Here is a 56,975-nt window from a genome sequence, read left to right on the forward strand (position 1 = left end):
TTAAGGTAATTTTCTTCAGATAAGCTAAACATCCTTTAAATTTTATTTTCGCCAAAAATACATTTTTTAATTTGATTAATCAATTTTTTAGGTTCATCTAAATTATTTTATACCTTTGTCAAAAATTTGATTGATGAAGAGTCTGATAAAGATATTTTTAAGCCTGGCAGTTTCAGCAGCAGGAGCACAAAGTGTGAAAGTTTCGGGTCTGGTAAACGAGGATGGAAAACCAGTGCCGTTCGCGAGCATTTATGTTTCGGGGACTTCAAATGGCACCAGCGCCGATATGAACGGGAATTTTTCCATCAACCTGGAGCCGGAAAAAGTTGAACTTACCATTCAGGCTATAGGATTCAAAACCAAAAAGATTAGTATAGATGCGAAGGATTATTCAGATAAAAAACTGAACATAAACCTCGAAGAAGATGCCCTTGGCCTCGACCAGGTTGTAGTTAGTGCCACCAGGAATAGGATCAATTTAAAAGAAGCCCCGGTGATCGTTAATGTGCTGAACTCAAAACTGTTCAATGCAACCCAGTCGGTCTCGGTCGCCGAAACTCTAAATTTTCAGCCCGGTGTGCGCGTTGAGACCAATTGCCAGAACTGCGGTTTTACCCAGGTTCGGTTAAACGGCCTAGACGGAAGCTATACCCAGGTACTTATCAACAGCCGCGCAGTATTTAGCGCCTTAAACAGTGTTTACGGACTTGAACAAATCCCAACCTCCATCCTGGATCGGGTTGAAGTTGTGAGAAGTGGCGGATCTGCCCTTTTCGGCTCTAATGCAATTGCCGGAACTGTAAATATCATTACCAAAGAGCCTGTCCTGAATACCTGGAACGTTTCCGGAAATATGGCATTGATAGATGGTGAGATCCCTGACAGAACCATTAATGTAACCGGATCAGTAGTAACTGAGGATCTTAACAGCGGCGTTACCATCTACGGAATGAACCGAGATCGGGCAGCATACGATGCGAACGGTGATGGCTTCACCGAAATAACCGAACTTACCAACAATACCCTGGGAGCGAAGGCATTTATGAAACCGAATGAAACCAGTAAGATCACTCTTGACCTAACTGCACTTAAAGAATATAGAAGAGGAGGTGACAGACTGGAGCTTGCCCCTCATTTGACAGATATTACCGAAGAACTGGACCACAATACTATAATTGGGGGACTTACTTATGATCTTTCAAACAGGGAAATGACCAATAATTTCTCGTTCTATGCCTCAGGACAGCATACCGATCGGAAAAGCTATTATGGTGGACTTGGTGGTGGAAGAACCGCCCAGGATAGTATTGCCGCTTCAAATGCCTATGGAAACACGAAAGATATAGCTTTCCTATCCGGCTTCCAGTTCACAAGGAATTTTGATAATAATGATGTGCTTACCACTGGGGTCGAATACAACCTCAGCAATACAGAAGATGCCATAGCAGGTTATGGCAGGTTTATAGATCAGGAAGTGAATACCTATTCAGCGTTTGCCCAATATGAATGGAAGCCAGTGGAAACATTCACCGCGCTTTTAGGAACCAGGCTGGATCATGTTAATGTACTTGGAGATTATAGCGTTGAAAATGTTCAGAGAAAATCTGAAATAGACCAGACAGTATTGAGTCCCAGGTTGACTTTGTTATACAATATAACCGAAGAATTACAATTCAGGGGAGGTTATGCCAGAGGTTTCAGGGCTCCACAGGCATTCAACGAAGACCTTCATATTTCGTCGGTTGGAGGCGAACCTCAGTTCGTGATCCTTTCAGAAGACCTGGAAACTGAATATTCCAACGCCTATACGGCTTCCTTCAATTATTCCAAAAGCATAAACAAGCTTCAAACAGATTTTTTACTCGAGGGCTTTTATACAGAGCTTAAAAATCCGTTCACCACGGTGAGTACGGGTGCCAGTTTGCCAAACGGTTCTATTCTAAAAGAGGTGAGAAACGGTAGTGGAGCCTATGTAACAGGTACCAATTTCGAAATAGGAGTTTCCCCTTCTTCCGCTTTGACCTTTCAATTGGGAGGAACCTATCAAAGATCGATCTATAAAGAAGAACAGGTACTCTATGAAGCATCTAACGAAGCAGAGGAAGATGTGATCATTTCTGAATTTGTACGAAATCCTGATTTTTATGGATACTTCAATATCAACACCTCCCCGTTCAAAGGTTTTTCTGCAGATTTTACAGGTACTTACACCGGTGAGATGACCATTCCAAAAGTGGTGAATGCAAATGGATTCCTGGATTTAAAAGAATCTCCCTCCTTTGTAGACGTGAACTTAAAACTGACACAGCATATCGATATAACCGAAGACTTTCATATAAACCTTAGTACGGGAGTCCAGAATGTGTTCAATGCATATCAGGATGATTTTGATTCCGGCCCTACACGGGATTCAGATTATATCTATGGACCATCACGGCCCCGTACATTTTTTTTCGGGATCAAATTTGGAAACCTTCATGATTAGACCTTAAGCTATGAGAATAATACTTATCACATTCATGATCTTTTGCATTCAGGCGGTCTCCGCACAAAAATCGGAGATCGAATGGATAGGCTTTGAGCAACTGGATGACTCCCTCAAAGTGAAGAGCAAACCTGTACTGGTATATTTTTATACAGACTGGTGTGTCTATTGCAAAAAAATGGAGAGGCATGCATTCAAAAATCCGGAAATAGTTTCAGCTATCAATAATGAGTACTATGCAGTAAAAATGAATGCTGAAAGCATGGCTCCCATTGAATTTGAGGGTCAGACCTACATCAATGAACAGGCGAAGACAAAAAGGAATGGAGTACATCAGATTCCATTGATCCTTGCAAGCCGGGAAGATAATAAGGTCTCATTCCCAACCCTGCTAGTGCTGGATAGAAATTTCAGAATTCGAAAAAGGAGTTTTGAGTATATGACCTCAGAAAGAATGAAAGAATTAATTAAGAGCTAGATGAAAATGAGCTTTTAGATTAAGCGTTTTTTATAACTAGTTTTAGTTGGAAGGCCTTCTGTGAGAACGGGAGGCTTTATTTTATAAACCGCGCTCTTTTTTGATTTGGTCGTAAGCTTCCTGAACCTTTCTAAATTTCTCTTCAGCTCCCTTTCTGTAAGCTTCGTCCATATGACCCAGTTTATCGGGATGGTATTTCTTGGCCATTTTTCTAAAGGCTTTCTTCACCTCATCATCACTCGCTGTCTTATCTATTTCGAGGATAGTATAGGCTGAATCTGTATCTTTAAAGAACATCGCCTTAATACTCTCAAAATCCCGGTGCCCGATCTGGAGATATCCTGCAATATCCCTTATCACATCAGCTTCCGCATCGCTCACACGACCATCGGCCTGAGCAATTCCAAACAGGAAATGAATTATCTGCAGCCTGGTGGGGTATCTTGTCCTCGCGGCAAGATAACGAGCTATATTGGATGCCGAAACCTGACGGCTCTTAACTACCTCATTAAAGGTTCTGAAGGTAGCATTGGCCCTGTCCTTACCGTAAGCCTGCACAAAATAGGAGCGAACATAGTCCAGCTCCTTTTGAGAGACATGTCCGTCGGCTTTGATCACAATCGAACATAGCGAAAGTAAGTTAAGCTCAAAATCTCCGGGGGAGACAGTTTGTTTTTTCTCTCCGAAAAGGGAGTTGAATATTCCGCCTGAAGAACGAATATAATTGTCCAGTAACGATCCTATAATAAATCCAAGAATAGCTCCGGGAAACCTGAAGTACATATATCCCAGAATTGCAGCCAGCCATTTAATCATCGGCAATTTTCTTTAGCCGCTAAGATAACATTTTCAATATTTAAATGGCAATCTCCCCGCTCATATCCCATTTTTTAAGCCGATAAATCAAACCTATTTACACATAGTAATTAGAAATTCGATATATGCCCACCTAAACATAATTTGGTATCTTTGTCATTCATAAACGTTTAATACCAAAATAAAAAGATATATGTATCCAGCAGAATTGGTAAAACCAATGAGAGAAGATCTTACAAGCATTGGTTTTGAAGAATTACATACTGTAGAAGATGTTGAAAAGGCGATGGAAGCTAAGGGAACTACTTTAGTAGTGGTGAATTCGGTTTGCGGTTGTGCGGCAGCAAATGCACGCCCGGGAGCCAGAATTTCTCTTCAGAATGCTAAAAAACCAGATAATCTATTCACCGTATTTGCGGGAGTAGATAAAGAAGCTACAGATAAAGCAAGAGGTTATATGGTACCTTTCCCTCCATCTTCTCCTTCTATGGCATTGTTTAAAGATGGAGAGCTAGTTCATATGCTTGAGCGTCACCATATTGAAGGTCGTCCTGCAGACATGATCGCAGAGAACCTGATTGGCGCTTACAACGAATTTTGCTAATCTTAAAATAGATAGCCCTAAAAAGCCACGCTGCTAGCGTGGCTTTTTTATGCTTAAAATTTGAAATAGCTAAATTTGTAGTTTTAAAAGCCAAAATGAAGAGATTTTTTTCCTACCCATTATCGGTCGTATTTTATATTTTCTTTTTCCTTACCCTGCTTATTTTTCATCCAATCCAGTGGCTAAGTCTTAAACTGGGAGGATATGAAGCACATAAAAGAAGTGTGGATCTTTTCAATTTTTTCCTTTTAAGGTGTCTCAATATTTTAGGGACCACTTTTACCATCGAAAACGAATATGAACTGCCGGTAGACAAGACCTGTATTTTTGTGGCTAATCACCAGGGGATGTACGACATCCCTCCTATCATTTGGTATTTCAGGGAACATCATCCAAAATTCGTGAGTAAGAAGGAATTGGGGAAAGGCATCCCGAGTATTTCATTCAACTTAAGGCATGGAGGTTCTGTGCTAATAGACCGAAAGAACAGAAGGGAATCGCTTCTCAAGATGAGTGAGTTTGGGGACTATCTCTCAAAAACAAAACGCTCTGCTGTAATATTTCCGGAAGGAACCAGGAGCAGAACGGGAAAACCAAAGGAATTCAGGACCAATGGAATGATGATACTTTTTAAAAAATTACCCGAAGCCGTTGTGGTTCCCATCACCATCAACAATTCATGGAAGCTTTTCAAACATGGCAATTTTCCTATAGATCTTGGGGTGCATGTACATCTTAAGACACACAAACCCATTGCTGTGAATTCAGAGGATGCAACGGCCCTTGCAGCTGAAGTGGAAAGAACAATAATTGCTGATATACGTTAAAGAATTTTTATGCCTGTAAGTTCAGTGGTAGAGAACACTATTCAATTTGTAAAAGAGACTCTGAGGAATGCTGAAGGGGGTCATGACTGGTTTCATATTCAACGAGTATTGAACAATTCCAGGCTTATCGCTAAAGATGAAAAATGCAATATGCTAATTGTTGAACTTGGCGCATTGCTTCATGATATCGCCGATTCAAAGTTTCATAACGGAGATGAAAGTGTTGGCCCCGAAAGGGCTGAAAAATTTCTGAAATCCCAGAATGTTTCAGAGGAAGTCATAGATCACGTAATTCAGATAATCAAGAATATTTCATTTAAAGGCGGTAATGTAGATAGAAAATTCTCTTCTATAGAACTGGATATAGTTCAGGATGCCGACAGGCTGGATGCTCTTGGAGCAATTGGCATTGCCCGCACCTTCAATTATGGCGGATTTAAAGGCAGAGCCCTTTACGATCCTGAAATAGAACCCAATCTGAATATGACTAAAGAGGAATATAAGGCCTCCACCGCCCCTACCATCAATCACTTCTATGAGAAGCTGTTATTGTTAAAAGACCGGATGAATACCAAAGCAGGAAGAAGGATAGCCGCAGACCGCCACGCCTTTATGATCGCATATCTTAATCAGTTTTATGCTGAATGGAATGGGGAAGCCTAAAAAAGCTTCATTTGTCCATCCTTGAATTCCTGGTGTAATTTACAGTTAAGCTTAGGTCTTTCACTGTCTTTTAAATACAGGTTCCTTGCAATTTTGAATTGCTGGGCAACCTGAGCTGCAAATTCACCTTCCCCTTTCATTCTTGTCCCAAATCGACTATCATTTAAGCTTCCCCCGTGTACACTTTCAATCTGGCGCAATACTTTATCTGCCCTGTCTGGCATGGCCTTTCTAATCCAGTCTGAAAATATCTGGCCTATTGCCCCGTTAAGGCGAACAATAGTATAGCCAACGCCAAGAGCTCCTCGTTCAGCAATCTCCTTTACAAGGGGCATTATTTCATGGCTGTTGATGGAAGGAATAATAGGAGCCATCATTACACTAACTGGTATGTTCGCCGAAGAAAGTTTTTCGATGGTCTCCAGGCGCTTTTTGATGCTTGCAGTCCTTGGCTCGAGTATCCTTCTGGTTTCTTCCTGAAGCGAAGTCACCGAAAGATTCACATGAACCAGGTTATCTGCTGCAAGCTCCTTCAAAATATCTATATCACGCTGCACCAGCGCGTTCTTGGTAATCATCCCCACAGGATGCCTGTATTTCAAAAATGTCTGAAGTAGCTTTCTGGTGATCTGAAGTTTTTTCTCTATTGGCTGGTAACAATCGGTATTACCGGAAAGGACAATAGGAGTTGCCTTCCAGCTTTTACTTTTCAGTTTTTTCTCAAGCAGTTCCACGGCATTTCTTTTCACAAGGATCTTCTGCTCAAAATCAAGCCCGGCACTGTACCCCCAGTACTCATGGGAGTTTCTCGCATAACAATAAACGCAGCCGTGTTCGCAACCCTGGTATGGATTAAGGGAATATTCAAGACCAACATCCGGGCTCGTCACTTTATTGACAATGGTTTTAGGAAAGGTTTCAATTATAGTGGTACGTGATTCATTAGCTTCCTCCCCCTCGGCAGCACAGAAATTAAGAAAGTCATCCCTAATCTCATGACTATGCTCATTAAACCTGTTATCCACATTAAGTTGAGCTCCCCGACCTTTAATATATTCTGAAGATGACATGTGACAAAAATATGGATTTTTTCCATTTTAAAGGATTTATTCCATCTAAAAATAACCAAAAAGACCGCAAAAATTGCGGTCTATATTCTCAATTATTTTCCTGGAAAATCTGCCTTCCTTTTATTAAGAAATGCCGAGGTTCCTTCCTTGAAATCCTCTGTTCCAAAAGATCTTCCAAATTCCTGAATTTCGGTCTCGAAACCATTCACCCCAGCTTCATAATTAGCATTTATGGCCCTAATTGCAGCACCTATTGCAACCATAGAATTCTTCATGATCTTATTCGCAATACTTTCAGCAAACTCTAATAACTCATCTGGTTCTACAACATGATTTACAAGATTGTATTGTAATGCCTGGTTGGCGTCTATCATTCCAGCAGTCATGATCATTTCCATGGCTCTTCCTTTACCTACTAGTTGCGGTAACCTTTGAGTTCCTCCGTATCCCGGGATAACACCAAGGGAAACTTCCGGAAGTCCCATCTTTGCATTATCACTGGCTATTCTGAAGTGAGCTGCCATGGCCAGCTCGAGTCCACCTCCAAGCGCAAAACCATTCACAGCTGCGATAACCGGCTTCGGAAAATTAGCTACATAGCTGAACAATTTCTCCTGCCCGTCGGCCGCCAGACGCTTTCCTTCCTTTGGAGAAAAATCGGCGAACTCACTAATATCAGCTCCAGCAACAAACGCCTTTTCACCACTTCCAGTAAGAATTACCACCTTAACCTCATCATTAGATCTGGCTTCCTTGAAAGCATTATGAAGCTCCTGTATTGTCTCTCTGTTAAGAGCGTTCAATTTTTTGGGCCTGTTAACCGTAATGGTTAAAATATTGTCTTCAATCTCTTCTAGAATATTTTTATAACTCATAAAGTTTATTTTGGAAATCTAACATTAAAGATAGTGCCTTTATTTTGTTTTGAAACAAAACTAATGGATCCGCCGTAGGTCTCTACTATATTTTTAACCATTGCCAGACCCAATCCCATTCCACTGGATTTTGTGGTGAATTTAGGCTCAAAGACCTTGTCTTTATTCTCATCTGAAATACCCGAACCATTATCGGAAACCGAAACTCGCACCGTATCTTCTTCCTCCTCAACCATCACCAGTATATGGGGATCTTCCACATCTTTAAGTGCCTGGATTGCATTTTTTACCAGGTTGGTCACTACCCTGATCAACTGGGTTCTGTCAAATTTTGCAAGGATCTCTTCTTTTTCACATTTGAATTCAATGTATCGCTCGTTAAATATATCCAGTGCCAGTTTTACAATTTTAGGCACATTAAGCGTCTCGTTCTGCTGCGCGGGCATTTTTGCAAAATTTGAAAATGCCGAAGCAATCGAACTCATCGTATCTATCTGGCTGATCAGGGTATTGCTGTATTCATTAACCTTGTGCTCTATTTCAGGATCATCCTTATCGAAATTGCGCTGAAAGCTCTGAACGCTTAGCCGCATCGGGGTCAGCGGATTCTTGATCTCGTGAGCCACCTGTTTGGCCATCTCCCTCCATGCCTGCTCACGTTCACCGGTAGCGAGTTTTACGGCACTTTCCTCAAGTTCATCTATCATACTGTTATAAGCCGAAACCAGTGCATATATCTCTTCTGTAGCATTGGAAAGTTCTATCTTTTGATTCCTCTTATCCAGCCGTGTTTGATTAATCTTTTCTGAAATGATTTTGAGTGACTTGGTAATGTATTTTGACAGGAAGAAAGAAAGTATGATGGCTATAACAAGCATGAACAGGTAAACCTCAGCCATTCGCACCAGGAAGTTATTCAGATCCCTGTTAAGCAGGCTATCGTCCTGAAGATAAGGGAGATACAAGATAGCCAGTGGTTTAAATTTATTATCGGTAATATAAGAATACGCCGACTGATATTTCTGTCCGTTTACTTCAGTTTTCTTCAAGTAACTCTTATCGGGAGATGCTTCGAGTTTCCTTAGAATGCTTTTATCAAGTTTAGTTCTTGTAGTGTCTCTAAAGAAAGACTGATCAGATTTTATTATAAGATTCCCCTCAAGATCGTAGATATGAATCTGCATTTCATGAACCTCGGCCATCTCGTCTATCTTATCCCTTCCGCTAAAAATAGGGTCAAGATTTTCTGTAGAAACCACATAGGTGGTCTGGGTAAGGACGTACTTGATATTTTCAAGGATCGCCCGCTGCTTTCTCTCAAGTCTTTCTTCATGATAATTTTCAGCTTCCTGCTTATACTGGTAGACTGTAACTCCAAAAATGAGTATCGAGGCGCCCAGCACCAATAATATCATGGAGATGAAAATACGGGTTCTTAAAGATAATTTAAGCAGTTTCATATAAGCATACTTGCCTCAATTGTTACAATTATCGCACCATTTCAGGCATCCGGATTCTTTGCCCTTATTCTTTTATAAAGCCTTATTCCCAGCATCAGAATTACCGAAAGCAAAAAAATCCCTATCACTCCATAAATCCAGTTGATGGCATCCCTAACTATTACCAGGAAGATGACCGCAAACAGTATTAGCGTGGAGCCCTCATTCCATATGCGCATTTGATTAGAGGTCCATTTCACAACATCTTTCTGAAGCTCTTTGAAAATGAAATGGCACTTGATATGGTAGGCATAAAGCAGCACCACGAAGGCCAGTTTTACATGCATCCAGGGTTGCTGAAGCCATTCCGGGATCATAAAAAGCAGAATAAAGGCGAAGATACTCGCCAGGATCGCCGAAGGCCAGGTAATGATGAACCATAGTCTCTTGGCCATCAGTTTTAACTGGTTCCCTATAATGCTCTTCTCAGGCTCATCCTTCTGAAATGCTTCTATCTGATATACGAACAGCCTCGGGATGTAAAAGAGCCCTGCAAACCACGTGATCACGAAGATAAGGTGCAGGGCTTTTATATAATTATAGTATTCCATTATTCTTCTTCGGCTTCAACGAAAAGATAGTTAAGATCCAATTCATTGAACTGCTGATTGAAATCTTTTACTTCATCGGAAAGCAACTTATCAAATTTATCCAGCTCGGTATTTATTTTTGCCGTGAGTTCCTCTTTAACCTGAATATCCTGCTTTGTTGGAGGGAAATCATCCATACCTACAAGGCTGTTCAAATGAGCCAGCTTATTGGTGAGTTTAATCGGGAAATTCAGCGGATCCTGACCGCTTCTGTTCTTCGTTTGATAAAGCGCATTCTCAATTTCTGAAAGCTCTTCTCTTAAGCTCTCTGCTTTTTCCAAAAGTGGCTTTACCTTTTCATTCCCCTTATACTGCTTTTGAAAATCCTTTAACTGCGCTTCGATATTACGCATTTTTTTAATGGATTTATGAGCCTTGTCTACCGTCTTATTCACATCGCTGATAAAATCGTACTGTCTTTGCATCCCTGCGATATCAGCTTCAGCATTTTTATCGGGCATAATTTTAAAACTTTCGGTCAGCACCTCGTCTTCAACTTCAAGTACAACCTTATAATCACCCGGCACCACCTGTGGAGCTTCGGTACTTGCCCACCAGAGTATCATTCCGTCAAGCCTTTCAGCTCCTTCCCCGCGCATATCCCAGTTATGCATATTAGAACCCTTTTCTACCTCAAGTTTGTTTTTTTCATCTTCGGTGCTAAAACTCTGAATGGTATCGTTAGCGGAATCCAGATAACTTATTTTGATCTTTTTATCTTCAGGTTTTTCCACATAAAAATATGTAATTACGCCTGTAGGATGATTGGTCCCGGCCGTGAGCGACTCCCTGGAACGACCATCCATCCTGTAAGCATCTTTTGGCTTGAAAAGGATATTTGCCGAATCATCATCAACTTCTGAAAGCTGGTGAATAAGACTTAGATCATCCAGTATCCAAAGACTCCTTCCCTGGGTGGCGACAATAAGATTATTTTCTTTGATCGCCAAATCCGTTATTGGAACGATTGGAAGATTTAACTGAAAAGGCTTCCAGTTGGCGCCATCATTAAAGGAAATATACATTCCGGTTTCTGTTCCTGCATAGAGAAGCCCCTCCTGTTTTGGATCCTCTCTAAGTACACGGGTAAAATGTTCAGGCTTGATACCATTGGTGATCTTTTTCCATGATTTACCATAATCCTCAGTCTTATATAGATACGGAGCGAAATCTCCAAGTTTATAACGTGTCCCTGCAACATACACCGTAGCTTCATCAAAAGCAGAAGGCTCTATACTGTTGATCATCATCCACTCAGGCATTCCCTTTGGAGTAACATTTTCCCAGCTTTCTCCACCATTCTTTGAAACGTGAATTAAACCATCATCACTACCAGTCCAAAGTATTCCCGGTGTTACCGGAGATTCAGCCGCGGCGAAAATGGTACTGTAATATTCTACCGAAGTATTATCCTGGGTAATAGGCCCTCCAGATGATTTTTGTTTTGATTTATCATTCCTGGTAAGATCAGGGCTTATCTCTTTCCAGCTTTCGCCTTCATTGGTAGTAACATGTAAATGGTTTGAAGCTGTGTAAAGCTTATCAGGATCATGAGGTGAAAAGAAAATAGGAAAGTTCCACTGGAATCTGTATTTAAGGGCTTCGGCTCCATGGCCCATAGGATTATCCGGCCAAACGCTAACACTTCTTACCGTACCTGTCTCATGGTTGTAACGGGTTAAAAATCCATCGTAACTTCCGCCATAAACAATATCAGGATTTTCAGGATCTACTGCAATATGCGCACTTTCGCCACCTGCAGTGGGTTCCCAGTCGGCTTCATCAATATTACCTCCTTCAGTACGATGCCTTATCCTTACCGTAGAGTTATCCTGCTGTGCAGCATATATTCTGTATGGAAAATCATTATCGGTAGTCACCCTATAAAACTGAGCAGTTGGCTGGTTATGATAGGTACTCCAGGTTTCTCCACCATCGTAGGTTACCTGGGCACCTCCATCGTCTCCCATGATCATTCTTTGCGGGTTTTCGGGAGCAATCCACAGATCGTGGTGATCACCGTGTGGGGCATTGTGATCACTAAAGGTTTTACCCCCATCTGTACTTTTATGATAATTCACATTTAGCACGTAGACGATATCCTCATCCTTGGAATCGGCATAGATCCTTGTATAGTACCAGGCTCTCTGGCGCAACTTCCTGTCGTCATTCACATGGTCCCAGGATTCTCCTCCATCATCACTTCTATAAACTCCTCCTTTTTCCTTATTCTCAACGATCGCCCAGACTCTTTCACTATTTACTGGCGAAACGGTAACACCTATGATCCCAAGAGTGTCGGTTGGAAAACCTTTATTTTTAGAGATCTCTTTCCAGGATTCACCACTATCTGTACTCTTCCACAATGCTGAGCCTTCTCCTCCACTGCTTAAACTATATGGGGTACGTTGTACATTCCATGTTGAAGCATACAATATTCTCGGGTTATTTGGATCCATAACCAGGTCTAAGGCACCAGCCTGAGAATTGGAAAACAAAACTTTTTTCCAGTTCTTTCCTCCATCTGTTGACTTATAAACTCCACGTTCTTCGGTAGGTTTATAAATATTACCCAGTACTGCGGCATAAACCGTATTATAGTCATCGGGATGAGTCACAAGCCTGGGAACGTGCCGGCTATTTTCAAGCCCGGCCTTTTGCCAGGTTTTTCCGGCATCTACGGTTTTCCAAACCCCATATCCGGAAGAAACATTCCCTCTAACTGTTTTTTCACCACCTCCAACATACATTACATTATGATCACTTTTGGCTACCTCTATGGCTCCTATGGAACCTCCGAAATATCCATCTGAAATATTTTCCCAGGTTCTTCCTCCATTCTTGGTTTGCCATACCCCTCCTCCCGCTGCTCCAAAATAGAAGAGATTAGGTTTTCTGGGAACACCTGTTACAGCTGCACTCCTTCCTCCACGGAAAGGACCTATGAGTCGGTATTCAAGGGCTTCATAAAGTTTTTTGCCTGAATCCTGTGCGTAAATTTCATTTTGAAATAAGCCTGAAGCTATAAGACCTATGCAAATAGCAAATTGAAGTAGATATCTATTCATTAGAAATGATTTGTTTGAGAGATTTTAAAGATAAGGATTTAAGTGAATTATCAGAAAGCCTTATTTCAGGGTCTTAACGATCTCCCTGTTCAGGAAGTAAGCCGTTATAATTGTGGAAATTATATCGGCCAGCGGGAATGATATCCACACCCCCCACTCTCCATAATAAAGCGGCAGAATAAGGATCATAGGTATAAATATAAAGCCCTGCCTGGATAAAGTAAGTAAAAAAGCTGGTACGGCCTTGCCTATTGCCTGGAAATAGGCCGCTCCAATAAGCTGTATAGTGACAATAGGGATTGCCGCAAATACCCACCTCATCGCTGAAGGTGTTTTTTCTATAATTTCAGCTTCACCGGTAAAAACCTTTACTATTGTTGGAGCGAAAAACATGATCCCTGCAAAGATCACAAGTCCCATCAAACAAGCATAAAGAATAGCCGTATTAATACTTTTTCTAACTCGCTGATATTTCTGTGCTCCGTAATTATAACCTGCAATTGGCAGGAATCCCTGGGTTATTCCAAGCACCGGAAAAAGAGCAAACATGAGCATTCGGGCAATAATAGCATAAACCGTGACGGAATCTTCTCCACCAAGATCGAACAAAATGTTATTCATCAAAAGATAGGTGATACTTACTACTGCCTGCCTCGCTAAAGTTACCAATCCAAGAGCCGACATTTCCTTCAGAATAGGAATATCCAGCCGAAAATGAGAAAAACCGATCTTCAGTTCAGAGTTCTTTGAAAGAAAGAACCAGGTAATATATCCGAGACATAAAAGATATGACGAGGTGGTAGCGATAGCAGCTCCCTCCATCCCCATATTAAGCCTGTTTATTAAAATATAATCCAAAATAAGGTTACCTACTGAAGGTATTATCATCGCGATCATGGCGAAACGAGGTTTACCTTCTGCCCTTATTACACTATTCCCCATCATGGCCAGTGCCAAAAAAGGAACCCCGCATAAGACGATTATATAATAAATTTTGGCCGGGTCAAAAATGTCTCCCTTTCCTCCAAAAGCGGGTATCAGATCGTTTACGAATATCAATCCTGGAATCACTAGGCCAATGGAAAGCAGGAGCGTAAGCGTGATTTGGTTCCCGAAGGTCTTTAAAGCTTTTTTGGTATTATCGGCTCCCAGGGCACGGGAAATAATTGAAGATCCGCCTATACCTATTGCCATTCCCAGGGCAGCAATAAAGAAAGAGACGGGAAGCACAACATTAATTGCTGCAATGGCAATGGCACCGATCCAGTTTCCGACAAAAATCGTATCTACCAGGACATTAAGGGACATCACCAATATCCCAATGGATGCCGGTACGGCTTGCTGAACCAGTAGCTTAGCTATTGGTTTTTCTCCCAGTTCAGCTGACCTGAGGCCGGGCATTAGGCTTCAACAGGCTTTTGATGAGCCCATTCATCAATCCACCTTGACAGGACCTTAACCCATTCATCCCTGTCGTTTAAGCAGGGCACTACTTTGAATTCCTTTCCTCCTACCTCGTGGAAAATCTCTTCTCCTTCCATAGCGATCTCTTCAAGGGTTTCCAGGCAGTCTGAAACAAAAGCCGGAGTAACTATAGCCAACTTCTTCATTCCCTGATTTCCAAATCTCTCTATGGTACGGTCTGTATAAGGTTTCAGCCATGGATCAAATCCAAGTCTTGACTGAAATGAAACGCTATAAGTATTGGGTTTCAAACCAAGATATTCAGCAGTTAATCTGGTGGTCTCAAAACATTGATGGCGGTAGCAGAATTGATGCGCTGTAGAAGCATTCTGGCAACAGGAACCATCTATCTTGCAATGAGAATTGGTCACATCACTTTTACGGATATGTCTTTCAGGCACTCCGTGATAAGAAAAAAGGAGGTGCTCATATTCAACATCCTTCAGACTTTCAGCTATGCTGTTTCCAAGGGTCCTTATATAATCAGGATGATTATAAAATGCAGGGACCGTTGTAAAGCTCATGTTCGGGAAATGCTTTTGGCGAAGTTCTTCAGCAAGTACAAGAATGGTTTCGGTAGTGGCCATTGCAAATTGAGGATAGAGAGGAAAAAGCAACACTTCATCCACACCCTTATCGTGTAACTCCTGTAACCCCTCTTTGATACCGGGATTCCCATATCTCATAGCGAGTGAAATAGGCACAGCGGTATGTTCGTCGATCTTTGACTGAAGTCTTTCTGAAAGTACGATTAAAGGAGAACCTTCATCCCACCAGATCTTCTTATATGCCTCTGCAGATTTTTTTGGTCTTGTATTGAGAATGATACCTTTCACCAGCAAGGTTCGAGCCCAGTATGGAACATCTATCACCCGCTCATCCATCAGGAATTCACCCAGATATCTTTTTACATCCTTAGGATCGGTACTATCTGGAGAACCCAGATTTACCAGCAGCACGCCTTTACTCATAAATTTTTCTTTTGCGCTTCAAAATTAATATTCTCAACAAATTTGCACATGCAATTCTTATCGGAGTTTTCTATAGTTTAATAAAAGTACGCCTACCTAGTCAGAAAGCGCAAATCTTATGCATCGTCTTAAATGTTCCAGAAAATCAGGATCGGAATAAGATTCAACAGTATGGCCTCCTCCTGTATAAACAGACCTGCCTCCACCGGTATAGTTCTGAAACCAGGCTATGGGATGATTATCTCCATTTTCGCCTCCTTCATAGGTCTTTTCGTCAAGAGACATTAACACTTTAAGATCGGGCCGTATGTCTTTATAATTGTACCATTCGTCTTCCCTCTTCCATTGTTCAGGCAAATGATCTACCGTCATATGGTCGGGCATCATCACATTTACCACAGCGGTCTGAACTTTGGGATGCCCCTTAAAATAGGCTCCCACAAGCTTACCATACCAGGCCCAGTCATATTCGGTATCGGCCGCGGCATGTATCCCGAAGAAATTTCCTCCATTATCCATGTAGCCCTGGAATGCAACCTCTTCATCGGTATTCAGGATATCCCCGGTTGTATTTAGAAAAATGACCAGGTCAATATCGTCAAGATCATTTTCAGTAAAGAACCTGCTGTCCCTGCTAACGATGGTGTTGAAGTCATTCTCGTTACCGAGTCGCTGTATAGCCTGTATCCCGGCCTCAATGGATTTATGCCTGTATCCTTCGGTCTCATGAAATATGAGCACCTTATTTTGAGCATAGAAAGTATTACAGATAATCAAAAAGGCAATTGCTATAATAAATCTCATGTAGTGGATATTAGTTTACTGAAAGTGTATATTTCTTTGGTGTGGTACCGAATTTTTTCTTGAAGCCCGCAATAAAATGACTGGCCGTACTGTAACCTACTCTAAGGCCTACCTCATTTACATTGTATTCGCCAGACTCCAGCAACTTCCTTGCATATTCCATCTTATAATCGAACAAAAAACTATATACGGAATCTCCGTATATCTGCTTAAATCCATCCTTGAGTTTTTTGAGGCTCAAACCAATCTCATCTGAAAGTTCCTGCAAAGAAGGCGGCTCAGCCATCCTGGCAATCACAATATCCTTGGCACGCCTTATCTTTTTGATATTCTCTTCATCACTTAAAAAAGGACATTGCTCCAGGTCGGGATTTTCAGCTTTATTGAAATAAAGGCTTAAAAGCTCGTAGGCCTTAGATCGAAAATACAGATTTTTAATACTAGGCGTGAGGTTGAAATTCATGATCTGGTTAAGCACAACCGCCATCGATGGTGACACCGGCGCATCCTTGTAATACTTCTTGTCCTTGTTGTCCTCGCTTAAAAAGGTGATATAATCTGCTTCCTGTGAAAAAAGAGAATGGAATTTTTTGATAGAAATCACAAGGGAAATAAGCCATGATTCGCCTTCAAGGGAAACGTTCAATGGAAGGTCCTGCTGCGGATTATATAGGAGCAGAGAATTCTCTTCGTGCAGAGGCAATTCATAAGAAGCATTGTTGAAAAGAAATTTGCTAAAACCCTTCACATTAAAATGGAATTGGATAAAACTATTATCTATTTCTCTGGACATTAACTTAGTGTCCCTTGTATCATTCTGAAACTTCAGAATGTAAAAACCATCTTCAATTTTGATCTCTTCAGAGATACTTACAGCGTTATTTTTTAGAGGCTCTTCCATACAGTATAAATTTATTTTATTTAGAATCAGTCTAAACTAACAGCTTCAAACATACTATATTCCCTACAAAAATAGGCTATTTTCAGGTATTCAGTCCGTTTTTCATGATAATTATCATATATCGACATATTTAGTGCTTCCAGCGTTACTTTTTAAATTCCGGTTATGTTATTTTTGCTGCCGTATCATCTAAACAGGTACATGGAAGATTATAACATTTCTAGAGGAAAGCACTTTTACACAATTGGTTTAAGTTACAAAAAAGCCGATGCAGAGATTAGAGGTCATTTCAGCCTGGATGAAGAATCCAAGCAAAGGCTTCTTTTACAGGCAAAAGATGAAGGCATCGATGGCATACTTGTAACCTCAACCTGTAACCGTACAGAGATCTACGGATTCGCACAACATCCCTTTCAGCTGATCAAGTTGTTATGTGAGCATACCCACGGGACCGTTGAGGAATTCGAAAAGGTGGCCTATGTTTATAAGAACAAGCAGGCGATATCCCATATTTTCAGGGTTGGAACCGGGCTTGACAGTCAGATCCTTGGAGATTTTGAGATCATTAGTCAGCTGAAAGTTGCCTTTGTAAGATCTAAAAAATTAGGACTTGCAAACGCATTTCTGGAAAGACTGGTCAATGCCGTGATCCAGGCTAGTAAGAGGATCAAGAACGAAACAGAGATCTCTAGCGGAGCAACTTCGGTATCTTTTGCATCGGTACAATATATTCTCAACAACATCGAGAATGTTTCAGAAAAGAACATTCTGCTTTTCGGAACCGGAAAAATAGGAAGAAACACCTGTGAAAACCTGGTAAAGCATACAAGAAACAATCACATCACCCTGATAAACCGCACCAAGGATAAGGCCGAAAAGATCGCGGGTAAATTCAATCTTATCGTAAAAGATTATGCCGATCTCCAGGCAGAGATCAGAAATAGCGACATTCTTATTGTTGCTACCGGTGCACAGAACCCAACGATATCAAAGGAACTCATCTATCCAAAGAATGAACTTTTAGTACTGGACCTTTCCATTCCAAAGAATGTATCAGATGATGTCCAGGAACTGGATAATGTGAAACTTATACATCTGGACCATCTTTCACAGATGACCGATGAAACACTTGAAAGACGCAAACAATTTATACCCCAGGCCAAAGCCATTATCGATGAGGTTGAAAATGATTTCAACCAGTGGCTTGAAACCAGGAAATTTGCTCCTACCATTAAAGCTTTAAAGAAAAAGCTGAAAATGATGAAAGATGCCGAACTGGATTTTCAGCGTCGAAAAATTTCGGATTTCAACGATGAGCAGGCCGAAATAGTGAGCAACCGGATCATTCAGAAGATAATGAAGCATTTCGCCAATCATCTGAAAGAGGATTCTGAAACCACCGACGAAAGCCTGGAACTTATTCAAAAGGTCTTTCATCTAGAAGAGCTACACAAATGAGCAAAGTAATCAGAATTGGCACTCGAGACAGCGAATTAGCGCTATGGCAGGCCAAAACTGTTCAAAATGCCCTGGAAAAGACCGGACATAAGACCGAACTTGTTCCGGTAAAATCTACCGGCGATCTGAATCTTGACCAGCCGCTTTACGAAATGGGAATTACGGGGATCTTTACAAAAACCCTGGATGTAGCGATGATCAAAGGCGAAGTAGACATAGCCGTTCACTCGATGAAAGATGTTCCCACCGCCCTGCCAAAAGGGATTGTTGAAGGTGCCGTTATGAAGCGCGCCAGTAATAAAGACATTCTTATACATAAAGGAGTTGGTTTTCTGGAAACCGAAGAAGGAACTATAGCTACCGGAAGCCTTCGCCGAAAAGCACAATGGCTACATAAATATCCAAAACATAATGTGGTTGATCTTCGCGGTAATGTGAACACCCGTTTGCAAAAACTGGAAGACAGTGACTGGAACGGTGCTATTTTCGCGGCCGCAGGACTCGAACGAATTGAGATAAAACCCGAAAACTTCATAGATCTTAACTGGATGATCCCGGCACCAGCTCAGGGAGCAATGCTTATAGTGGCTATGGAAAATGATGAATACTGCCGTAAGGCACTTTCAGCTTTAAACCACAAAGAATCGGAGATCTGTGTGCATATTGAGCGTGAATTTCTACGAGTTCTGGAGGGAGGCTGTACAGCTCCAATCGGCGGACTTGCTAGAATCGTCAATGATTATGTTCACTTTCAGGGTGCGCTATTCAGCATAGATGGCCAGCAGAAGATAGAGGTTGAAAGATCTTTGCCCATAAACGAGGTTAAAAATATGGGAAGGGATTGCGCTCTTGAAATCCTTGAGAATGAAGGTAAGGAACTGATGAAAAAAATCAAATCGGTTCTAAATAATTGATCGATGCCTACCGTTCTATCCACTAAAAAGCTTGCTGCAAATCAGAAGGAATTATTATTGAATTCCGGAATCTCCCTGGTGGAATACGATGCTATTAAGATCACATATATAGATTTTGCAATCGAAGAAAAGCAGATCAAAAATGCGATATTCACCAGCAAAAATGCGGTAAAAGCTATTGAAGGAAAGGATCTGAAGATCGGGAATTGCTTTTGCGTGGGCGATAAAACTGCTGCGCTTCTTGAGCAAAATGGGTATTCTGTTATTGAAAAGACTCAGAATTCAGCAGAACTCGGTAAAGCGCTGGTTGAATATCATCATGAAAAACATTTCCATTTTTTTTGTGGAAATAAAAGAAGGGATGAATTGCCGGAAATACTGAAAGAGCATAAAGTGAATTTTTCTGAAATCCAGGTCTATGAAACCGCTCTTAACCCGAAAAAATTCGAATCTGATTTTGACGGCATTATGTTCTTTAGCCCAAGTGGGGTGAAGAGTTTTGTTCAGGAGAATAAGATAAAAAATACTGCGTTCTGTATTGGTTCGACGACGGCCGAGGAAGCAGCTAAATACACTGATAATATCCTGGTGGCATCAAAACCGGGAATTGAGAATGTGATCGCCAAAGTTGTGGCATATTTCAAAAAATAACACTATCATCAGCAAGGCTGAATAAAACACATGTAAATGATAAAAAACGATCTGTTACTAAAAGCATTAAAAGGAGAAAGCGTGGAGCGCCCACCGGTATGGATGATGAGACAGGCAGGAAGATATCTGCCGGATTTCATGAAACTGAAGGAGAAATACGATTTCTTCACCCGCTGCCGCACCCCTGAACTTGCCACCGAGATCACGGTGATGCCCATTAGGCAGATTGGTACAGATGCCGCTATTCTTTTCAGCGATATCCTGGTAGTGCCACAGGCAATGCAGGTTGAAATAGAAATGAAACCCGGCGTGGGCCCATGGGTACCTAACCCTATAAACACTCCTGAAAAAGTGGAAAGCGTTATAGTCCCTGATGTTAAGGAGGAACTGGATTACGTTTTTGAAGCTATAAAACTTACCAAACAGGAACTAAATGATGAGGTTCCGCTTATTGGTTTTGCAGGTTCTCCCTGGACGATTCTGTGCTACCTGGTACAGGGACAGGGTTCCAAGAATTTTGATAAAGCCAAGAGGTTCTGTTTCATGGAGCCCATTGCAGCACACAGATTGCTTCAGAAAATAACCGATACCACCATCGCGTATTTAAAGGAAAAGGTGAAGGCAGGTGTTGATGCCGTGCAACTTTTCGATTCGTGGGGCGGACTTCTGGAACCAAAAGATTACCAGGAATTCTCATGGCAATATATGCAGCAGATTATCAACGCTCTTAAAGACGAGATTCCTGTGATCGCCTATGGGAAAGGCTGCTGGTTTGCACTTAAAGAGATGTCTCAGAGCGGAGCATCTGCAGTGGGAGTAGACTGGACCTGTGATGCAAGGAATGCAAGATACCTTACCGGGGGACAGATCACCCTCCAGGGTAATTTTGATCCTGCCAGATTATATTCAAAGCCTGTTGAAATAAAGCATATGGTTCATGATATGATCAACGCCTTTGGAAAAGACAGGTACATAGCAAATCTTGGTCACGGCATTCTTCCGGATATTCCGGTAGATAATGCAAAAGCATTTGTAGACGCCGTTAAAGAATACAGATAATGCTTATAAGGTCGAAACTTTCAAGCATGAATTTTCGGCAACTATGGGTGCTGACAAAGGTCCTTATCAAAAAACCTCTATTCATCATCCCAACTTATAAAGCAACTAAAGAGACCATAATAATTTGCAACAGGAAGTTCGGGAAGGAACATCATAAAGACACCAGGGCCAATGCATTCAGACATGCGCTCTGGAATTTTTTGATTTGCCAGAAATGTTCTGAAGTATCAAAATCGGAAAACAGTGCAGCGACCTGGAGCGAGAAAGTGACCAACCTGCATGAATTGCTTTCCCCAAACAGGGAAATTGCCAGAAAAATGGACCTTCACAATAATTTTATTGGTCGTAACGTATATCTACAGAATCCGGATGTTGATATTATTCTAAAATTAGATCAAATGATACAGGAGGCAATAAAGATCAAATCAGCTGAAAATATCACGAATGCCGGCAATAAATTAGTGTTTCTAGAAGACTGAAATTTAAAAAATGAAAGAACGATTTTACAGATATATTGAGAATCTTCAGGATAAGATCACCTCGAAACTTGAGGAAATAGACGGAAAGGCCAAATTTCAGGAAGACATCTGGAAGCGTGAAGAAGGCGGTGGCGGCCGTACCAGGGTCATCGAAGACGGAAATGTTTTTGAAAAAGGAGGAGTGAACATCTCCGCTGTTTATGGTCCATTGGCCCCTGCAATGCAAAAATATTTCAATGTAGGCGATGTCGACTTTTTCGCCTGTGGACTCAGTCTCGTGATACATCCCAGGAATCCGATGGTTCCTACAGTTCATGCCAACTGGAGATATTTTGAGATGTATGATAAAACAGGAAAGGTGATCGACCAGTGGTTTGGTGGAGGCCAGGATCTTACACCATATTATCTTTTCGAGGAAGATGCTGAGCATTTTCACAAAGTGTGTAAGAAAGCCTGTGATCCTCATGGCTTTTCATTGTATAGCGACTACAAGAAGAAGTGTGATGAATACTTCTGGAATGCTCACAGGGACGAAGCGAGAGGGATTGGAGGTTTATTCTTTGACTACCTTAAAGAAGACAGCCACATGAAAATTGAGAACTGGTACGATTTTGTTACCGAAATTGGTGATTCCTTTCTTGAGGCCTATGTTCCAATAGTTAAAAAAAGAAAAGATCTGGATTATACCAGAGAGAACCGCAACTGGCAGGAAATAAGGAGAGGCCGCTATGTAGAATTTAACCTTGTTCACGATAAAGGCACACTTTTCGGATTGAAGACCAATGGAAGGATTGAAAGCATCCTGATGAGTCTGCCTCCTCATGTGCAATGGAGATACGATCATCATCCCGAGCCGGGAAGCGAAGAAGAGAAACTTTTAAAAGTACTTGAAAAACCTGTAGATTGGGTTTAAATTGAAAACTGATAACCGTTAATCGAACAATATGTATCCATTACGTCGTAATCGAAGACTTAGAAGTAGTGAATCTATTAGGTTCCTGGTAAGGGAAACTGTAATTTCTCCTAACGATTTTATAGTTCCTTTATTTATCGTAGAAGGAAAGAATGTAAAGGAAGAAATCGCTTCTATGCCGGGGTATTTCAGATATAGTCTTGATTTTATCGAAAAGGAAGTAAAGGAATTATGGGATTTAGGACTTAAGTCGGTACTACTATTCGTGAAGGTTCCGGAAGATCTGAAAGACAATGCTGGAAAAGAAGCCATAAATCCTGAAGGATTAATGCAGAGAGCTATCAAAACGGTGAAAAATGCTGTCCCCGAGATGCTTGTAATGACCGATGTGGCTCTTGATCCCTATTCTCAATACGGACATGATGGGATCATCGATGATGGGAAGATCCTGAACGATGACACTACCGCCGTGCTTTCTGAAATGGCACTTTCTCATGCGAAAGCCGGAGCCGATTTTGTGGCACCCAGCGATATGATGGATGGCCGTATCTTTGAGATTAGGAGCCTTCTGGAAGATGAAGGTTTCCACGATACCGGAATTCTAAGTTATAGCGCTAAATATGCTTCAGCATTTTATGGACCTTTTCGTGACGCTTTAGATTCGGCACCCGTAGAGGCTCAAAACATCCCCAGGGATAAGAAGACATATCAGATGGATCCTTCAAATCGGGAAGAAGCGATCAGAGAATCCATAATGGATATAGAGGAAGGAGCCGATATCGTTATGGTAAAACCAGGGCTATGTTATCTGGATATCGTACGTGACATCAAAAATGCAGTAAATGTTCCCGTGGCGGTGTACCAGGTAAGCGGAGAATATGCCATGATAAAAGCGGCGGCCGAAAAAGGTTGGCTGGAACATGATGCCGTGATGCTTGAACAACTTACCGCCATCAAACGTGCCGGGGCTGATATGATCGCCAGTTACTTTGCCAAAGAAGCGGTGAAGTTAATTTCTTAATAGGTCAAAAAGTATAATATAAGAAGGCTTTCCCGTTAGAAAGGCTTTTTTGTTTGGGCTTTTATAATTTCTTTTAAGAAAAATGCTTTCAGAATCTCTAAATTAGCCAGTCTAACAGTTAATTAAGCGTATGGGCTTATTATTGATTTTTGCTGCACTATCGATCTTCTTCTCTTTTATGTGTTCTATCCTGGAGGCAGCGCTACTAAGCATTACCCCTTCCTACATAAAGATCAAAAAGAAGGAAGGTAAACAGTATGCAAAGATTCTTGCACACCTGAAACAGGATATAGATAAGCCTTTGATCGCGATACTTACCATAAACACCATTGCCCATACCGTGGGAGCCATTCTTGTGGGGGTACAGGCCGAAAAAACCTATGGTGACGGCAGTAATGCAGTTGGGATAGTTTCGGCTATTATGACAGTGGCGATCCTGGTGCTTTCCGAGATAATTCCAAAGACCATAGGCGCTACCTACTGGCAAAGATTGGGTAATTTTACAGCAAGGTCTCTTACAATTATGATCTTTCCGTTAAAATATACCGGTGTATTATGGCTAATGATGTTAACTACGAAACTAATAGGTAAATCGGCACATGTTAGCAGTATGAGCCGGGAGGAATTCGCGGCCATTACCGACGCTGCTGAAGAGGAAGGAGTTTTCGAAGAGAGCGAAACCACGGTGATCAAAAATTTACTTGTTTTCAAGTCGGTAGAAGCTAAGGACGTAATGACCCCGTTTTCGGTAGCCATCACTGAAGACGAAAGAATGTCGCTGCAAGATTTTCATAATAGTCATAGAAACCTGAAATTCTCCCGTATCCCTATTTACCGGGACAAATCCAACCATATTACCGGATTTATCCTGAAAGATGATGTACTGGAGCAAATGATCGATGAAAAAGGGAAACAACCCTTGAGCAGTATCAAAAGGGAAATACTAGTCACTAAAGACAATACCCCGATTCCGGAACTTTTTGAAATTTTTGTACAAAAGCGAGCGCATATTTCAATGATAGTCGATGAATTCGGGAACGTGACGGGAATCGTCACTATGGAAGATATCATTGAAACTCTTCTGGGACTCGAAATAATGGATGAGAGCGACAGTGTGGAAGATATGCAGATGCTTGCCCGTAAGAACTGGGAACGTCGCGCAAAACGCCTTGGATTGATCCAGAGAAAACAAGACCAGGAAACTGAAGATCAGGAAGAAGAAACCAATGAAAACAGCCAGAATTAACACTCCGCTGGGAATTGCAGAATTAGGAGGAGATTCAGACGGACTCTTTCATGTAAAAATACTCGATTCGGAAGAAGCTGTATCAAAGGAAATTCCTCCCGAACTTAAACCGGCAGCCGATCAGCTGGCATCTTATTTCAAAGGAGAATTAAAGGATTTCGACCTAAAACTGAATCCGCAGGGTACCGATTTTCAGAAAAAGGTATGGAACAAATTACTCGAGATCCCATATGGAACAACTACTTCCTACCTGGAATTATCCAGAGCCCTTGGGGATGAAAAAGCCATAAGAGCCGTAGCCTCGGCAAATGGAAAAAATCCTTTATGGATCATAGTGCCCTGCCATCGGGTGATTGGCAGCAACGGATCCCTTACCGGGTACGCCGGAGGCCTTCATCGCAAAAAATGGCTTCTGGACCTGGAAAATCCGCCCAGCCAGCAAAGTCTATTCTAAAATTCATTAAATTCATCCTATGAAGAAACTGGTTCGCTATCTGTTAATATTCATAGGATTTTTACTTTTTGCCTCCCTTATTCTATATGTACTTGGTTTCGGATATATTTTCAAGGCAGTAAGCACTACCTATCTTACCGGTCATAAAACGGCATTCATAGACGACTACCCTTATTTTGAAAATCATGTTATCGAGAATTCCGATAGCATTCAGGAGTGGCCATTACACAGGGAATACAATGATGTGAAAGCAACTCCAACCCTGGATAGTCTTAACCAGGAACTTGAGACGGCAGCTTTCCTAATCATAAAAAATGACAGTATCTGGTTTGAGAAATATTATAATGGTTACGATAAGGACTCTAAAACCAACTCTTTTTCCATGGCAAAAAGCATTGTCACGGCCTTAATGTTCAAAGCCATCCAGGATGGATATCTCGAAAATATCAATCAGCCTGTAGCCGATTTTTTCCCTCAGTTTGACCAAAGGCTAACTATAGGTGATCTTTCTTCCATGTCTTCCGGACTCAATTGGAATGAGAATTATTATAACCCGTTCGGTTCAACCGCAAGGGCTTATTTTACCAATGATATAAGAGAGCAGATCCTGGAACTGGAAGTAATTGAAGCACCAGGCGAAGAATTTAATTATCTAAGCGGAAATACTGAGTTATTAGGAATGGTGATTGAAAAAGCTACTGGAAAGAGCCTCAGCAATTACTTAAGCCAGAGCTTCTGGCAACCTTTAGGAATGAATGATGATGCTCTTTGGCAACTTGACAGTGAGAAAAGTGAAATGGAAAAAGCCTATTGCTGTATCTCCAGTAATGCCCGTAATTTTGGAAAATTTGGAAAACTGTTCAAAAATTATGGTGAATGGAAAGGGAAACAATTACTAGATTCTTCTTTTATCGCCCTGGCTTCTGAACCCAGGTTTAAGGACTCCCCTTACTATGGATATGGCTTCTGGTTAAGTGATTATAAAGACAAAGAAATCTTCTATATGAGAGGAGTTTTAGGCCAGTACGTTATAATGATCCCCGAAGATGATCTGGTGATCGTAAGGCTCGGCCGCAAACTCATTCGTAAAAGTAAAGAGGATAAACATTACAAGGATTTTTATATGTATATTGATGAAGCCTATAACATGTTAGACCATGCTTCATAAATTAAATCTGGAGAACATTCTGTTTCTGGATATAGAGACGGTTCCCGAATTCAGAAATTATTCCGAACTCAGCGAAGAGAAAAAACAACTCTGGGAAGAGAAATCCAAATACCAGCGGAAGGATGATTTCACGGCTGAAGAATTCTACGAAAGAGCGGGAATATGGAGCGAATTTGGAAAGATCATCTGTATCTCTGTCGGGTTTTTCAGCTTAAGAAATGAAAAACGCAATTTCAGGCTCACCAGTTTCAAGGGAGAGGAAGAAAAACTACTCAGGGACTTTACGGCCCTGCTCGAAGAATATTTCTTTCAGCCCTATCATTTACTTTGTGCCCATAATGGAAAGGAATTCGATTTTCCTTACATAGCCCGCCGTATGCTGATCCATAATATGAGATTGCCTTCCAAGCTAAACCTGTTTGGAAAAAAACCCTGGGAAGTACCTCATCTTGACACACTGGAATTATGGAAATTCGGAGATTTCAAACATTACACTTCTCTTAAACTGCTTACCCACGTACTTGGCATCCCTTCACCAAAGGAAGATATCGATGGTTCAATGGTAAGGGAAGTATACTATGAAGATGGTGCACTGGACCGTATCGTGGAATACTGCGAAAGAGACGTTCTGGCGATAGCTCAGGTAATCCTAAGGCTTCGTCAGGAACCATTATTGGGCGAATCTGAGATCGTTTCAGTATAAAATATTCTTAAAATACTGTTATTCAAAGATTATAACTTGGCTTTCCACTTTCTAAATGTTTAACTTTAATTTATTCTAAACCAATAAATCTTAAATTATGTATCTATACATTGAAATGTGGAACGTTACTACCAAATGGATGAAACTCGGTCATGATGAGAGACGGAAGCTGATGGAAGATATGAAAGGCCGTATAAAAAACATGAAGGCTAGTGGCGTTGAAAATCTTGGTTGGGCCAGGAACGATGAGCACACCCCATACAGAAGTGATTATCGTTATATGACGGTTTGGAAAATGCCTTCTATTGGTGAAGTGGAGGTTCTCGAGAGCAACTTGAAGAGGGTTGGTTGGTATGAATACTTCTCACAGGCCAATTCAAGAGGAAAACTAATCACCCAGGATGAAGCAATAGATTTTCTGGTAGATATTGAAGAAAGCTCAACTTCTTTAACCTAAAAGTAATAAAAAAGCCGGATCATCCGATCCGGCTTTTTTATTACTTTAAATTTTCATTTCAGGGATATCTCCCTCCACTATTAGCTTTCCTTCAGTAGCATTTTTTATTTCTTCCACAGTCACTCCCGGAGCTCGTTCCAATAGTTTAAAGCCCTCATCAGTAACCTCTAGGACAGCAAGATTCGTTACTATTTTGGTTACGCAACCTACACCCGTCAAAGGTAGTGTGCATCTTCGAAGAAGTTTTGATTTACCGGCCTTATTGGTATGCATCATGGCCACGATGATGTTTTCGGCGGAAGCCACCAGATCCATGGCACCCCCCATTCCCTTTACCATTTTTCCTGGAATTTTCCAGTTCGCGATATCTCCATTCTCCGCAACTTCCATGGCTCCAAGAATTGTTAGATCCACATGCTGACCGCGAATCATTCCAAAACTTGTAGCCGAATCGAAGAAACTTGCTCCCGGTAAGGCTGTTATTGTTTGTTTTCCGGCATTTATAAGGTCGGCATCCTCTTCGCCTTCATATGGAAAAGGTCCCATTCCTAAAATTCCATTCTCGCTCTGAAATTCCACCTGAATATCATCACGAACAAAATTGGCAACAAGAGTCGGAATTCCGATTCCTAAGTTCACATAGTAACCATCCTTCACCTCTTTGGCTATTCTTTGTGCTATTCCGTTTTTATCTAGCATAATTTGTTAATTAAAAAATTAAGCAATGAACCAATTATTTCTTTATACTGTTCTTGCTGGTACTAACGATTTTATAAAGGATCAGCCCCAATTCTTCCAGGCTGTTTTTAAGCTCTTCATTAAAGGGATAATGCCTGGATCTCTCACATAATTTCATCCAATATTTTGTCTCTTCCAGTTCTTTTAAAGCGATTTTTATTTTATGTATAAAATCTAATTTACTTTCGGAGTTCTGTGCCTCATGAACGTTTGCTCCGATACTGGTCCCAGAACGAAGAAGCTGATCAGAGATAACGTACTTCTTTTGCAACTTCAACTCTTCACAGTAATCAATAAGCATTAGTGAGAAATCAATGGACTTTTCAAGAATGATATTTTTTCTTTGCTCCATTGTTTTATTGATTCATTGGTTTATTGGATTATTTACTCCTAACTGTACGCTGCTCTATCCTCTTCTCATAATTCTCTCCCTGGAAGATCCTCTGTACAAAAATTCCCGGGATATGGATCTGATTAGGATCTAACTCCCCAGGCTCCACAAGTTCTTCTACCTCAGCAACGGTTATGGTTGCAGAACCGCACATTACAGGATTAAAGTTTCTTGCAGTTCCTTTGAAAATCAGGTTCCCTGCCTTATCACCTTTCCAGGCTTTTACAAAAGCGAAATCTGCTTTAAAAGCTTCTTCCAGAACATACATTTTCCCGTTGAATTCCCGGGTCTCTTTACCCTGGGCCACCTCGGTACCATAACCCGCAGGCGTATAGATTGCAGGAAACCCCTGTTGGGCTGCCTGACATCTCGCCGCCAGAGTTCCTTGTGGAACCAGTTCAACGTCCAGTTCTCCGCTAAGCATCTGCTTTTCAAAAATCTCATTCTCCCCCACATAGGAAGAAACCATCTTATCAATTTGTTTTTTGTGCAGTAAAAGTCCGAGGCCAAAATCATCTACCCCGGCATTGTTTGAGATACAGGTAAGGTTTTTTGCGTCAAGGCGCACCAGTTCAGAAATGGCATTTTCGGGGATTCCGCAAAGACCGAATCCTCCAAGCATAAATGTCATCCCATCCTTTACCCCCTTAAGGGCCTCCTGTACATTATCAACAGTTTTTATGATCATTTTTTCAGATTTTTACCCGAAAATACGAAAATAAAAAGCTGGCTACAACGGATGCAGCCAGACTTGTTGAATAATTAAGAAATTTTATGTGCTTTTATTGAGAAAAGTCTAAAAATCAAGTTCGTCTGGAACTGAATTATCAAATTCCTGAGACGTCCCATAGTTTTCACAATTCACCTCGATACTCAGGTTTTCGGGTCTCTCAAATCCTTCCTGTGAGACTTTAAGGTCATCATTAGCATAGACATCCTTCATATACATTCCCCAGATAGGTAAGGCCATGGTAGCTCCCTGCCCATAGGTAATAGTAGGAAAGTGAACCGAACGATCTTCAGCACCTACCCACACACCGGTGGCAAGATCGGGTACCATTCCTATAAACCATCCGTCACTCTGATTTTGTGTAGTTCCGGTTTTACCTGCTATAGGATTTTTGAAATCATAAGGATAGCCTGTTACGGCTCTTTCGTAATCCTGTCGCCCTTTTGCCCAGGTTCCCCTAAGACGCACACCAGACCCATACTGGGTTACCCCTTCCAGCAAGTTAACGGTTACATAGGCCGCTTCCTTACTAAGTACATCCCGGGTTTCAGGCACATGTTGATAAAGGACGGTTCCGTTCTTATCTTCAATTCTGTTTACGATAACGGGTTTTACATAAACCCCCTGATTGGCAAATGTGCTGAAAGCAGAGACCATTTCAAAAAGGCTGATATCGGCAACCCCGAGAGCAATAGACGGCACTGCAGGAATATTATCGGTTTCTATGCCCAGTTTATCTACCAGGTCTATTACCGGTCTCGGGCCTGTCTTATCTATTAACCTGGCAGTTACCGTATTAATAGATTGTGCCAGCGCACTCTTTAATGAAACCATGCCTTCATAATCATCATTTCCGGCATTCTTAGGAGACCAGTCATTTTGATTCCCGTGTTTACCGGCTTCAATCGTAAACCTAGATTTAGGCAGAGTATCACAAGGTGAAAACTTAAGCTGATCTATAGCTGTGGCATAAACGAAGGGTTTAAATGTTGAACCTACCTGTCTTCTACCCTGCTTTACGTGATCATATTTAAAATGCTTGAAATTGGTACCCCCTACCCAGGCTTTTACTTCCCCGGTTTGTGGCACCATAGACATCATTCCTGCCTGTAAAAAAGATTTATAATAAAGAATCGAATCCCTGGGGGTCATTACAGTATCGATTGTCCCATTCCAGCTGAAAACTCTCATTTCAGTTTCTTCTGTAAATGACTTCCTGATCTCTTCAGCAGATTTTCCCTGTGCTTCCATCTTTCGCCATCTATCTGACCTTTTCATCGCGCTCTCCACTATTCCCGACACTTCGCTTTTATCAATGTCTCTGAAAGGTGCGGTGGGATTACTTTTATTCTGTCTGTCAAATTCCTTTTGAATATGGGCTATATGTTTCTTCACAGCATCCTCAGCATATTCCTGCATCTTGGAATCTATACTGGTATAAATTTTTAAGCCATCCCTGTAAAGGCTGTATTCAGTTCCATCGGGCTTAGGGTTTTCATCGATCCATTCTTTCATGAACCCCTGAAGATACGCTCTAAAATAGGTCGCCATCCCTTCATCGTGGCCTTCTGGCGTGAATTCAATCTTCATCGGTAATTTTTTAAGCGAATCCATTTCTGTTTCCGATATGAATCCGTTTCTGGCCATCTGTTCAAAGACCACATTTCTTCTGTCCTCCACTAATTCAGGCCTACGCACTGGATTATAAAGGGCCGCATTCTTCAGCATTCCTACCAATACTGCCGATTCCTGGATATTGAGGTCTTTTGCTTCCTTATCAAAATAGATCCTGGAAGCAGATCTAATTCCTACTGCCTGGTACACAAAATCATATTTATTGAAGTACATAGTAATGATCTCCTCTTTGGTATACTGACGCTCCAAACGAGTAGCGATCACCCATTCCTTAATCTTCTGGAAGACCCTGGTAACAAAACTTTGAGAGACATCTTCGGTGAACAACTGCTTGGCCAGCTGCTGTGTAATTGTACTCGCACCACCTCGTGTTCCCAAAAAAACAGCAGCTCTAAGTGTACCTTTTGCATCTATCCCCGCATGCTGATAGAAACGCTCATCTTCGGTAGCCACAAGTGCCTGTACCAAATGTTCCGGCAGATCCTCATATTTTATAGGTGTTCTGTTCTCACTATAATACTTACCCAGTGTTTCTCCATCTGAAGAGAATATTTCGGTTGCAAGATTTGTTTCCGGATTTTCGAGTTCTTCAAAGGTGGGCATCTTACCAAAAGCTCCCCATCCTGCAAGGAGAAATATGAAGATGGCAATCAATATTCCTATTCCGAACAATGTCCAGAATCCAAGTATATACTTTCGATTGCTGTGAGCAGGTTTCTTAGATTTTTTAGATGTGCGGGCCATTTATATTTTCAAAAATTAATTTTCACTTTTTTCAATCCGGAATCCTACATGGGTAATCCCCTGGAGTTCTTCAATTCCCTCTACCTCCCCATTCTTACGCATCGCCTGTTGAATGGTCACTCTATACTTTCCGGGTTCATCAAACCTAACATCCTCCTTATACCAGAGTTTGTTATCTTTTACGTCACCAAAACCCGTGCCGAGCCATTCTCCATCCGGTTTGGTCATTTCATATTCAAGGGTATCGCTTATTACTTTACCCTGAGGGAATTTGATCTCGGTGATCAAAAATAAATTACTGAACTGGAAATCGTTATTGTTTCGAATATTGATAAACAGATCGTAAACCTTACTGGAATCCAAACTACCAAGTTCAAATGAAACTATCGAATCCTTGTGCCATCCTCTTACAGGTTTATATTCATCATACACCCTTTTCCTGTCACAGGAGGAGACCAAAATAATCACAGAAACCAAAAAAGAAACAACAACAGCACTACGCATTCTTAGACTTTGAGGTATTCCCTTTACGTTTTTTTCTCTTTTTATTTCTTCTTTTGCGGTGTTGCTTCGGCTTATCGAAGCGGGTCAAACTGTCTTCCCCTACCGCATCTTTAAAGCCTTTTTTATCATCCTCCATCTGGATCTCCAGTTCGTATTCTTCCAAACTTCCTACTGCCTCATCCTTTTTGTTCCTGGCGATGATCTTATTGGCCTGTTCCGGACTCAGTTTATGCCAGTTCATCCATTCCCCTTCATAGGCATACCATAAAAGGCCCTTGAAAATGTCAATTTTCTGACAGACCGCTGTACCTTTTTTGGTTTTTAGTTTAACGTCGGTTTTTGGAAAAGATTTTAAAGCTTCTAGATAAGTATCCAGTTCGTAGTTCAAACAACACTTCAATTTGCCACATTGCCCGGCAAGTTTCTGAGGGTTCAGTGACAATTGCTGATATCTGGCTGCTGAAGTACTTACCGATCTGAAATCGGTGAGCCAGGTAGAACAGCATAGTTCGCGTCCGCACGAACCAATACCTCCAAGTCTCGCCGCTTCCTGCCTAAGACCTATCTGACGCATCTCGATACGGGTATTGAATTCACGGGCAAATTCCTTGATAAGCTGCCTGAAATCCACACGATCTTCAGCGGTGTAATAAAAAGTCGCCTTAGAACCATCGCCCTGAAACTCCACGTCACTGATCTTCATACTAAGATTCAGCCTGATGGCGATCTGCCTGGATCGTTGTTTGATCTTTTCTTCCCTGTCGCGGGCCTCCTGCCAAACATCGATATCTTTTTGAGAAGCTTTTCGGTATATCTTAAGGATCTCCCCGGAATCAGGGTCTTCCTTTTTCTTTTTCATCTGAACTCTTACCAGTTCTCCGGTAAGACTAACCATGCCCACATCGTGGCCTGGATTAGCTTCGGTAGCCACAATGTCTCCGATGCTCAGACTTAAATTCTCGGTGTTTTTATAGAAATGTTTCCGGCCATTCTTGAAGCGTACCTCCACAAAATTGAAAGGTTCCACACCTCCTGGAAGAGACATGTTAGACAGCCAGTCGAAAACGGTGAGCTTGTTGCATCCGTCCGTTCCACAGGTTCCATTATTCTTACATCCTTTCGGCTGACCGTCTTTCCCGGTCGAGCAACTGCTGCAAGCCATATATTATATATATTGAGAAGGTCATCTCTAATGTGCCTATAAACATCATCCCATCTTACCACCTAATGGTTATGCAGGATCTTCTTCATCTTCAAAACGGCTGAATATTATCAGCCCAACACATATTTTAGAGCACCTCCTTGAGGTTCATAAAAAATTTCAACAGTAAATATACCAAATATTAATTGGCTCCACCATTTTAGAAAAGAAACCTACTGCTTGAACAGTAAAACCTCAGAACGACCTTTCTTGAAAATCTTATTGCTGGCCCCTTTACCTTTACGGAGCTTTTTCTGCTCTTCATAGGGCAATGCGGCAATTTCCTTACAATTATCTGAACAGCAATTATTCATTTTTTCAGCACACTCCTCGCACTGAATAAATAATAAGTGACATGCCTCATTGGCACAGTTCACATGCGTATCACAAGGTTTTCCACATTGATGGCACTGGGCGATCACATCATCTGAAATTCTTTCGGCACGTCGGTGATCGAACACGAAATTCTTTCCGATGAATTTATTTTCAAGATTCTGGTTTTGCACCTGGCGGGTATATTCGATGATTCCGCCTTCAAGCTGATAAACATTTTTGAATCCGCGATGTTTATAGTAAGCACTGGCCTTCTCACAACGAATCCCACCGGTACAGTACATCACCAGGTTTTTATCTTCTTTATGTTCTTTAAGGTCCTCCTCTATAATAGGCAAAGAATCACGGAAAGTATCCACATCGGGAGTTATCGCACCCTGGAAATGTCCTATTTCACTTTCGTAATGATTTCTCATATCCACCAGTACGGTGTTCGGATCGCTGATCAATTCATTAAATTTCGCGGCGTCTACATGAACACCTTTATTGGTAACATCAAAAGTGTTATCGTTAAGGCCATCGGCAACGATCTTGTTACGAACCTTCACCTTAAGTTTAAGGAACGATTTGATATCGTGTTCAATGGCGATGTTTAGACGAACATCTTTCAGGAAATAAATATTATCTATAAAGGCCTTGAATTCATTGAAGCGTTTCGCAGGTACCGAAAGCTGCGCATTGATTCCTTCGTGGGCAACATAGATCCTTCCCAGAACGTCCATCTGGTCCCAGGCAATGAATAAATGATTCCTGAATAATTCGGGGTTTCCGATCTTTGCGTATGCATAGAAAGAGAGGGTAAGCCTGTCTTCACCGGCTTCTTCTAAAAGGGCTTCTCTTTCTTTAGCGCTTAATTTATTGTACAGTTGCATGCTATACCAATATTTTAAGAGTTAAAGTTTAGTTTATAACATTTTCGCGGTAATTATTTTTACCGGGCAGGCTTTCTGTGCCTGCAAACAGCCGTCAAAAATACCGTTATCGTGTGATTTAAGGGTATAAAATCCTTTTTTTTCTTTTGAATTAAGCAATACGCTCTTTCCATCTCTTTTTGACATCTGGAACTGAGCCGGTGCCATTTCAACACAATAATTACAACCGATGCATTTTTGACGCTGCAAAGTTACAACTACCATTAGACCTGTACAATTTTATATAGTTTATCTGAAAGACGTAGCCTGAAATCAAGCGGAATGGTACATGAATCGCCTTTAGAAGCGGTTTCAGACCTCTCATCATTCACCATTAGTTCGTCAAGATCAAATTCTTTTACTCCTGTAGTTGGGCCTGTAACCAAAAGACGGTCGCCGAGTTTAATCCCATAGGCTTCAATTTTGAACTCTCCAATTCCCGACTTCGGAAAATAATGTGCCCCTTTACCCACATAGACCTTTTTCTGCGTGGCGTGTGATCCAGAACCATCGCTCCATTCACCGAGTTTCTGCCCCAGATAATAGCCACTCCAAAAACCCCTGTTATAGACTTTCTTCAGATCCTGCATCCAGGCCTGAACCTTTTCTGAAGAATATGTTTTGTCGTAATAAGCATCGATTGCCTCTCTATACGTTCTTATAACCGTGGCAACATATTCAGGAGCTCTCCCCCTGCCTTCAATCTTAAGTACCTTCGCTCCGGTTTCTATTACCTGGTCAAGAAAGTCCAGCGTACACAGATCTTTGGGAGACATCATAAATTCGTTATCCAGTTCTATTTCAAAGCCAGACTCCTGGTCTATAACTGTATATTTTTTCCGGCAATTCTGCTTGCATGCGCCTCTGTTAGCTGAAGAATTATGCGAATGCAGACTTAAATAACATTTACCGGAAACCGCCATACATAAAGCCCCATGTCCAAAAATCTCAATTTCTACAGGATTTCCTGATGGGCCTTTAATCTGTTCCTTTTCGATCTGATTACAGATCATTTTCACCTGTCGCAAGCTCAGCTCACGACTCATTACCATGGTATCTGCAAACATCGAATAAAATCTCACCGTTTCGATATTGGTAATATTTATCTGGGTAGATATATGTACTTCCATACCTGCCTGCCTCGCATAGGCAATAACTGCCTGATCCATGGCTATCACAGCAGCCACATTTGCTTCCTTCGCGCCATCAATAAGAGTCCTTATTACAGAAAGGTCATGATCATAAATTATAGTGTTAAGAGTAAGATATGTTCTTACTCCTCTCTCTTCACACCTTTTTACAATTTCTGGCAGATCATCAATGGTGAAATTTATACTTGCACGAGCACGCATATTAAGCTGCTCAACACCAAAATACACCGAATCGGCCCCATTATCAATTGCCGCCTGGAGAGATTCAAAATTACCCGCTGGGGCCATCAATTCTATTTTCCCGGTACTGGTCATAAGGCAAATTTTAAGGTTTGCAAAATTACCTTCTTCCTGAAAATTATTTTATGATCAATGTCATCTTATCGAAACAAGATCCTATTCCAAATTTTTGGAAATATTCCAAAAAACATCGATAAGTTTTATTGTTTTGAACAAAAACTTATACTATTTTAGCAGTCCTTAATTATTCAATTTAAAATTCATACATGAGTAACGATAAAGAGAAAGAAGCGAAATTAAAAGCTTTGAAGCTTACCCTGGATAAGATGGACAAGACCTACGGAAAGGGTACGGTCATGAAAATGAGCGATCAGGTTGTGGTAGATGTAGATGCTATTTCCACAGGTTCTCTTGGTCTTGACCTCGCGTTGGGAGTTGGAGGATATCCAAGAGGTAGGGTAATTGAAATTTACGGACCGGAGTCATCCGGTAAAACCACTCTTACCCTTCACGCTATTGCTGAAGCTCAGAAAAAAGGTGGGATTGCCGCCTTTATTGATGCCGAACATGCTTTCGATAGGTTCTATGCCGAAAAATTAGATGTTGATATCGACAACCTAATCATTTCCCAGCCAGATAATGGAGAGCAGGCTCTTGAAATTACCGATAATCTTATCCGTTCCGGAGCGATAGACATTATTGTGATCGACTCAGTGGCAGCGCTTACTCCAAAGAGTGAGATAGAAGGAGAAATGGGAGATTCTAAAATGGGGCTTCACGCAAGACTTATGTCACAGGCTTTGCGAAAGCTTACCTCATCAATAAGTAAAACTAACTGTACCGTAATCTTCATTAACCAGTTAAGAGAAAAGATCGGTGTGATGTTCGGTAACCCTGAAACGACTACCGGTGGTAACGCGCTTAAATTCTATGCTTCTGTTAGACTCGATATAAGAAGATCTACACAAATCAAGGATAGCAGCAATGAAGTGACAGGTAATAAAACCAGGGTGAAAGTTGTAAAGAACAAGGTTGCTCCGCCATTCAAGACCGCCGAATTCGACATCATGTATGGTGAAGGAGTTTCCAAGATCGGTGAGATAATAGACATTGGAGTGGATTATGAGATAATCAAAAAGAGTGGTTCCTGGTTTAGTTATGAAGACACTAAGTTAGGTCAGGGAAGAGATGCTGTTAAGATCCTGCTGAAAGACAATCCTGATCTAATGGAAGAACTGGAGGAGAAGATCAAAAACGCAATTAAAATTGCAAAAGAATAATCAAAATCCCCAAAAGGGGATTTTTTTTGGTTCTCACGCAACCTTTTGGAGTTAAATGCATCTACTAACAAAAGCATATTAAAAGATGAAGAAGTTAGTTTTTATACTGATTACAATTCTTGCAATGACAGGTTGTTCAGTAGATGATGACAGTGGTCCAAGGGTGGAGTATGAATTAGCCGAGATCGTAGCAAACGATCTTCCAGATGAATTCGAGTTTGGCAAAACCTATGAAGTTACCGTAACCTACATTCTTCCCTCGGCCTGTCATTCCTTTGCGGGATTGGATGCAAGAAGAGAAGGCAATGTGGGTGAAGAACGAAGAATTATTTATGTATCTGCAATTGCCGCGATACAATTGGATAGCAATTGTGATGATACCGTAGGTGGAGATCAGGGCACCAGTAAGTTTACCATCAATATAGATGAGGAAGAAGACTATACGTTTAACTTCCTGGTAGGTGAGGCAGGTAACGAACCAGTTTATAACACGGTGGTGATCCCCGTTACTCAGCCTCAATCATAATTAGTCTTGAAAAAACCAGATAATAAGTTATAAATCTTTTAAGTGGGGTTAAAAGACCTTATTCATAAGTGCAAAAAACAGGATCGAAAGGCACAGGAACAGCTTTATCGTATTTATGCGGCAAAGCTGTTCGGTTTATGCCTCAAATATTCTGACAACCGCCAGCAGGCGGAAGACAATCTACAGGATGGATTTGTCACCATATTTGAGAAAATAGCCCAGTATAAAGATGCAGGCTCTTTTGAAGGATGGATGAAGCGGATCATTATTAATACTGCCTTACAAAAACATCGCCAGCAAAAGGTCTATGGGATTACGAATGAGGACCACCTTACTGAAGATGAAATTGAAGTTGAAACTGAAGATCTCTCTGTGGATTTCCTACTGGAATGTGTGCAAAGCCTTCCGGACAGGTATCGACAGGTCTTCAACCTGTATGTACTGGATGGGTATTCACACAGGGAAATTTCAGATATGCTGAATATTTCAGAGGGAACTTCAAAATCTAATCTTGCAAGGGCAAGAATGGCATTAAAAGATAGAATTGAAAAAAATCAGAATATTAAAAATTCGGCTCAATCATCATGAAGGAAAAGAAGAACATAGACCGGATTTTTCAGGAAAAGTTCAAGGACTTTGAAAGTGAACCCAGGGAGAAGGTTTGGGAAAATATTGCTTCAATACTTGACAAAAAAGAGAAAAAAAGACCCTTTATCATTCCACTTTGGATGAAATTAGGCGGTGTTGCAGCAGTAATTGCAATAATCATTGCCAGCCTTCTTTTCACCCAGAACCAGGAGACAATTCAGAATGAACCGGGAATAGTATTTGAAAATCCTGAAAATCAAGAAAGAAAAAACACAGAAACCAGGGATCAAAATGGTGCTTCTGAAGATAAAAATCTGGAGAATCAGGTTGCTTCTGAAGAGGCTGATGCGAAAACAGACAATGGAGAAATCATTACCTCCACTTCCCAAATTTCTTCACATTCCTCCACCACATCAAACAATCAATCTAGAAAAACGGATAGCTCCGATACCGATTTCAATAACAAAAGTAACCAGGAAACGGCAATAGCTTCTGATGAGGTTAAAAATAACGTCAGAGTACAACAGCAAAATGAAGAAGAAAAAGTGGCAGGAAAGCCGGAAGCGATCAAGGATGAAACTTCCGGCGCTATTGCCCAAATAGAAACTGATTCAACTAAAACCATAAAGGCTATAAAAGAAGAGGAGGAAAACGCCCTTGCTCAACTTGAGGAAGAAAAGAAAAATGAGAAAAAAGAAGAAGCGATAGCCGAGACGGCTAATAAAAAACTTCGATTATCAACCTTTGCCGCTCCTGTTTTTTACAAGAATATGGGTAGCGGAAATGAACTTTCTTCACAATTCTCCAACAATGCATCCTCTTCTGAAGTCACGCTTTCATATGGTATAAAACTGGCTTACGAGCTTTCAGATAAGATCAGGATAAGAACGGGAATAAGCAAGGTGAATATGAGCTATAATATTCAGGATATCTCTTATTCTCCATCAGGTATCGCAGCTAATTTAGATAATATCAGGCCCAATGAGGACCATCTTCAAATAAGAAGCAATGCAAGGCCTAATGGAGGCATGGCTTTTGAGACTTCCAACCAGAATTCCCTAGCCTCCTCCATATTCACCCCGGGAGAGATCAATCAGCAATTCGGCTTTATAGAAGTGCCGCTGGAAATAGAATATGTTCTGGTAGATAAAAAATTTGGCCTTAATGTCATTGGGGGCGGGAGCAGCCTGTTCCTAGACAGGAACCGTGTAGACCTGGTATCGGGGAATTCCACTACCAACCTTGGGGAGGCCAGCAATATCAATAATACCAGTTTTAGTACAAATATCGGGCTTGGGATGGATTATAAACTCAGTGATAAATTCAGTATTAGCCTTGAACCTATCTTCAAATATCAGCTGAACACCTTCAGCAATGTGAATAATGTACAGCCCATGAACTTTGGTATTTATTCAGGTTTAAATCTGAAATTTTAAGAAACTGAAGGATGTTGAAGTTCATTCAGTATTACGGACCGAACTTCTTCTTTCAGGGTGCGGCGATCTTCTAATTGAATTCCTTTGGTGCAGATGAAGTTATGGATCTTAACTCTTAATTTACCAGGTCCTCCCGAAAAGAAGGTATAAGAGAACCTCTTTTTTGTGTCATGAAAAGTTAAAGGAATAATAGGAATCTGATGCTCTATAGCTAACCTGAAAGCTCCATCTTTGAACTGGTCCAGCATAATTGATTCATCATCGGGCACTCCCCCTTCCGGAAAAATGCATACGCTGTTTTCCTGTTTCAGCCTTCTTTGAGCTTCATTAAAAGCTTCTTTCTTGCTTCTTTGATTATTTCTATCAACCAGGATGCAGGTCCTTCTATAGAAAAAGCCAAAAACGGGGATCCTGCTCAATTCCTTTTTTCCGATGAAAACAAATGGCTGTTTTATCACATAAAGCATAAGCATAATATCCAGCATGGAAGCATGATTGGCTACCAGCATATAACTATCATGTTTTCTGGGAACCTGTTCAGCTTCCACCTTTACAGAAAATCCCATTCCAACTATGATGATCTTCGCCCAGATACGCGCACAAATAAAGAATTGAGGATAGAATCTTTCAGCAGAAGTAAAAACGAGTAAAAAAGGAAGCATTATTACAATTGGCAACACCATAAGAATATAGAACCAGATTCGCCATAACAGTATTGCTGCCTTTTTTAGATAACTCATGACTCCAAAAGTAGTAAAATGAACCGAGTGAATTCTATAAAAAAATTACCTTTGCAGGAAAATTCAAGAAGCCAATGTCCAGAATACTTACAGGAGTACAGAGCACGGGAACGCCACATTTAGGCAATCTTTTAGGAGCGATCATGCCGGCAATAGAAATGGCCAATAAGCCAGATAATGAATCCTTTATTTTCATTGCCGATATGCATTCGCTTACCCAGATAAAAGATGCGAAGGAGCTGAGACAAAATACATATTCTGTTGCGGCAACCTGGCTTGCCTGTGGATTGGACATTGAACGCAGTGTTTTTTACCGCCAGAGCGATATCCCTCAGGTTACCGAACTTACCTGGTATCTAAGCTGCTTTTTTCCATACCAGAGATTGACACTGGCCCATTCCTTTAAGGACAAGGCCGATCGTCTTGAAGATGTGAACGCAGGCCTTTTCTCCTATCCAATGTTGATGGCAGCAGATATCCTGCTTTATGATGCCGAAATAGTGCCTGTGGGAAAAGATCAGTTACAGCACCTTGAAATGACAAGGGATGTGGCTTCAAGATTTCACGCCAAGATGGGAGAGGTATTTGTGCTGCCCGAAGCCAAGGTTCAGAAGAACACCATGTATGTACCAGGTACTGATGGGGAGAAAATGAGCAAATCAAAGAACAATACTATCAACATCTTCCAGACCGATAAGAAACTGAGAAAGCAGATCATGGGTATCCAGACCGATAGCACTCCACTGGAAGAACCTAAAGATCCCGACACTTGTAACGTTTTTGCATTGTATAAGCTTCTAGCTAATGATGACCAGATAGCTGAAATGCACAAGAATTATGAAGCAGGAGGTTATGGATATGGGCATGCCAAACAGGCATTTTTCGAACTTGTAAAAGAAAAGTTCCAGGCGCCCAGGGAGAAATATGAGTATTATATGAACAACCTGGAAGAATTAGATAAAGCACTTGAAAAAGGAGCTGAAAAAGCCAGGCTTGTAGCTGATAAAGTGCTCAAGAAAGTGCGCGAAAAAGCCGGTTATTAGATAGCCTCAAATAATTTTCCCGGTAGCGGACGTATGACTCCCTTTAATTCCATATTCAGTAAAAGAGAGGCAGTTTTAAAAGTCGGGAAATTACAATTGAGAGCAAGGAGGTCAAGTTCTGTTTTTCCTCTTGTCTTCAGAAATTCATAGAGTTTTTGTTCATCGTCTTCCAGCACTACGAATAACTGCTTCTGAACACTCTTCTGTTTTTCTTCAATTTCCCAGTTGAGAATGTAAGCAAGATCTGCTGCGGAAGTAATCACATGAGCTTTCTGGGCTTTTATAAGATTATTACAACCAGAACTGAATTTATCGGTTGGCCTTCCCGGCACGGCAAAAACTTCCCTGTCATACGAGCCGGCGATATCTGCAGTAACCAAAGCTCCTCCTTTTTCCGCGCTTTCAATAACAATAGTGGCTTCACTTAACCCGGCAATGATACGGTTACGCTTCAAAAAATTATTGCGGTCAAATTTATCGGTGCTCCAGAAGTCGGTAAAGAAACCTCCATTTTCCTCAATTTGATTCACGTATTTCTTATGAACCTTTGGATAAATCTGGTTAAGACCATGAGCCAGGCAACCAATGGTTTGAAGTTTACTCTTTACAGCTGCTTTATGAGCAGTGATATCTACCCCATAGGCAAATCCCGATACGATAACCGGATCAAGTGGTGATAGGTCTTCAATTAATTTTTCGCAAAATGCCATCCCGTGAGAAGTGATCTGCCGTGTTCCCACAATACTGATTATACGCTTTCTTTCAAGATTTATAATCCCCCGGGAAAATAACAGGATGGGCCCGTCAATGCAATGTTTCAGTTTTTCGGGATAGTGACTTTCCTGAAAATAATGGTAATTTATTTTGTTTGCCTCAATGAATTTTAATTCTTCTTCTGCAGCCTTTAGATGCTTAGAGTCATTAAGTCCTTTTAACCGAATGCTTCCTACACCATCAAGTTTTAGCAAATTAGACTTCTTTTCTTTGAAGACATTTTCAGCATTTCCAAAATGCCTGATAAGTTTTTTGGCGGTTGTATCTCCCAGATTTGGAATGTGTTGCAGTGCCAGGGTATAAAGTAAATCTTTCGAATTCATTCAGCCTAATTTGACTAAAATTACAGAAAAAAAGATTTGTTAATAAAATTTCTTTGGGTAACTTTAACCCACTACCAAAACTTATATTTTTGCTGCCCATGAACATTACCAGCCACATCCAGGATCTACTTTACAGATATGAATGCGTAGTTTTGCCCGGTTTCGGAGCTTTTTTATCGCAAAAGCAATCAGCTTATATAGACAACGATTCCAACGAGTTTTATCCGCCTAAAAAGCTTATTTCTTTTAACCGCCAGTTGATCAAGAATGACGGTCTTCTTGCAAATTATATTGCAGAGGTAGAGGGCGTGAAGTATAATTCGGCGAACAATATGATTCAGGAGTTCGTTTATGATCTTGAGAATTCCTTACAGAGTGAATCAAAAGCTGAACTGGCAAATATTGGTAAGTTCTACCTGGACAGTGAAGATAAACTTCAATTCGAACCATTTACACAGATAAATTTCCTAACCCAGTCTTTTGGGCTTGATTCTTTTAAAACATCTGCGGTTCAGAGGGAAGTTTACAAACAACAGGCGGAAGAACTGGAAGAAAAATTTCCACTTCTTTTCACCCCGGAAAAAAGAAGGTCCTCCATCCTTAAATATGCGGCTATAGGCCTTATCGCAATTGGAGTCTCAAGTTTCGCAGGTCTTAATATTTATAGCAGTCAGGTTTCCAAACATAATATCGCTGAGCAACAGGAGGCCGAAAGTAAGCTGCAGCAGCAGATCCAGCAGGCGACTTTCGTAATAGATAATCCATTACCCGCCGTAACCTTCGAGGTTGAAAAACAGTCTGGTAATTACCACATTGTGGCGGGAGCCTTTAGAATAGAGGAGAATGCTCAGAAAAAAGTGGATGAGCTCCGTGCTGAAGGTTACAAGGCAAGACTTATTGGAGCCAATAAATATGGACTTCATCAGGTTGTATATTCCAGCCATCAGACACGCAGGGAAGCGATCAATAAACTTTATGAGGTAAAGAAAAGCAATGAAGGAGCCTGGTTATTAGTTCAGGAACTTTAATACTTTATTAACGGGCAAACCTCCTAAATCCTCCTTATTTTTGCACAAAAATCAACATGGAGGCTAAACTACCCAGCGAATCACGAACTACATTGACAGATCTGGTATTACCCAGTGAAACCAATCCGTTAAATAATCTTTTTGGAGGCGAATTACTCGCCCGGATGGATCGTGCCGCAAGTATAGCTGCGAGACGACACAGCCGCAGGATTGTGGTTACAGCTTCAGTGAACCATGTAGCTTTCAATAAGGCCATTCCCTTAGGAAGTGTTGTAACTGTGGAAGCCGCCGTTTCCAGGGCTTTTAAATCTTCCATGGAGATTTTTATAGATGTTTGGATCGAAGACAGGGAGAGTGGCCGCAGGAGCAAAGCAAATGAAGCCATCTATACTTTTGTAGCTGTAGACGAGACGGGAACTCCGGTTAAAATTCCACCATTGAAGCCTGAAACCGATCTGGAAAAGGAGCGCTTTGCCGCTGCTTTAAGAAGAAAACAGCTAAGTCTTGTCCTGGCTGGTAAAATGCAACCTAAAGAAGCTACTGAGTTAAAAGCGCTTTTTGAGGAATAACGAGTATTCCTATCACATTTTATAGATCCAGTCTGCCGGATCCATCTTCTGATTGTTTTTATACAGTAAAAAGTGAAGGGTTGTTTTCCCTGTAGTCCTGCTGGTCGCTATTTCTCCTATTTCCTGTTCAGTTACCACAACATCTCCCCTTTTTACATAAACGGTTTCAAGGTTGTTATAAATAGTGATATAATCACCGTGGCGAACCATCACCGCTTTATTGGCTCCCTTAACCGCCTGGACCTCACTAACGGTTCCATTAAAAACAGCTCGTGCCTTACCTCCTTCATCGGTATCTATACGAACCCCATTATTGTTTACCATTACTGATTTTACAACGGGGTGTGGCTGTTTTCCGAATTTCATCGTTACCACTCCCGATCGAACCGGCCAGGGTAATTTTCCTTTGTTGTTATTGAAGTCAGCCGCCAAAGCCCTGGCCGCCGGTGTAAGTTCATAAGTATCCCTGGAAGAAGAGCCGCTTTCTTCGTTGCTTTTTGCGATGGATTCCCGAATCATTCGTTCTATAGCCCTGTCTATTTCATCGATCTCATGCTGCTTCTGTCGGATCTGCGCAGCGAACTGGCCTTCACGCTTTTTTATGGTTGCCATTAACTCCTGCTGGGATTTCCTGTTCTCTTCCAGTTGAGCCCTGGTTTTCCGGTTTTCGGCAATGAGTTTTTCTTTTTCTTCCTTTTGCTTTACCAGCTTTGCATTAAGCGCCTGTAATTCGGCTGTATTAGCCTTTATTTCGTCTCCCTGCTGTTTTCTGTATTCAGTATACTGTTTCATATACTGAAGGCGTTTATAAGCCTGTAAAAAGCTCTTGGAGGACAACAGGAACATTATCCTGCTTTGCTGGGATTTACTTTTATAAGACCGGCGGATCATCCTCGCATAATCCTCTTTCAGCTTTTCCAATTCTTTTCGCAGCTGACCGATCTTGTTTGTATTTGTATTGATCTCACGGGTAAGAAGGTTGGCCTGCTGATTGGTAAGTTTAATAAGATCTTCAGTGCTTCTTATCTGCTGGTTAAGGTCTTCCACCTGGCCAAGAACAGACCTTTGTTTTTTCTGATTGGAGATACGTAATTCATTGATCCTGCTAATCTCATTTCGAAGTTCTATTCTTCTTTTTTCAAGTTCTTCGCGGTTATCCTGTGCAATAACAGAATTGAAGCCAAAAAACAGAACAAATAAAAAAAATAAGGGTCTAGAATAATTTATTCCGATCATTTTAAACTGATTTCTTCATAACCTGATGGGATATCGAACGGGAAGCTCACATCTCCATTAAAACTCAGCGATCTATAGGTTAGATCAATATTCGTGCTTGCTCCTCCTTCATTTGCAATGATCTTAATATTTTCCGGAAAGATCAATCCATCCACGCTCTGATATTCTGAATATGTTACCGTTAAACTCCGGTTTTCCTGTTCCTGTGCTAATTGCTGAGCCTCGGCTTTAAAGCTCTTAGGGTTTAGCAGGAACATTTTTTTCATATTATCTGTAGCATCATTTACAAACTGAAAACCTCTCGGAGACTGCATAAAATCATATTCCTGGGTTCGCAGGTCATAAATAGCCTGACCTATCAAAAGATTCTGAAGTTTTTCAAAATCCAGAGGTGTTCCCAAAAAGTCGCTTACCAGACTAAAATCCCCTTCAAAATATGTCTGGGTCACTTTCTCATAATAGCTCACACTGGTAGGAGTGATATAAGCCTTTGCCACAGGAAAACCAAGAATACTGGCGCTCATCCAGATCGCCTCATCTTTTTTCATTCTAAAACTCAAATTGACCGATTGTGTTTTTTCAGCGTCCTGATAAACGGCACGCAACTTTCCTGAGGCGGTTTTAAATTCGGCTTCATTAGTATAATGTTTCTTTATCACTGAAACTGCTTCAGCATTTTTTGTGGCAATTCCCGAAGTGGCCTTTCTGCTTCCACACGAAACTATAAAAGTGGATACTAAGACCAGAATAAATATCTTCTTCAACATCAGTTAATTTCTTTTTTTAAATTTTGCGCTTTAACGCGATACTCTTCAGCTTTACTCACATTATTCATACCATTGTAGCATATCGCCAGCTGAGAATAGAAATCCACTTCCATTCGTTTATCATCTATCAGATAATCCAGGCCTTCCACGAGGCTCTCTTCAGCAGCTTTATATTCTGAAAGCTTATTAAGCGCCACTCCCTGCAGAAGGTAGAAAACCGGCTGGGAGGGAAAACTTTCGAGCGCCTCGGCACTCAAATCTCTTGCAGCCTCAAACTTTTCAAACTCAAGCTGTAGAAGAAGCGTGTTTCTAATCAGCTCGAAATTATCGGGATTATCCTTCAGGCCCAGTTCAAAGAACGTAAGAGCATCTTCTCTATTGTTCTTTTTTATATAATACTGGCCCAATTGCTCATAAAGCTTTGGCGTATCTTCCCATTCGGTGAGCTTGCCGGCAACTTCAATAAGTTCCTCTTCATATTCCGGATTTTCCTGCACAAAATTCAAAAAGTCATTCAACACCTTGAACTTAGATTCGGCATCTATCTCCTCACTGGCAAAAACAATTTTCATAGAAGCCACAGCAGCTTTCGCATTGCCTTTATTAAGGTAGAACTTATAAAGAGCCAGATGAGCTATAGATGAGCCGGGATTTGCTTCTAAGAGCTCCTGAGCGACCCTGAAAGCTTCCTCCTCGTCGCCCTGTTCACTATAAATATAGATGAGGTTGAGATAATTCTGTTCCACCTCAGGATTATCGGAAATGCTTTGCTGAAGATTATCTATTTGCGCATCGGTATTATTAGTTCGGGCGTAAATCTGCCTTCTCAGCGAATTTCGGTAGGAATTCACACCGAGTTCCTCATCGAGTTCATCCAGTAATTCGAGGGCTTCGTCGTAATTTTCATTCAGAAGGTAGAGATTGGCCAAGTCTTCCTTGTAAGAGGAACTGAAAGGAATCAGTTTTTTGATCGTTGTAATAGCTCCGTCATAATCCTCGGTCATTCCATAGGTCTGAAAGAGATATACCAGGATTGCTTCTTTTTTAGGCTGAAGCTCATGTGCTTTTTTAAAGTTCTCGATAGCTTTATCAAATCGTTCAAGTTGGCGGTAATTCTTTCCAAGTTCAAAATAAACTACTGCCCTTTCGGGATCAATACTACGGCATTTCTCAAGAGCGATAATCGCCTTTTCATAATTCTCGATCCCTTTCTGCTTGAGAGCTTCAAAGAAATATTCCTGGAATTCATCGGTAACGTTTCCTAGATCATCCTGGTTAACATCCTGAAAAGGCTGGGGAACCTCCTGAGCATTTACAGGAAGCGCCAATAAGGCCATAACCAGGATGATAAACAGGTTTTTCATTTTAAATTTTATTCCAGTACAGAATAGTCGCCGATACTGATCTGGGTAAAGTTACCATCAAATTTAGCATGATTCCCGATCATAGCATTATCCAGACTGGCATTTTTTACCTGGGCATCACTTTGAATAAGACTATTCTTGATAGTTGAATTTTCAATTTTGGTACCATCCCCTATCGAGACATTAGGTCCTATCTTTGCATTAGTCAACTCCACGTTCTCCCCAATATAGCAGGGCTCGGTGATCTCAGAATCCTTGATCTTCACAGAATCGGAAATAAGTTTTTCACCATCCTGATGAAGGAAATTCAGCATTCGCCCGTTGGTCTCTACAGTGACATTTTTGTTTCCGCAGTCCATCCATTCATCTACTTTTCCCGGAACAAATTTGAGACCGTTAGCTCTCATTCTTTCAATACCATCGTTTATCTGGTATTCGCCTCCCCGGGTAAGCTTTTCATCCAGTACTCCCTGAAGTTCATTTTTTAAAACTCCAACATCCTTAAAATAATAGATCCCGATAACTGCAAGATCTGATACGAATTCTTCGGGTTTTTCTACAAGATCGGTGATCTCTCCAGCCTGGTTCAGCTGAACCACACCATAAGCTGATGGATTCTCCACCTTTTTCACCCACATCACACCATCTGCCGACTTATCAAGGTTGAAATCTGCTTTGAACAAAGTGTCGGCATACGCGATAACAGCCGGACCGCTAAGTGATTCCTTGGCACACATGATGGCGTGGCCGGTTCCAAGCGGTTTATCCTGATAATAAATAGTTCCTTTGGCTCCCAGAGTATTGGCGATCTTCATCAGGTCTTTTTCCACCTGCTCACCAAAATCCTCCCCTATAATAAAGGCTACCTCATCTATCTTTTCGTCAAGAACCTTCGCGATATCTTCTACAAGACGATGCACGATTGGTTTACCTGCAATGGGAATCAAAGGTTTTGGAACTGTTAATGTATGTGGACGAAGTCGCGAACCGCGACCCGCCATGGGTACGATAATCTTCATTTCAATTTTTTTAAGTTACCTCCGGTTCTTTTAAGTAGAATGTCAAGAGGTCAATAGTTTTCTAATTAATAATTATTTGTGTCCGGTGCTACCAAATCCGCCGGCACCACGTGCAGATTCCTGAAGGACTTCAGCCTCTTCCCACTGGATCTGCTCATGTTTAGCGATCACAAGTTGTGCCACCCTTTCACCATCTTCTACAGTAAATTCGTCATTGGAAAGATTTACAAGGATAACCCCTATCTCTCCACGATAATCGGCATCTACAGTACCTGGAGAGTTAAGAACCGTAATGCCTTTTTTGGCCGCAAGACCACTTCTTGGTCTCACCTGGGCTTCATAACCAATTGGCAGCTCAATAAAGAGTCCGGTTTTTATGATAGCTCTTTCAAGAGGCTTTAGCACCACCGGTTCATCGATATTCGCCCTCAGGTCCATGCCTGCGGAAGCCTCAGTTTCATAATTTGGTAAATCGTGTTTTGATTTATTAATAACCTTTACAATCATTGACTTAGGATTTTATAAAGTTGTTTGCGTTCCATTGAAAAAACTATCAGAAGGAATCCTCCGGTTATGGCTATTCCAGCCATATAATTTTCCCTGAAAAATGTGAAGGAAAGTATTGAAAGTCCAACAGAAAGCAACAGATAAAAACTTATTTTTTTAACGTTATAGGGCACGGGATAGTACTTTTTTCCAAGAAAATAGGAAATAAGCATCATCCCTCCATATGCCACCAGTGTGGCCCATGCAGCTGCCATGAATCCCATCACCGGGATCAGCGCAATATTCAGTAAAATAGTGATGATAGCACCAAAAATGGAAATATACATTCCTGTACGGGTCTTATCGGTGAGTTTATACCACACCGAGAGGTTATGATATACCCCAAGAAAAAGATTGGCCAGCAAGATGATAGGCACTATCCCTATGGCCATCCAGTATTCCGGATCTCGTATTACCAATGCCTTGAAAAAATCTATAAAGCTTACCAGGATAAGGAAAATGATACTTCCACAGATTACGAAATACTTCAGTATCTCGGCATAGGTTTCCCTTGCATTCTCCTTTTGGGAGTGATTAAAGAAGAAGGGTTCAGCTCCCATTTTAAAAGCCTGAACGAAGATGGTCATGAATACTGCCAGTTTATAACAACCTGAATAAGCTCCCATCACTTCTTCAGAGATCATATCCTTGATCAGGATTTTATCTAGATTTTCATTTATCACGAATGCAATACCTGCCACCATAATGGGCCAGCCGTACTTCCACATCTGTTTAAAAATACCGAATTCAAAGCTGATCTTAGTTTGGAAGAAATAGGGCAATAACAACAGGAATGTAACTCCGCTTGCGGCAACATTCGCCATAAATATATAGCCCACAATATCCTTTGGACCGTAATTATTAATAACAAACTGAGGCGCGTATTGCGGATAGTCCCTTACAAACCAAAGGAAATAGAAATTAAGAAGAACATAGATCAGGATATTAATGATCTTAATTCCTGCAAATTTGATGGGTCTCCCCGTCGCCCTGAGATACGCGAATGGCACAACCACCAAAGTATCAAGTACCAGTACGCTGAATAGCAACTGGAAGTAAAATGGATTGAGATCCATTAAAGCGATAAGCGAGTCCTGGAAAATAAAGACTCCTATCCCAAAAAGTACCGTAGTAACCGTAAGCGCAATAAAAGCCGTTGAAAAGACCTGCCCTTTTTCCTTAGCCTGACTAAAGAACCTGAAAAAAGAAGTTTCCATCCCATAGGTGAGCACCACGTTAAAAAAAGCGGCCCAGACATAGAATACGGTATTCACAGAATACTCCTCTGCCGGTAGAATATCGGTGTGCAACGGCACCAGCACAAAATTCATCAGGCGTGGGAATACCGTCGCAAAACCGTAAATAAGAGTGTCTTGAAAAAATCTTTTTAAAGTACTCAACAGGAGCAGGTTGATTTATTACAAATATCTGAATAAATCACAATTATGAAAGCTAATGGACTATTCCTTTTCCACAATTCCCGTGAGTTTATAGTATTTCACCTGGTCGTTCTGAGTAAAAACCAGAATCGCCTCGTCATCTTCTATTTCAAACGGACTTTTTTCAGGAATCTGAGGCGGTTTGTTACCATATTCCTCTTTTGGGTCTTCATGCATCACCATATCCCCGGAACCCATGCGGAAATCTGCCACATATAGATTCGGTTTTTCCTCACTCTTCTTAAGATCAGATTTCATTCCGTGGAAATAAACAGCATCTAAAGATATACGCTGATCCTGGATACTGGTAACCGGTATATTCAATTGAATCCCATTCGAATTATAAGTATAATAGACCTCGCTGAACTGCGCTGGGATTCGCGCCTGCAGGTCTTTATTGCTGCCACAGGAAGCAAATATGCTTAGAATGAATACTCCTGCAAGTAAGTGTAATGCATTTCTCATAATGTTGGATTTTAGATTCTGAAGTTATAAAAACAAAACCTGTACCAAAGAAAAAAGCCCTCAAGATTGAGGGCTTTAATGTTGTTCGTCATCCTGAACCTGGTTCAGGACTTCAAAGAAGCTGAAACCAGTTCAGCTTGACGTTTATTTATCCATTCAATGCTTCGGCACCACCAACGATCTCAAGGATTTCATTAGTAATAGAAGCCTGTCTTGCTTTGTTATAAGAAAGTTTAAGATCATCCCTAAGCTCTTTCGCGTTATCTGTTGCCTTATGCATCGCGGTCATACGCGCACCGTGCTCTGCAGCAAAAGAATCTCTAAGCGCCTTGAAAAGCTGCATTTTAAGAGATTTTGGGATAAGGTCTTTAACTATCTCCAGTTTTGAAGGTTCAAAGATATAATCCAGTTGTTTGTTGCTATCGCTTTCAACAGTCTGTATTGGCAGAAACTGCTCGTCCATAACTATCTGAGTGGCGGCATTCTTGAACTGGTTGTAAACGATATCTATTTTATCGTATTTACCCTCGACGAATTTCTCCATCAGATCTTCGGCGATTTCAGAAACATTTTCGAAAGTCAGTTCATCAAAAATCCCATTGTTGTTCTTATAAACATCATAGGACTTTTTAAGGATATCGTTGGCTTTCTTACCTAAGGTAAGGACTTCAACTTCTTTCCCCTGATATTCCTCCTGTATCTTACTTTTTACCTTCTTGATGATGTTGGTGTTAAAAGCTCCTGCCAATCCCTTATTTGAGGAAATAGCAACGATAAGAACCTTTTTCACCTCGCGTTCCTCGGCATACTTGCTTCCGGAATCATCATCAAGAGTAGCACTTAAATCCTGTAGCAACTGGGTTAGCTTTTCAGCGTAAGGTCTCATGGAAGTGATCGCATCCTGAGCCTTACTCAACTTTGCAGCCGATACCATCTTCATGGCACTGGTGATCTGCATTGTTGAAGATACCGAGGTAATCCTGCTACGTAATTCTTTTAAGTTTGCCATTTGTTATAATTATCAATTCAAAATTTTGAATTCTGAATTTTAAATTTAGTTCTTGTATTTAGACGAAAGCTCTTTGGCAACCGATGTCAACGTATCGGTAACTTCATCTGTAAGTTTTCCTGCTTTAAGAGTGTCAAGAACACCTCTGTGCTTAGCATTTAGGTATTCAAGATAATCCTGCTCAAACTCTTTTACCTTATCTACAGGAACGTCTCTAAGAAGGTTCTTAGAACCTGCATAGATGATCGCGATCTGGTTTTCTACCGGATAAGGATCGTTTTGTCCCTGCTTAAGGATCTCCACGTTACGCTTACCTTTTGAGATGACATTCATGGTAGCCGCATCAAGATCAGATCCAAACTTGGCGAATGCTTCAAGTTCACGGTACTGAGCCTGGTCAAGCTTCAGGGTACCTGCAACTTTCTTCATAGACTTGATCTGTGCAGAACCACCAACACGGGATACAGAGATACCCACATCAATCGCAGGACGTACACCTGAGTTGAAAAGATCTGATGTTAAGAAGATCTGTCCATCGGTAATCGAAATTACGTTTGTTGGAATATATGCAGAAACGTCACCTGCCTGAGTCTCGATAATTGGAAGAGCGGTAAGAGATCCGCCTCCTTTTACTTTATCTTTAAGAACATCAGGAAGGTCGTTCATTTGTTTTGCAATATCATCATCGGCTATCACCTTAGCTGAACGCTCAAGCAATCTTGAGTGAAGGAAGAAAACGTCCCCTGGGTATGCTTCACGTCCTGGTGGACGACGAAGTAGAAGGGATACCTCACGATAAGCAACAGCCTGCTTGGAAAGATCATCATATACGATCAAAGCAGGACGACCTGTATCTCTGAAGTATTCACCGATCGCTGCACCTGCAAAAGGAGCATAAACCTGCATTGGAGCAGGATCTGATGCATTCGCAGCAACAATGGTAGTATAAGCGAGAGCACCTTTATCTTCAAGAGTCTTGGCAATAGCCGCAACCGTAGAAGCTTTCTGCCCTATAGCCACATATATACAGTATACCGGTTCACCGGCATCATAAAATTCTTTCTGGTTAAGAATTGTATCGATACAAACAGTAGTCTTACCTGTCTGACGGTCACCAATCACAAGCTCACGCTGACCTCTTCCTACAGGTACCATCGCATCAATAGATTTAATACCTGTTTGAAGTGGTTCACTTACAGGTTGACGATAGATTACCCCAGGAGCCTTACGCTCAAGTGGCATTTCATAAGTTTCACCTTCAATAGCTCCCTTACCATCAATCGGGTTTCCAAGAGTATCAACCACACGGCCAACAATTCCTTCTCCAACTTTGATAGAAGCGATACGCTGAGTTCTTTTTACCGTAGAGCCTTCTTTGATCTCTTTAGCAGGACCTAAAAGTACTACCCCAACATTGTCTTCTTCAAGGTTAAGAACGATTCCCTCAAGACCGCTTTCAAACTGAACCAATTCTCCGTACTGAGCATTAGCCAGCCCATATACGTTAGCAATACCGTCACCTACGGTTAGAACGGTACCTACTTCGTCTAGAGAGGCCTTGGATTCAAAACCTGATAATTGTTGTTTTAATATTGCTGATACTTCAGCAGGATTTACTTCTGCCATAATTATTCAAGATAAAATGGCACGACTATGCCGCACCTGTTTTAATTAAATTTTTGAAACGTATGTGTTGTCTTTTAATTCTCTTTTTAGCCTCGTTAAGTTTCTCGATACACTTGCATCATACTGCAAGTCTCCTATTCTTAACACAAAACCACCAATAATATCTTCATCAACGATATTCTTGATAGTAGCACCAGAACCGGTAAGCTCTTTTACTTTGGATAGAACAGCCGATTCCAATTCTTTATTTAGAGGTACAGCGGTGGTTACTACAGCCTGCTGTACATTGTTCATTTCATTATACTGAATGATATACTGCCTTGCTACAAGATGAAGAATATTTATTCTCCCGTTCTCCAGAAGTATATCTATAGCACCTTTTGTAACTGCGTCAAGATCCTTGAAGATCTCGAGCAGGGCGCTCTTTTTAATACTATTCTTAACAACAGGACTTGTAAGCATATTCTCAAGATCCCTGCTATTAAGAACAGTCTGGGAAATTGAGTGCATATCCTTGTGTACGGCTTCTGCCGATTTCTTATCCTTTGCTAGTGAAAGGATCGCCTTTGCATATCTCTGTGCAGCTCTGGTTCCTCTCATAGTTTAGTTAAGCTTAGCTTCACCAAGCATCTTTTCGATCATTTGGTGTTGTTCTTCTTTGCTTGATAGCTCTTTACGCACTACTTTTTCAGCAATTTCTACTGAAAGCTCTGCTACCTGATTCTTTAATTCGGCCATTGCAGATTGCTTTTCAAGCTCGATGCTTCTTTTGGCATCGGCAACGATCTTATCAGCCTTCGCTTTCGCTTCTTCAGAAGCATCAGCAATAGTCTTTTCTTTTAACTCACGGGCTTCCTTTAAGATCGCATCTCTCTCGGCACGAGCTTCTTTCAGTAACTGATCGTTATCAGCCTTAAGGTTCTGCATTTCCTTACGGGCATTTTCAGCCGAAGCCAGTGCATCGTTAATAGACTGTTCCCTGTTTCTTACTGAATTAAGAATAGGTTTCCAGGCGAATTTGGCCATGATAAACAATAGTACCAAAAACACGATGGTCTGCCAGAAAAACAAGCCAAATTCGGGAGTTATTAATTCCATAATTTTAAATAATAATAGTTAAAAACATCATCTAAAAAAGTCCTTTCGCAACCAACCGTTGCGAAAGGAGCTCTTTTGAAATTAATTATCTTAGTACACCTAGTAAAGAGGCAACAACCCCGAAAAGGGCAACACCTTCTACAAGTGCAGCAGCAATAATCATAGCTGTCTGGATTTTTCCAGAAGCTTCTGGCTGACGTGCGATAGCATCCATGGCAGAACCACCGATTTTACCTACACCTACTCCGGCTCCTAGAACCGCTAGTCCAGCTCCTAAAGCTGCAAGACCTACATACAATAATTCCATAGTTGAAAAAATTAAAAATTAAAATTAATGATGTTCATGTTCCTCAACTGCCATCCCGATAAACAGGGCGGACAGAATCGTAAAAATAAACGCTTGAAGGAATGCTACCAGCAATTCCAATACTGTTATAAATAAGGCGAAAGGAACCGAAATTCCGGCAACGCCTGCATGTTCTAATATAAATATCAACCCGATCAAACTCAGGATAATGATGTGTCCCGCGGTAATGTTCGCAAAAAGACGAATCATAAGTGCAATTGGCTTAATGAATAATCCTGCTCCTTCCACGATCGCCAGAATTGGCTTCACCCATGTTGGAATACCAGGCATCCAGAAGGTGTGCTTCCAGAAATGTTTGTTTCCATTCACGAAGATCAGCACCAAAGTGAACAATCCAAGAGACACAGTAACTGCTATGTTTCCGGTTACGTTAGCCGCTCCGGGAAGAAGCCCCATTAAGTTGGTGATCCAGATAAAAAAGAAAACCGTTAACAGGAATGGCATAAACTTCATATACTTTTTCTCACCTAGCTGTGGGATTGCAATCTCATCTCTTACAAAAAGAACCAGTGTCTCAAGAACGTTGTTAAATCCTTTTGGAGCATGCTCATGCTTCTTATGATGTCTTGCAAGTCCTATCCAGAAGAAAAGGATCATTAGAATAACCGTAAGGAACATTGCTGCCACGTTCTTCGTGATAGAGAGATCCCATGGTTTACTTGCGTTCAACGGATGATGCTCTTCATCAAACTCTACAGTTTCCGCACCGGCATTCAACCGATAAATATCCTCATGAAGATTTACGAAGCGCATGCCGTCCTTTTCCACCACATGGTGGCCTTCGGTATCGTGATGAAATTCACTGGACATGAAAGTAACCAGTCCATTTTCAGTATAAAGTATTACAGGTAATGGCAGAGTGATTGAATTTTCTCCTTCTCCAAAAAAGTGCCAGCCGTGCGCATCACCAATGTGGTGCATGATCATCTCGGTCGCATTAAATTCCTCTTCCCCGGGAGTTTCACCTTCTTTACTCTCACCAGCAAAAATATTCAAAGGGAGTAAGGCAAAGCCTAGTGCAAGGATCACTATAATCTTGAAAGATTTATGTGCTGTCATAGTACCTGTTCTACTTAAAAATTATGGGCTCTAAATTTCCGTGCAAAGGTATACTTTTAATTTTTATCTGAAAGCCCCACCTGTAATTTTTTAGACCTTTCAATAATTTTAACGATTTTACTGAAATACAGGTGTTTATTTAATATTGATCAGTCTTACCGCGTAAATAGTTTCGAAGATCAGGAATAAAAAATAGGGAATAAAAAAAGCGATTATATCATCAAAAGGATGAGGGGTATCGCTGAGCATCATAGGGAGAAGAAAAAGAACAGCGGCCAACATCTTAAAAAGACTGCACCCCATGAATGCAAAACCTGTTTTATCCCTGAAGGTATTGTGAACGTAAATGAGAAACAGGTAGATAAGCAATGTCGCGATCACATGAAAACTATAGATCGAGACCGTAGAATAATATAAATCGGCTTCCAGAAAATAGTTTATGAGGGCAAATTGTATT

Annotated in this window: 60 protein-coding genes (2 of these 60 cut by a window edge); 24 read left to right on the forward strand and 36 right to left on the reverse strand. The window is 41.1% G+C overall.

Features of this window, described 5'->3' with window-relative positions; genetic code table 11:
* On the reverse strand, nt 1–32 hold the beginning of the coding sequence (locus NE848_RS09200; protein WP_252112734.1) for a metal-dependent transcriptional regulator. The gene continues 625 nt to the left of window position 1, outside the view; 32 of the gene's 657 nt are visible here — the first part of the coding sequence; its start codon is at nt 30–32; its stop codon lies off the left edge, out of view.
* A 101-nt stretch (nt 33–133) separates the two neighbouring features.
* Between NE848_RS09200 and NE848_RS09205 the strand changes: the two genes are divergently transcribed.
* Complete coding sequence (locus NE848_RS09205; protein WP_252112736.1) at nt 134–2,485, forward strand: TonB-dependent receptor; 2,352 nt, start codon at nt 134–136, stop codon at nt 2,483–2,485.
* 10 nt (nt 2,486–2,495) lie between these two features.
* Nucleotides 2,496–2,963 (forward strand): thioredoxin family protein, encoded by a 468-nt coding sequence (locus NE848_RS09210; RefSeq protein WP_252112738.1) that lies wholly within the window; start codon nt 2,496–2,498, stop codon nt 2,961–2,963.
* 81 nt (nt 2,964–3,044) lie between these two features.
* On the opposite strand, the gene NE848_RS09215 is transcribed toward NE848_RS09210, so the two are convergent.
* Nucleotides 3,045–3,779 (reverse strand): tellurite resistance TerB family protein, encoded by a 735-nt coding sequence (locus NE848_RS09215; protein WP_252112740.1) that lies wholly within the window; start codon nt 3,777–3,779, stop codon nt 3,045–3,047.
* A gap of 193 nt (nt 3,780–3,972) precedes the next feature.
* Here NE848_RS09215 and NE848_RS09220 point away from each other — a divergent pair, with 193 nt between their 5' ends.
* From NE848_RS09220 to NE848_RS09230, 3 genes are all read left to right on the forward strand, one after another.
* Complete coding sequence (locus NE848_RS09220; protein WP_252112742.1) at nt 3,973–4,383, forward strand: BrxA/BrxB family bacilliredoxin; 411 nt, start codon at nt 3,973–3,975, stop codon at nt 4,381–4,383.
* Between the two features lie 95 nt (nt 4,384–4,478).
* Entirely contained in the window at nt 4,479–5,210 is a 732-nt protein-coding gene (locus NE848_RS09225; protein WP_252112744.1) for a lysophospholipid acyltransferase family protein, read from the forward strand.
* 9 nt (nt 5,211–5,219) lie between these two features.
* Nucleotides 5,220–5,873 (forward strand): HD domain-containing protein, encoded by a 654-nt coding sequence (locus NE848_RS09230; RefSeq protein ID WP_252112746.1) that lies wholly within the window; start codon nt 5,220–5,222, stop codon nt 5,871–5,873.
* Here NE848_RS09230 and NE848_RS09235 read toward each other — a convergent pair.
* From NE848_RS09235 to NE848_RS09275, 9 genes are all read right to left on the reverse strand, one after another.
* Nucleotides 5,870–6,943 carry a PA0069 family radical SAM protein gene (locus tag NE848_RS09235; protein WP_252112748.1) on the reverse strand — a complete coding sequence of 358 codons (1,074 nt, stop codon included), beginning with the start codon at nt 6,941–6,943 and terminating at the stop codon, nt 5,870–5,872. The genes NE848_RS09230 and NE848_RS09235 overlap by 4 nt on opposite strands.
* Before the next feature lie 92 nt (nt 6,944–7,035).
* Nucleotides 7,036–7,818 carry an enoyl-CoA hydratase/isomerase family protein gene (locus NE848_RS09240; RefSeq protein ID WP_252112750.1) on the reverse strand — a complete coding sequence of 261 codons (783 nt, stop codon included), beginning with the start codon at nt 7,816–7,818 and terminating at the stop codon, nt 7,036–7,038.
* Between the two features lie 5 nt (nt 7,819–7,823).
* Nucleotides 7,824–9,278 (reverse strand): sensor histidine kinase, encoded by a 1,455-nt coding sequence (locus NE848_RS09245; protein WP_252112752.1) that lies wholly within the window; start codon nt 9,276–9,278, stop codon nt 7,824–7,826.
* Between the two features lie 41 nt (nt 9,279–9,319).
* On the reverse strand, nt 9,320–9,868 hold the full coding sequence (locus NE848_RS09250; protein ID WP_252112754.1) for a CopD family protein: 549 nt from the start codon (nt 9,866–9,868) through the stop codon (nt 9,320–9,322).
* Nucleotides 9,868–12,975: a VPS10 domain-containing protein gene (locus tag NE848_RS09255; RefSeq protein ID WP_252112756.1), complete on the reverse strand. Its 3,108-nt coding sequence runs from the start codon at nt 12,973–12,975 to the stop codon at nt 9,868–9,870. Before NE848_RS09255 ends, NE848_RS09250 begins: the two co-directional genes overlap by 1 nt.
* A 60-nt stretch (nt 12,976–13,035) precedes the next feature.
* Nucleotides 13,036–14,376 carry an MATE family efflux transporter gene (locus tag NE848_RS09260; protein ID WP_252112758.1) on the reverse strand — a complete coding sequence of 447 codons (1,341 nt, stop codon included), beginning with the start codon at nt 14,374–14,376 and terminating at the stop codon, nt 13,036–13,038.
* Nucleotides 14,376–15,410, reverse strand: coding sequence for a ferrochelatase (gene hemH, locus NE848_RS09265; protein ID WP_252112760.1), 1,035 nt, complete (start codon nt 15,408–15,410; stop codon nt 14,376–14,378). The genes NE848_RS09260 and hemH overlap by 1 nt, the downstream gene beginning before the upstream one ends.
* 96 nt (nt 15,411–15,506) lie before the next feature.
* Nucleotides 15,507–16,214 (reverse strand): ThuA domain-containing protein, encoded by a 708-nt coding sequence (locus tag NE848_RS09270; protein ID WP_252112762.1) that lies wholly within the window; start codon nt 16,212–16,214, stop codon nt 15,507–15,509.
* A 10-nt stretch (nt 16,215–16,224) separates the two neighbouring features.
* Nucleotides 16,225–17,115, reverse strand: a complete 891-nt coding sequence (locus NE848_RS09275) for an AraC family transcriptional regulator (protein WP_252112764.1) — start codon at nt 17,113–17,115, stop codon at nt 16,225–16,227.
* A gap of 201 nt (nt 17,116–17,316) precedes the next feature.
* Between NE848_RS09275 and hemA the strand changes: the two genes are divergently transcribed.
* From hemA to NE848_RS09335, 12 genes are all read left to right on the forward strand, one after another.
* Nucleotides 17,317–18,573 carry a glutamyl-tRNA reductase gene (gene hemA, locus NE848_RS09280; RefSeq protein WP_252112766.1) on the forward strand — a complete coding sequence of 419 codons (1,257 nt, stop codon included), beginning with the start codon at nt 17,317–17,319 and terminating at the stop codon, nt 18,571–18,573.
* Entirely contained in the window at nt 18,570–19,487 is a 918-nt protein-coding gene (hemC, locus tag NE848_RS09285) for a hydroxymethylbilane synthase (protein ID WP_252112768.1), read from the forward strand. Before hemA ends, hemC begins: the two co-directional genes overlap by 4 nt.
* 3 nt (nt 19,488–19,490) lie before the next feature.
* The gene (locus tag NE848_RS09290) at nt 19,491–20,138 is read left to right on the forward strand and encodes a uroporphyrinogen-III synthase (protein WP_252112770.1); all 648 of its coding nucleotides are present in this window, start codon (nt 19,491–19,493) and stop codon (nt 20,136–20,138) included.
* Between the two features lie 36 nt (nt 20,139–20,174).
* On the forward strand, nt 20,175–21,197 hold the full coding sequence (hemE, locus tag NE848_RS09295) for a uroporphyrinogen decarboxylase (RefSeq protein WP_252112772.1): 1,023 nt from the start codon (nt 20,175–20,177) through the stop codon (nt 21,195–21,197).
* 26 nt (nt 21,198–21,223) lie between these two features.
* A complete protein-coding gene (locus NE848_RS09300) occupies nt 21,224–21,676 on the forward strand; it encodes a DUF6973 domain-containing protein (protein ID WP_252112774.1) in 453 nt (150 codons plus the stop codon).
* Nucleotides 21,677–21,686: 10 nt separating this feature from the next.
* A complete protein-coding gene (gene hemF / locus NE848_RS09305) occupies nt 21,687–22,589 on the forward strand; it encodes an oxygen-dependent coproporphyrinogen oxidase (protein WP_252112776.1) in 903 nt (300 codons plus the stop codon).
* Between the two features lie 31 nt (nt 22,590–22,620).
* Complete coding sequence (gene hemB, locus NE848_RS09310; protein ID WP_252112778.1) at nt 22,621–23,610, forward strand: porphobilinogen synthase; 990 nt, start codon at nt 22,621–22,623, stop codon at nt 23,608–23,610.
* Nucleotides 23,611–23,740: 130 nt separating this feature from the next.
* A complete protein-coding gene (locus tag NE848_RS09315; protein WP_252112780.1) occupies nt 23,741–24,856 on the forward strand; it encodes a CNNM domain-containing protein in 1,116 nt (371 codons plus the stop codon).
* Nucleotides 24,837–25,310: a methylated-DNA--[protein]-cysteine S-methyltransferase gene (locus tag NE848_RS09320; RefSeq protein WP_252112782.1), complete on the forward strand. Its 474-nt coding sequence runs from the start codon at nt 24,837–24,839 to the stop codon at nt 25,308–25,310. The genes NE848_RS09315 and NE848_RS09320 overlap by 20 nt, the downstream gene beginning before the upstream one ends.
* Before the next feature lie 19 nt (nt 25,311–25,329).
* Nucleotides 25,330–26,478 (forward strand): serine hydrolase domain-containing protein, encoded by a 1,149-nt coding sequence (locus tag NE848_RS09325; protein ID WP_252112784.1) that lies wholly within the window; start codon nt 25,330–25,332, stop codon nt 26,476–26,478.
* Nucleotides 26,468–27,181, forward strand: a complete 714-nt coding sequence (locus tag NE848_RS09330; RefSeq protein ID WP_252112786.1) for a 3'-5' exonuclease — start codon at nt 26,468–26,470, stop codon at nt 27,179–27,181. The genes NE848_RS09325 and NE848_RS09330 overlap by 11 nt, the downstream gene beginning before the upstream one ends.
* 97 nt (nt 27,182–27,278) lie before the next feature.
* The gene (locus tag NE848_RS09335; RefSeq protein WP_252112788.1) at nt 27,279–27,638 is read left to right on the forward strand and encodes a DUF6616 family protein; all 360 of its coding nucleotides are present in this window, start codon (nt 27,279–27,281) and stop codon (nt 27,636–27,638) included.
* 45 nt (nt 27,639–27,683) lie between these two features.
* Here NE848_RS09335 and NE848_RS09340 read toward each other — a convergent pair whose 3' ends face one another.
* The 9 genes from NE848_RS09340 to NE848_RS09380 form a co-directional block, all read right to left on the reverse strand.
* Nucleotides 27,684–28,337: a CoA transferase subunit B gene (locus tag NE848_RS09340; RefSeq protein ID WP_252112790.1), complete on the reverse strand. Its 654-nt coding sequence runs from the start codon at nt 28,335–28,337 to the stop codon at nt 27,684–27,686.
* Between the two features lie 34 nt (nt 28,338–28,371).
* The gene (locus tag NE848_RS09345; protein ID WP_252112792.1) at nt 28,372–28,728 is read right to left on the reverse strand and encodes a four helix bundle protein; all 357 of its coding nucleotides are present in this window, start codon (nt 28,726–28,728) and stop codon (nt 28,372–28,374) included.
* Nucleotides 28,729–28,756: 28 nt separating this feature from the next.
* A complete protein-coding gene (locus tag NE848_RS09350) occupies nt 28,757–29,455 on the reverse strand; it encodes a CoA transferase subunit A (RefSeq protein WP_252112794.1) in 699 nt (232 codons plus the stop codon).
* Between the two features lie 108 nt (nt 29,456–29,563).
* Entirely contained in the window at nt 29,564–31,876 is a 2,313-nt protein-coding gene (locus NE848_RS09355; RefSeq protein WP_252112796.1) for a penicillin-binding protein 1A, read from the reverse strand.
* 15 nt (nt 31,877–31,891) lie between these two features.
* Entirely contained in the window at nt 31,892–32,380 is a 489-nt protein-coding gene (locus NE848_RS09360; RefSeq protein ID WP_252112798.1) for a gliding motility lipoprotein GldH, read from the reverse strand.
* Nucleotides 32,373–33,542 carry a PSP1 domain-containing protein gene (locus tag NE848_RS09365; protein WP_252112800.1) on the reverse strand — a complete coding sequence of 390 codons (1,170 nt, stop codon included), beginning with the start codon at nt 33,540–33,542 and terminating at the stop codon, nt 32,373–32,375. Before NE848_RS09365 ends, NE848_RS09360 begins: the two co-directional genes overlap by 8 nt.
* Nucleotides 33,543–33,754: 212 nt before the next feature.
* Entirely contained in the window at nt 33,755–34,786 is a 1,032-nt protein-coding gene (gene trhO / locus NE848_RS09370; RefSeq protein WP_252112802.1) for an oxygen-dependent tRNA uridine(34) hydroxylase TrhO, read from the reverse strand.
* A gap of 33 nt (nt 34,787–34,819) precedes the next feature.
* Nucleotides 34,820–35,050 carry a ferredoxin gene (locus NE848_RS09375; protein WP_252112804.1) on the reverse strand — a complete coding sequence of 77 codons (231 nt, stop codon included), beginning with the start codon at nt 35,048–35,050 and terminating at the stop codon, nt 34,820–34,822.
* On the reverse strand, nt 35,050–36,291 hold the full coding sequence (locus tag NE848_RS09380; RefSeq protein ID WP_252112806.1) for a peptidase U32 family protein: 1,242 nt from the start codon (nt 36,289–36,291) through the stop codon (nt 35,050–35,052). The genes NE848_RS09375 and NE848_RS09380 overlap by 1 nt, the downstream gene beginning before the upstream one ends.
* Nucleotides 36,292–36,482: 191 nt before the next feature.
* Between NE848_RS09380 and recA the strand changes: the two genes are divergently transcribed.
* The 4 genes from recA to NE848_RS09400 all read left to right on the forward strand — a co-directional run bounded on the left by recA (nt 36,483) and on the right by NE848_RS09400 (nt 40,046).
* A complete protein-coding gene (gene recA, locus NE848_RS09385) occupies nt 36,483–37,496 on the forward strand; it encodes a recombinase RecA (protein ID WP_252112808.1) in 1,014 nt (337 codons plus the stop codon).
* An 85-nt stretch (nt 37,497–37,581) separates the two neighbouring features.
* Nucleotides 37,582–38,022, forward strand: a complete 441-nt coding sequence (locus NE848_RS09390; protein WP_252112810.1) for a hypothetical protein — start codon at nt 37,582–37,584, stop codon at nt 38,020–38,022.
* 42 nt (nt 38,023–38,064) lie between these two features.
* Nucleotides 38,065–38,610: an RNA polymerase sigma factor gene (locus tag NE848_RS09395; protein WP_252112813.1), complete on the forward strand. Its 546-nt coding sequence runs from the start codon at nt 38,065–38,067 to the stop codon at nt 38,608–38,610.
* On the forward strand, nt 38,607–40,046 hold the full coding sequence (locus tag NE848_RS09400; RefSeq protein WP_252112815.1) for a porin family protein: 1,440 nt from the start codon (nt 38,607–38,609) through the stop codon (nt 40,044–40,046). Before NE848_RS09395 ends, NE848_RS09400 begins: the two co-directional genes overlap by 4 nt.
* Here the strand turns inward: NE848_RS09400 and NE848_RS09405 are convergent.
* Nucleotides 40,043–40,786 carry a lysophospholipid acyltransferase family protein gene (locus NE848_RS09405; RefSeq protein WP_252112817.1) on the reverse strand — a complete coding sequence of 248 codons (744 nt, stop codon included), beginning with the start codon at nt 40,784–40,786 and terminating at the stop codon, nt 40,043–40,045. The genes NE848_RS09400 and NE848_RS09405 overlap by 4 nt on opposite strands.
* 74 nt (nt 40,787–40,860) lie before the next feature.
* On the opposite strand from NE848_RS09405, the gene trpS reads away from it, so the two are divergent.
* Entirely contained in the window at nt 40,861–41,829 is a 969-nt protein-coding gene (gene trpS, locus NE848_RS09410) for a tryptophan--tRNA ligase (RefSeq protein ID WP_252112819.1), read from the forward strand.
* Here trpS and dprA read toward each other — a convergent pair.
* A complete protein-coding gene (gene dprA, locus NE848_RS09415; RefSeq protein ID WP_252112822.1) occupies nt 41,826–42,926 on the reverse strand; it encodes a DNA-processing protein DprA in 1,101 nt (366 codons plus the stop codon). The two genes, trpS and dprA, sit on opposite strands and share 4 nt — an antisense overlap.
* A gap of 98 nt (nt 42,927–43,024) precedes the next feature.
* On the opposite strand from dprA, the gene NE848_RS09420 reads away from it, so the two are divergent.
* Both NE848_RS09420 and NE848_RS09425 read left to right on the forward strand, forming a co-directional pair.
* Entirely contained in the window at nt 43,025–43,954 is a 930-nt protein-coding gene (locus NE848_RS09420; RefSeq protein ID WP_252112824.1) for an HU domain-containing protein, read from the forward strand.
* Nucleotides 43,955–44,010: 56 nt separating this feature from the next.
* A complete protein-coding gene (locus tag NE848_RS09425; protein WP_252112826.1) occupies nt 44,011–44,523 on the forward strand; it encodes an acyl-CoA thioesterase in 513 nt (170 codons plus the stop codon).
* Between the two features lie 12 nt (nt 44,524–44,535).
* On the opposite strand, the gene NE848_RS09430 is transcribed toward NE848_RS09425, so the two are convergent.
* The 14 genes from NE848_RS09430 to NE848_RS09495 form a co-directional block, all read right to left on the reverse strand.
* Nucleotides 44,536–45,759 (reverse strand): murein hydrolase activator EnvC family protein, encoded by a 1,224-nt coding sequence (locus NE848_RS09430; protein WP_252112828.1) that lies wholly within the window; start codon nt 45,757–45,759, stop codon nt 44,536–44,538.
* The gene (gene lolB1 / locus NE848_RS09435; RefSeq protein WP_252112831.1) at nt 45,756–46,526 is read right to left on the reverse strand and encodes a lipoprotein insertase outer membrane protein LolB1; all 771 of its coding nucleotides are present in this window, start codon (nt 46,524–46,526) and stop codon (nt 45,756–45,758) included. The genes NE848_RS09430 and lolB1 overlap by 4 nt, the downstream gene beginning before the upstream one ends.
* Nucleotides 46,526–47,890 carry a tetratricopeptide repeat protein gene (locus tag NE848_RS09440; RefSeq protein ID WP_252112833.1) on the reverse strand — a complete coding sequence of 455 codons (1,365 nt, stop codon included), beginning with the start codon at nt 47,888–47,890 and terminating at the stop codon, nt 46,526–46,528. Before NE848_RS09440 ends, lolB1 begins: the two co-directional genes overlap by 1 nt.
* Nucleotides 47,891–47,898: 8 nt before the next feature.
* Nucleotides 47,899–48,909: a sugar phosphate nucleotidyltransferase gene (locus NE848_RS09445; RefSeq protein ID WP_252112835.1), complete on the reverse strand. Its 1,011-nt coding sequence runs from the start codon at nt 48,907–48,909 to the stop codon at nt 47,899–47,901.
* Nucleotides 48,910–48,981: 72 nt separating this feature from the next.
* Nucleotides 48,982–49,416, reverse strand: coding sequence for a dUTP diphosphatase (gene dut / locus NE848_RS09450; protein ID WP_252112837.1), 435 nt, complete (start codon nt 49,414–49,416; stop codon nt 48,982–48,984).
* A complete protein-coding gene (locus tag NE848_RS09455; protein ID WP_252112839.1) occupies nt 49,413–50,855 on the reverse strand; it encodes an oligosaccharide flippase family protein in 1,443 nt (480 codons plus the stop codon). Before NE848_RS09455 ends, dut begins: the two co-directional genes overlap by 4 nt.
* Nucleotides 50,856–50,915: 60 nt before the next feature.
* Complete coding sequence (locus tag NE848_RS09460) at nt 50,916–51,359, reverse strand: hypothetical protein (protein ID WP_252112841.1); 444 nt, start codon at nt 51,357–51,359, stop codon at nt 50,916–50,918.
* A gap of 148 nt (nt 51,360–51,507) precedes the next feature.
* Nucleotides 51,508–52,368: an ATP synthase F1 subunit gamma gene (gene atpG, locus NE848_RS09465; protein WP_252112843.1), complete on the reverse strand. Its 861-nt coding sequence runs from the start codon at nt 52,366–52,368 to the stop codon at nt 51,508–51,510.
* A gap of 45 nt (nt 52,369–52,413) precedes the next feature.
* The gene (gene atpA, locus NE848_RS09470) at nt 52,414–53,994 is read right to left on the reverse strand and encodes a F0F1 ATP synthase subunit alpha (protein ID WP_252112845.1); all 1,581 of its coding nucleotides are present in this window, start codon (nt 53,992–53,994) and stop codon (nt 52,414–52,416) included.
* 45 nt (nt 53,995–54,039) lie between these two features.
* Nucleotides 54,040–54,594, reverse strand: coding sequence for an ATP synthase F1 subunit delta (gene atpH, locus NE848_RS09475; protein ID WP_252112847.1), 555 nt, complete (start codon nt 54,592–54,594; stop codon nt 54,040–54,042).
* 3 nt (nt 54,595–54,597) lie between these two features.
* On the reverse strand, nt 54,598–55,092 hold the full coding sequence (locus NE848_RS09480) for a F0F1 ATP synthase subunit B (RefSeq protein ID WP_252112849.1): 495 nt from the start codon (nt 55,090–55,092) through the stop codon (nt 54,598–54,600).
* Nucleotides 55,093–55,177: 85 nt separating this feature from the next.
* Entirely contained in the window at nt 55,178–55,399 is a 222-nt protein-coding gene (atpE, locus tag NE848_RS09485; protein WP_011711113.1) for an ATP synthase F0 subunit C, read from the reverse strand.
* A 24-nt stretch (nt 55,400–55,423) separates the two neighbouring features.
* Nucleotides 55,424–56,518 carry a F0F1 ATP synthase subunit A gene (gene atpB, locus NE848_RS09490; protein WP_252112851.1) on the reverse strand — a complete coding sequence of 365 codons (1,095 nt, stop codon included), beginning with the start codon at nt 56,516–56,518 and terminating at the stop codon, nt 55,424–55,426.
* 135 nt (nt 56,519–56,653) lie between these two features.
* A protein-coding gene (locus NE848_RS09495; RefSeq protein WP_252112853.1) for a hypothetical protein crosses the window boundary here: on the reverse strand, nt 56,654–56,975 show its 3' portion. Its footprint extends 62 nt past the window's final position; the window shows 322 of its 384 coding nt (coding positions 63–384); its start codon lies beyond the right edge, outside the window; its stop codon occupies nt 56,654–56,656.

This window comes from Gramella jeungdoensis (assembly GCF_023805255.1).
Classification (GTDB): Bacteria; Bacteroidota; Bacteroidia; order Flavobacteriales; family Flavobacteriaceae; genus Christiangramia; species Christiangramia jeungdoensis.

Excerpts from the sequence above, each read along its gene's own strand:
- NE848_RS09205 (WP_252112736.1), top strand. The coding sequence starts at position 134 with ATGAAGAGTCTGATAAAGATATTTTTAAGCCTGGCAGTTTCAGCAGCA.
- NE848_RS09210 (WP_252112738.1), top strand. The coding sequence starts at position 2,496 with ATGAGAATAATACTTATCACATTCATGATCTTTTGCATTCAGGCGGTC.
- NE848_RS09215 (WP_252112740.1), bottom strand. The coding sequence starts at position 3,779 with ATGATTAAATGGCTGGCTGCAATTCTGGGATATATGTACTTCAGGTTT.
- NE848_RS09220 (WP_252112742.1), top strand. The coding sequence starts at position 3,973 with ATGTATCCAGCAGAATTGGTAAAACCAATGAGAGAAGATCTTACAAGC.
- NE848_RS09225 (WP_252112744.1), top strand. The coding sequence starts at position 4,479 with ATGAAGAGATTTTTTTCCTACCCATTATCGGTCGTATTTTATATTTTC.
- NE848_RS09230 (WP_252112746.1), top strand. The coding sequence starts at position 5,220 with ATGCCTGTAAGTTCAGTGGTAGAGAACACTATTCAATTTGTAAAAGAG.
- NE848_RS09235 (WP_252112748.1), bottom strand. The coding sequence starts at position 6,943 with ATGTCATCTTCAGAATATATTAAAGGTCGGGGAGCTCAACTTAATGTG.
- NE848_RS09240 (WP_252112750.1), bottom strand. The coding sequence starts at position 7,818 with ATGAGTTATAAAAATATTCTAGAAGAGATTGAAGACAATATTTTAACC.
- NE848_RS09245 (WP_252112752.1), bottom strand. The coding sequence starts at position 9,278 with ATGAAACTGCTTAAATTATCTTTAAGAACCCGTATTTTCATCTCCATG.
- NE848_RS09250 (WP_252112754.1), bottom strand. The coding sequence starts at position 9,868 with ATGGAATACTATAATTATATAAAAGCCCTGCACCTTATCTTCGTGATC.
- NE848_RS09255 (WP_252112756.1), bottom strand. The coding sequence starts at position 12,975 with ATGAATAGATATCTACTTCAATTTGCTATTTGCATAGGTCTTATAGCT.
- NE848_RS09260 (WP_252112758.1), bottom strand. The coding sequence starts at position 14,376 with ATGCCCGGCCTCAGGTCAGCTGAACTGGGAGAAAAACCAATAGCTAAG.
- hemH (WP_252112760.1), bottom strand. The coding sequence starts at position 15,410 with ATGAGTAAAGGCGTGCTGCTGGTAAATCTGGGTTCTCCAGATAGTACC.
- NE848_RS09270 (WP_252112762.1), bottom strand. The coding sequence starts at position 16,214 with ATGAGATTTATTATAGCAATTGCCTTTTTGATTATCTGTAATACTTTC.
- NE848_RS09275 (WP_252112764.1), bottom strand. The coding sequence starts at position 17,115 with ATGGAAGAGCCTCTAAAAAATAACGCTGTAAGTATCTCTGAAGAGATC.
- hemA (WP_252112766.1), top strand. The coding sequence starts at position 17,317 with ATGGAAGATTATAACATTTCTAGAGGAAAGCACTTTTACACAATTGGT.
- hemC (WP_252112768.1), top strand. The coding sequence starts at position 18,570 with ATGAGCAAAGTAATCAGAATTGGCACTCGAGACAGCGAATTAGCGCTA.
- NE848_RS09290 (WP_252112770.1), top strand. The coding sequence starts at position 19,491 with ATGCCTACCGTTCTATCCACTAAAAAGCTTGCTGCAAATCAGAAGGAA.
- hemE (WP_252112772.1), top strand. The coding sequence starts at position 20,175 with ATGATAAAAAACGATCTGTTACTAAAAGCATTAAAAGGAGAAAGCGTG.
- NE848_RS09300 (WP_252112774.1), top strand. The coding sequence starts at position 21,224 with ATGAATTTTCGGCAACTATGGGTGCTGACAAAGGTCCTTATCAAAAAA.
- hemF (WP_252112776.1), top strand. The coding sequence starts at position 21,687 with ATGAAAGAACGATTTTACAGATATATTGAGAATCTTCAGGATAAGATC.
- hemB (WP_252112778.1), top strand. The coding sequence starts at position 22,621 with ATGTATCCATTACGTCGTAATCGAAGACTTAGAAGTAGTGAATCTATT.
- NE848_RS09315 (WP_252112780.1), top strand. The coding sequence starts at position 23,741 with ATGGGCTTATTATTGATTTTTGCTGCACTATCGATCTTCTTCTCTTTT.
- NE848_RS09320 (WP_252112782.1), top strand. The coding sequence starts at position 24,837 with ATGAAAACAGCCAGAATTAACACTCCGCTGGGAATTGCAGAATTAGGA.
- NE848_RS09325 (WP_252112784.1), top strand. The coding sequence starts at position 25,330 with ATGAAGAAACTGGTTCGCTATCTGTTAATATTCATAGGATTTTTACTT.
- NE848_RS09330 (WP_252112786.1), top strand. The coding sequence starts at position 26,468 with ATGCTTCATAAATTAAATCTGGAGAACATTCTGTTTCTGGATATAGAG.
- NE848_RS09335 (WP_252112788.1), top strand. The coding sequence starts at position 27,279 with ATGTATCTATACATTGAAATGTGGAACGTTACTACCAAATGGATGAAA.
- NE848_RS09340 (WP_252112790.1), bottom strand. The coding sequence starts at position 28,337 with ATGCTAGATAAAAACGGAATAGCACAAAGAATAGCCAAAGAGGTGAAG.
- NE848_RS09345 (WP_252112792.1), bottom strand. The coding sequence starts at position 28,728 with ATGGAGCAAAGAAAAAATATCATTCTTGAAAAGTCCATTGATTTCTCA.
- NE848_RS09350 (WP_252112794.1), bottom strand. The coding sequence starts at position 29,455 with ATGATCATAAAAACTGTTGATAATGTACAGGAGGCCCTTAAGGGGGTA.
- NE848_RS09355 (WP_252112796.1), bottom strand. The coding sequence starts at position 31,876 with ATGGCCCGCACATCTAAAAAATCTAAGAAACCTGCTCACAGCAATCGA.
- NE848_RS09360 (WP_252112798.1), bottom strand. The coding sequence starts at position 32,380 with ATGCGTAGTGCTGTTGTTGTTTCTTTTTTGGTTTCTGTGATTATTTTG.
- NE848_RS09365 (WP_252112800.1), bottom strand. The coding sequence starts at position 33,542 with ATGGCTTGCAGCAGTTGCTCGACCGGGAAAGACGGTCAGCCGAAAGGA.
- trhO (WP_252112802.1), bottom strand. The coding sequence starts at position 34,786 with ATGCAACTGTACAATAAATTAAGCGCTAAAGAAAGAGAAGCCCTTTTA.
- NE848_RS09375 (WP_252112804.1), bottom strand. The coding sequence starts at position 35,050 with ATGGTAGTTGTAACTTTGCAGCGTCAAAAATGCATCGGTTGTAATTAT.
- NE848_RS09380 (WP_252112806.1), bottom strand. The coding sequence starts at position 36,291 with ATGACCAGTACCGGGAAAATAGAATTGATGGCCCCAGCGGGTAATTTT.
- recA (WP_252112808.1), top strand. The coding sequence starts at position 36,483 with ATGAGTAACGATAAAGAGAAAGAAGCGAAATTAAAAGCTTTGAAGCTT.
- NE848_RS09390 (WP_252112810.1), top strand. The coding sequence starts at position 37,582 with ATGAAGAAGTTAGTTTTTATACTGATTACAATTCTTGCAATGACAGGT.
- NE848_RS09400 (WP_252112815.1), top strand. The coding sequence starts at position 38,607 with ATGAAGGAAAAGAAGAACATAGACCGGATTTTTCAGGAAAAGTTCAAG.
- NE848_RS09405 (WP_252112817.1), bottom strand. The coding sequence starts at position 40,786 with ATGAGTTATCTAAAAAAGGCAGCAATACTGTTATGGCGAATCTGGTTC.
- trpS (WP_252112819.1), top strand. The coding sequence starts at position 40,861 with ATGTCCAGAATACTTACAGGAGTACAGAGCACGGGAACGCCACATTTA.
- dprA (WP_252112822.1), bottom strand. The coding sequence starts at position 42,926 with ATGAATTCGAAAGATTTACTTTATACCCTGGCACTGCAACACATTCCA.
- NE848_RS09420 (WP_252112824.1), top strand. The coding sequence starts at position 43,025 with ATGAACATTACCAGCCACATCCAGGATCTACTTTACAGATATGAATGC.
- NE848_RS09425 (WP_252112826.1), top strand. The coding sequence starts at position 44,011 with ATGGAGGCTAAACTACCCAGCGAATCACGAACTACATTGACAGATCTG.
- NE848_RS09430 (WP_252112828.1), bottom strand. The coding sequence starts at position 45,759 with ATGATCGGAATAAATTATTCTAGACCCTTATTTTTTTTATTTGTTCTG.
- lolB1 (WP_252112831.1), bottom strand. The coding sequence starts at position 46,526 with ATGTTGAAGAAGATATTTATTCTGGTCTTAGTATCCACTTTTATAGTT.
- NE848_RS09440 (WP_252112833.1), bottom strand. The coding sequence starts at position 47,890 with ATGAAAAACCTGTTTATCATCCTGGTTATGGCCTTATTGGCGCTTCCT.
- NE848_RS09445 (WP_252112835.1), bottom strand. The coding sequence starts at position 48,909 with ATGAAGATTATCGTACCCATGGCGGGTCGCGGTTCGCGACTTCGTCCA.
- dut (WP_252112837.1), bottom strand. The coding sequence starts at position 49,416 with ATGATTGTAAAGGTTATTAATAAATCAAAACACGATTTACCAAATTAT.
- NE848_RS09460 (WP_252112841.1), bottom strand. The coding sequence starts at position 51,359 with ATGAGAAATGCATTACACTTACTTGCAGGAGTATTCATTCTAAGCATA.
- atpG (WP_252112843.1), bottom strand. The coding sequence starts at position 52,368 with ATGGCAAACTTAAAAGAATTACGTAGCAGGATTACCTCGGTATCTTCA.
- atpA (WP_252112845.1), bottom strand. The coding sequence starts at position 53,994 with ATGGCAGAAGTAAATCCTGCTGAAGTATCAGCAATATTAAAACAACAA.
- atpH (WP_252112847.1), bottom strand. The coding sequence starts at position 54,594 with ATGAGAGGAACCAGAGCTGCACAGAGATATGCAAAGGCGATCCTTTCA.
- NE848_RS09480 (WP_252112849.1), bottom strand. The coding sequence starts at position 55,092 with ATGGAATTAATAACTCCCGAATTTGGCTTGTTTTTCTGGCAGACCATC.
- atpE (WP_011711113.1), bottom strand. The coding sequence starts at position 55,399 with ATGGAATTATTGTATGTAGGTCTTGCAGCTTTAGGAGCTGGACTAGCG.
- atpB (WP_252112851.1), bottom strand. The coding sequence starts at position 56,518 with ATGACAGCACATAAATCTTTCAAGATTATAGTGATCCTTGCACTAGGC.